This is a genomic window from Streptomyces sp. NPDC107471, assembly GCF_055582845.1.
The window spans coordinates 1-54,352 of record NZ_JBVJPC010000016.1 but is presented as its reverse complement, the minus strand read 5'-3'; the positions used below and the strand labels follow the sequence as shown (position 1 = coordinate 54,352).

General features: G+C 71.9%; 56 protein-coding genes and 1 riboswitch (1 of these 57 cut by a window edge). Of the genes, 28 read left to right on the top strand and 28 right to left on the bottom strand.

The window, feature by feature from the left end:
- A protein-coding gene (locus ACZ66S_RS37340) for a glucosyl-3-phosphoglycerate synthase (protein ID WP_469906031.1) crosses the window boundary here: on the bottom strand, positions 1-497 show its 5' portion. 448 nt of this gene lie to the left of the window's left edge; the window shows 497 of its 945 coding nt (coding positions 1-497); it begins with the start codon at positions 495-497; its stop codon lies off the left edge, out of view.
- A gap of 148 nt (positions 498-645) precedes the next feature.
- Positions 646-804: riboswitch (SAM riboswitch) on the top strand.
- Positions 805-821: 17 nt separating this feature from the next.
- On the opposite strand from ACZ66S_RS37340, the gene thrC reads away from it, so the two are divergent.
- The 5 genes from thrC (at position 822) to ACZ66S_RS37315 (ending at position 7,037) form a co-directional block, all read left to right on the top strand.
- Entirely contained in the window at positions 822-2,102 is a 1,281-nt protein-coding gene (thrC, locus tag ACZ66S_RS37335; RefSeq protein WP_469906030.1) for a threonine synthase, read from the top strand.
- 34 nt (positions 2,103-2,136) lie between these two features.
- Positions 2,137-2,412 (top strand): MoaD/ThiS family protein, encoded by a 276-nt coding sequence (locus ACZ66S_RS37330; RefSeq protein WP_469906029.1) that lies wholly within the window; start codon positions 2,137-2,139, stop codon positions 2,410-2,412.
- Between the two features lie 443 nt (positions 2,413-2,855).
- Positions 2,856-3,062, top strand: a complete 207-nt coding sequence (locus ACZ66S_RS37325; RefSeq protein WP_007382895.1) for a cold-shock protein — start codon at positions 2,856-2,858, stop codon at positions 3,060-3,062.
- Between the two features lie 460 nt (positions 3,063-3,522).
- The gene (gene groL, locus ACZ66S_RS37320) at positions 3,523-5,145 is read left to right on the top strand and encodes a chaperonin GroEL (protein ID WP_020140084.1); all 1,623 of its coding nucleotides are present in this window, start codon (positions 3,523-3,525) and stop codon (positions 5,143-5,145) included.
- 368 nt (positions 5,146-5,513) lie between these two features.
- Entirely contained in the window at positions 5,514-7,037 is a 1,524-nt protein-coding gene (locus tag ACZ66S_RS37315) for a carboxylesterase/lipase family protein (RefSeq protein ID WP_469906028.1), read from the top strand.
- 9 nt (positions 7,038-7,046) lie between these two features.
- On the opposite strand, the gene ACZ66S_RS37310 is transcribed toward ACZ66S_RS37315, so the two are convergent.
- From ACZ66S_RS37310 to ACZ66S_RS37295, 4 genes are all read right to left on the bottom strand, one after another.
- Positions 7,047-7,616: a hypothetical protein gene (locus tag ACZ66S_RS37310; RefSeq protein ID WP_469906027.1), complete on the bottom strand. Its 570-nt coding sequence runs from the start codon at positions 7,614-7,616 to the stop codon at positions 7,047-7,049.
- 71 nt (positions 7,617-7,687) lie between these two features.
- Positions 7,688-8,221, bottom strand: coding sequence for a DinB family protein (locus ACZ66S_RS37305; protein WP_469906026.1), 534 nt, complete (start codon positions 8,219-8,221; stop codon positions 7,688-7,690).
- A gap of 25 nt (positions 8,222-8,246) precedes the next feature.
- Positions 8,247-8,441 (bottom strand): DUF397 domain-containing protein, encoded by a 195-nt coding sequence (locus tag ACZ66S_RS37300; protein WP_469906025.1) that lies wholly within the window; start codon positions 8,439-8,441, stop codon positions 8,247-8,249.
- Positions 8,425-9,264 (bottom strand): helix-turn-helix domain-containing protein, encoded by an 840-nt coding sequence (locus tag ACZ66S_RS37295; RefSeq protein WP_469906024.1) that lies wholly within the window; start codon positions 9,262-9,264, stop codon positions 8,425-8,427. Before ACZ66S_RS37295 ends, ACZ66S_RS37300 begins: the two co-directional genes overlap by 17 nt.
- 116 nt (positions 9,265-9,380) lie before the next feature.
- Between ACZ66S_RS37295 and ACZ66S_RS37290 the strand changes: the two genes are divergently transcribed.
- The 3 genes from ACZ66S_RS37290 to ACZ66S_RS37280 are packed head-to-tail and all read left to right on the top strand — an operon-like array spanning position 9,381 to position 11,142.
- Entirely contained in the window at positions 9,381-9,773 is a 393-nt protein-coding gene (locus ACZ66S_RS37290; protein ID WP_469906023.1) for a hypothetical protein, read from the top strand.
- A gap of 9 nt (positions 9,774-9,782) precedes the next feature.
- The gene (locus tag ACZ66S_RS37285) at positions 9,783-10,448 is read left to right on the top strand and encodes a class I SAM-dependent methyltransferase (protein ID WP_469906022.1); all 666 of its coding nucleotides are present in this window, start codon (positions 9,783-9,785) and stop codon (positions 10,446-10,448) included.
- A 55-nt stretch (positions 10,449-10,503) separates the two neighbouring features.
- Complete coding sequence (locus ACZ66S_RS37280; RefSeq protein ID WP_469906021.1) at positions 10,504-11,142, top strand: dihydrofolate reductase family protein; 639 nt, start codon at positions 10,504-10,506, stop codon at positions 11,140-11,142.
- Here the strand turns inward: ACZ66S_RS37280 and murQ are convergent.
- Positions 11,114-12,058, bottom strand: coding sequence for an N-acetylmuramic acid 6-phosphate etherase (gene murQ / locus ACZ66S_RS37275; protein WP_469906020.1), 945 nt, complete (start codon positions 12,056-12,058; stop codon positions 11,114-11,116). The genes ACZ66S_RS37280 and murQ overlap by 29 nt on opposite strands.
- Positions 12,059-12,107: 49 nt before the next feature.
- Positions 12,108-12,995 (bottom strand): MurR/RpiR family transcriptional regulator, encoded by an 888-nt coding sequence (locus ACZ66S_RS37270; protein WP_469906019.1) that lies wholly within the window; start codon positions 12,993-12,995, stop codon positions 12,108-12,110.
- 55 nt (positions 12,996-13,050) lie between these two features.
- On the opposite strand from ACZ66S_RS37270, the gene ACZ66S_RS37265 reads away from it, so the two are divergent.
- Together ACZ66S_RS37265 and ACZ66S_RS37260 are read left to right on the top strand one after the other, a co-directional pair.
- A complete protein-coding gene (locus ACZ66S_RS37265) occupies positions 13,051-13,434 on the top strand; it encodes a hypothetical protein (RefSeq protein ID WP_469906018.1) in 384 nt (127 codons plus the stop codon).
- Positions 13,431-13,691, top strand: coding sequence for a DUF4031 domain-containing protein (locus tag ACZ66S_RS37260; RefSeq protein ID WP_469906017.1), 261 nt, complete (start codon positions 13,431-13,433; stop codon positions 13,689-13,691). Before ACZ66S_RS37265 ends, ACZ66S_RS37260 begins: the two co-directional genes overlap by 4 nt.
- Here ACZ66S_RS37260 and ACZ66S_RS37255 read toward each other — a convergent pair.
- Both ACZ66S_RS37255 and ACZ66S_RS37250 read right to left on the bottom strand, forming a co-directional pair.
- Positions 13,688-14,791 carry a GNAT family N-acetyltransferase gene (locus ACZ66S_RS37255; protein ID WP_469906016.1) on the bottom strand — a complete coding sequence of 368 codons (1,104 nt, stop codon included), beginning with the start codon at positions 14,789-14,791 and terminating at the stop codon, positions 13,688-13,690. The two genes, ACZ66S_RS37260 and ACZ66S_RS37255, sit on opposite strands and share 4 nt — an antisense overlap.
- 26 nt (positions 14,792-14,817) lie before the next feature.
- A complete protein-coding gene (locus tag ACZ66S_RS37250) occupies positions 14,818-15,459 on the bottom strand; it encodes an HD domain-containing protein (protein WP_469906015.1) in 642 nt (213 codons plus the stop codon).
- A 42-nt stretch (positions 15,460-15,501) separates the two neighbouring features.
- Between ACZ66S_RS37250 and ACZ66S_RS37245 the strand changes: the two genes are divergently transcribed.
- Positions 15,502-16,167: a maleylpyruvate isomerase family mycothiol-dependent enzyme gene (locus ACZ66S_RS37245; protein ID WP_469906014.1), complete on the top strand. Its 666-nt coding sequence runs from the start codon at positions 15,502-15,504 to the stop codon at positions 16,165-16,167.
- Positions 16,168-16,256: 89 nt separating this feature from the next.
- Positions 16,257-16,958: a copper homeostasis protein CutC gene (locus tag ACZ66S_RS37240; protein WP_469906013.1), complete on the top strand. Its 702-nt coding sequence runs from the start codon at positions 16,257-16,259 to the stop codon at positions 16,956-16,958.
- A gap of 376 nt (positions 16,959-17,334) precedes the next feature.
- On the opposite strand, the gene ACZ66S_RS37235 is transcribed toward ACZ66S_RS37240, so the two are convergent.
- Positions 17,335-19,302 carry a HelD family protein gene (locus tag ACZ66S_RS37235; RefSeq protein WP_469906158.1) on the bottom strand — a complete coding sequence of 656 codons (1,968 nt, stop codon included), beginning with the start codon at positions 19,300-19,302 and terminating at the stop codon, positions 17,335-17,337.
- Positions 19,303-19,670: 368 nt separating this feature from the next.
- Here ACZ66S_RS37235 and ACZ66S_RS37230 point away from each other — a divergent pair, with 368 nt between their 5' ends.
- Both ACZ66S_RS37230 and ACZ66S_RS37225 read left to right on the top strand, forming a co-directional pair.
- Positions 19,671-19,853 carry a hypothetical protein gene (locus ACZ66S_RS37230; protein WP_179200241.1) on the top strand — a complete coding sequence of 61 codons (183 nt, stop codon included), beginning with the start codon at positions 19,671-19,673 and terminating at the stop codon, positions 19,851-19,853.
- Between the two features lie 72 nt (positions 19,854-19,925).
- Positions 19,926-20,297 carry a hypothetical protein gene (locus tag ACZ66S_RS37225; protein WP_469906012.1) on the top strand — a complete coding sequence of 124 codons (372 nt, stop codon included), beginning with the start codon at positions 19,926-19,928 and terminating at the stop codon, positions 20,295-20,297.
- 12 nt (positions 20,298-20,309) lie between these two features.
- Here ACZ66S_RS37225 and ACZ66S_RS37220 read toward each other — a convergent pair whose 3' ends face one another.
- Positions 20,310-21,956, bottom strand: coding sequence for a DNA repair helicase XPB (locus ACZ66S_RS37220; protein ID WP_469906011.1), 1,647 nt, complete (start codon positions 21,954-21,956; stop codon positions 20,310-20,312).
- A gap of 154 nt (positions 21,957-22,110) precedes the next feature.
- On the opposite strand from ACZ66S_RS37220, the gene ACZ66S_RS37215 reads away from it, so the two are divergent.
- Complete coding sequence (locus ACZ66S_RS37215) at positions 22,111-22,632, top strand: hypothetical protein (protein ID WP_469906010.1); 522 nt, start codon at positions 22,111-22,113, stop codon at positions 22,630-22,632.
- A gap of 37 nt (positions 22,633-22,669) precedes the next feature.
- Here ACZ66S_RS37215 and ACZ66S_RS37210 read toward each other — a convergent pair whose 3' ends face one another.
- A complete protein-coding gene (locus tag ACZ66S_RS37210) occupies positions 22,670-25,189 on the bottom strand; it encodes a helicase-associated domain-containing protein (RefSeq protein WP_469906009.1) in 2,520 nt (839 codons plus the stop codon).
- Positions 25,190-25,528: 339 nt separating this feature from the next.
- On the opposite strand from ACZ66S_RS37210, the gene ACZ66S_RS37205 reads away from it, so the two are divergent.
- Both ACZ66S_RS37205 and ACZ66S_RS37200 read left to right on the top strand, forming a co-directional pair.
- Complete coding sequence (locus ACZ66S_RS37205) at positions 25,529-26,569, top strand: hypothetical protein (protein ID WP_469906008.1); 1,041 nt, start codon at positions 25,529-25,531, stop codon at positions 26,567-26,569.
- A 52-nt stretch (positions 26,570-26,621) separates the two neighbouring features.
- Complete coding sequence (locus ACZ66S_RS37200; protein WP_469906007.1) at positions 26,622-27,266, top strand: HAD family hydrolase; 645 nt, start codon at positions 26,622-26,624, stop codon at positions 27,264-27,266.
- Here ACZ66S_RS37200 and ACZ66S_RS37195 read toward each other — a convergent pair.
- Positions 27,233-27,493, bottom strand: coding sequence for a hypothetical protein (locus tag ACZ66S_RS37195; RefSeq protein WP_053851154.1), 261 nt, complete (start codon positions 27,491-27,493; stop codon positions 27,233-27,235). The genes ACZ66S_RS37200 and ACZ66S_RS37195 overlap by 34 nt on opposite strands.
- Positions 27,494-27,656: 163 nt before the next feature.
- Between ACZ66S_RS37195 and ACZ66S_RS37190 the strand changes: the two genes are divergently transcribed.
- Positions 27,657-28,040, top strand: a complete 384-nt coding sequence (locus ACZ66S_RS37190; RefSeq protein ID WP_469906006.1) for a cold-shock protein — start codon at positions 27,657-27,659, stop codon at positions 28,038-28,040.
- Entirely contained in the window at positions 28,040-28,495 is a 456-nt protein-coding gene (locus ACZ66S_RS37185; protein ID WP_469906005.1) for a hypothetical protein, read from the top strand. The genes ACZ66S_RS37190 and ACZ66S_RS37185 overlap by 1 nt, the downstream gene beginning before the upstream one ends.
- On the opposite strand, the gene ACZ66S_RS37180 is transcribed toward ACZ66S_RS37185, so the two are convergent.
- From ACZ66S_RS37180 to ACZ66S_RS37165, 4 genes are all read right to left on the bottom strand, one after another.
- Positions 28,488-29,336 (bottom strand): 1,4-dihydroxy-6-naphthoate synthase, encoded by an 849-nt coding sequence (locus ACZ66S_RS37180; protein ID WP_469906004.1) that lies wholly within the window; start codon positions 29,334-29,336, stop codon positions 28,488-28,490. The genes ACZ66S_RS37185 and ACZ66S_RS37180 overlap by 8 nt on opposite strands.
- A complete protein-coding gene (locus ACZ66S_RS37175) occupies positions 29,326-29,991 on the bottom strand; it encodes a futalosine hydrolase (RefSeq protein WP_469906003.1) in 666 nt (221 codons plus the stop codon). The genes ACZ66S_RS37180 and ACZ66S_RS37175 overlap by 11 nt, the downstream gene beginning before the upstream one ends.
- Positions 29,992-30,004: 13 nt before the next feature.
- Entirely contained in the window at positions 30,005-30,508 is a 504-nt protein-coding gene (locus tag ACZ66S_RS37170; RefSeq protein WP_469906002.1) for a hypothetical protein, read from the bottom strand.
- A 62-nt stretch (positions 30,509-30,570) separates the two neighbouring features.
- Entirely contained in the window at positions 30,571-31,914 is a 1,344-nt protein-coding gene (locus tag ACZ66S_RS37165; RefSeq protein WP_469906001.1) for an MFS transporter, read from the bottom strand.
- A 426-nt stretch (positions 31,915-32,340) separates the two neighbouring features.
- Between ACZ66S_RS37165 and ACZ66S_RS37160 the strand changes: the two genes are divergently transcribed.
- The 4 genes from ACZ66S_RS37160 (at position 32,341) to ACZ66S_RS37145 (ending at position 38,594) form a co-directional block, all read left to right on the top strand.
- Positions 32,341-33,267: a DUF3027 domain-containing protein gene (locus tag ACZ66S_RS37160; RefSeq protein ID WP_469906000.1), complete on the top strand. Its 927-nt coding sequence runs from the start codon at positions 32,341-32,343 to the stop codon at positions 33,265-33,267.
- Positions 33,268-33,486: 219 nt separating this feature from the next.
- Positions 33,487-36,600, top strand: coding sequence for a sacsin N-terminal ATP-binding-like domain-containing protein (locus tag ACZ66S_RS37155; protein WP_469905999.1), 3,114 nt, complete (start codon positions 33,487-33,489; stop codon positions 36,598-36,600).
- A gap of 205 nt (positions 36,601-36,805) precedes the next feature.
- Positions 36,806-37,660, top strand: coding sequence for a DUF5707 domain-containing protein (locus tag ACZ66S_RS37150; RefSeq protein ID WP_469905998.1), 855 nt, complete (start codon positions 36,806-36,808; stop codon positions 37,658-37,660).
- 133 nt (positions 37,661-37,793) lie between these two features.
- The gene (locus tag ACZ66S_RS37145) at positions 37,794-38,594 is read left to right on the top strand and encodes a hypothetical protein (RefSeq protein ID WP_469905997.1); all 801 of its coding nucleotides are present in this window, start codon (positions 37,794-37,796) and stop codon (positions 38,592-38,594) included.
- A 36-nt stretch (positions 38,595-38,630) separates the two neighbouring features.
- Here ACZ66S_RS37145 and ACZ66S_RS37140 read toward each other — a convergent pair whose 3' ends face one another.
- Both ACZ66S_RS37140 and ACZ66S_RS37135 read right to left on the bottom strand, forming a co-directional pair.
- A complete protein-coding gene (locus ACZ66S_RS37140) occupies positions 38,631-41,018 on the bottom strand; it encodes a cation-translocating P-type ATPase (RefSeq protein WP_469905996.1) in 2,388 nt (795 codons plus the stop codon).
- Between the two features lie 112 nt (positions 41,019-41,130).
- Positions 41,131-41,415: a DUF2530 domain-containing protein gene (locus tag ACZ66S_RS37135; RefSeq protein WP_469905995.1), complete on the bottom strand. Its 285-nt coding sequence runs from the start codon at positions 41,413-41,415 to the stop codon at positions 41,131-41,133.
- Positions 41,416-41,526: 111 nt separating this feature from the next.
- Between ACZ66S_RS37135 and ACZ66S_RS37130 the strand changes: the two genes are divergently transcribed.
- The gene (locus ACZ66S_RS37130; RefSeq protein ID WP_469905994.1) at positions 41,527-42,921 is read left to right on the top strand and encodes an NCS2 family permease; all 1,395 of its coding nucleotides are present in this window, start codon (positions 41,527-41,529) and stop codon (positions 42,919-42,921) included.
- Between the two features lie 22 nt (positions 42,922-42,943).
- Here ACZ66S_RS37130 and ACZ66S_RS37125 read toward each other — a convergent pair whose 3' ends face one another.
- Positions 42,944-43,126 (bottom strand): hypothetical protein, encoded by a 183-nt coding sequence (locus ACZ66S_RS37125; RefSeq protein WP_053849503.1) that lies wholly within the window; start codon positions 43,124-43,126, stop codon positions 42,944-42,946.
- A gap of 133 nt (positions 43,127-43,259) precedes the next feature.
- Positions 43,260-44,426, bottom strand: coding sequence for an RICIN domain-containing protein (locus tag ACZ66S_RS37120; RefSeq protein ID WP_469905993.1), 1,167 nt, complete (start codon positions 44,424-44,426; stop codon positions 43,260-43,262).
- Between the two features lie 263 nt (positions 44,427-44,689).
- Between ACZ66S_RS37120 and ACZ66S_RS37115 the strand changes: the two genes are divergently transcribed.
- On the top strand, positions 44,690-45,127 hold the full coding sequence (locus ACZ66S_RS37115; RefSeq protein ID WP_469905992.1) for a MarR family winged helix-turn-helix transcriptional regulator: 438 nt from the start codon (positions 44,690-44,692) through the stop codon (positions 45,125-45,127).
- A 97-nt stretch (positions 45,128-45,224) separates the two neighbouring features.
- Complete coding sequence (locus tag ACZ66S_RS37110; RefSeq protein WP_469905991.1) at positions 45,225-46,499, top strand: MFS transporter; 1,275 nt, start codon at positions 45,225-45,227, stop codon at positions 46,497-46,499.
- A 3-nt stretch (positions 46,500-46,502) separates the two neighbouring features.
- On the opposite strand, the gene ACZ66S_RS37105 is transcribed toward ACZ66S_RS37110, so the two are convergent.
- On the bottom strand, positions 46,503-47,033 hold the full coding sequence (locus ACZ66S_RS37105; protein WP_469905990.1) for a GNAT family N-acetyltransferase: 531 nt from the start codon (positions 47,031-47,033) through the stop codon (positions 46,503-46,505).
- 26 nt (positions 47,034-47,059) lie between these two features.
- On the opposite strand from ACZ66S_RS37105, the gene thpR reads away from it, so the two are divergent.
- Positions 47,060-47,632 (top strand): RNA 2',3'-cyclic phosphodiesterase, encoded by a 573-nt coding sequence (gene thpR / locus ACZ66S_RS37100; protein ID WP_469905989.1) that lies wholly within the window; start codon positions 47,060-47,062, stop codon positions 47,630-47,632.
- Positions 47,633-47,779: 147 nt separating this feature from the next.
- Here thpR and ACZ66S_RS37095 read toward each other — a convergent pair whose 3' ends face one another.
- Positions 47,780-48,772: an aldo/keto reductase gene (locus ACZ66S_RS37095; RefSeq protein ID WP_469905988.1), complete on the bottom strand. Its 993-nt coding sequence runs from the start codon at positions 48,770-48,772 to the stop codon at positions 47,780-47,782.
- 134 nt (positions 48,773-48,906) lie between these two features.
- Here ACZ66S_RS37095 and ACZ66S_RS37090 point away from each other — a divergent pair, with 134 nt between their 5' ends.
- A complete protein-coding gene (locus ACZ66S_RS37090) occupies positions 48,907-50,502 on the top strand; it encodes an amidase (protein WP_469906157.1) in 1,596 nt (531 codons plus the stop codon).
- 36 nt (positions 50,503-50,538) lie between these two features.
- Here the strand turns inward: ACZ66S_RS37090 and ACZ66S_RS37085 are convergent, their stop codons facing one another.
- The 5 genes from ACZ66S_RS37085 to ACZ66S_RS37065 form a co-directional block, all read right to left on the bottom strand.
- Positions 50,539-51,453, bottom strand: a complete 915-nt coding sequence (locus ACZ66S_RS37085) for an RNA polymerase sigma-70 factor (RefSeq protein ID WP_469905987.1) — start codon at positions 51,451-51,453, stop codon at positions 50,539-50,541.
- A gap of 23 nt (positions 51,454-51,476) precedes the next feature.
- Entirely contained in the window at positions 51,477-51,860 is a 384-nt protein-coding gene (locus tag ACZ66S_RS37080) for a DoxX family protein (protein WP_469905986.1), read from the bottom strand.
- Positions 51,861-51,958: 98 nt separating this feature from the next.
- Positions 51,959-52,594 carry a maltokinase N-terminal cap-like domain-containing protein gene (locus ACZ66S_RS37075; RefSeq protein ID WP_469905985.1) on the bottom strand — a complete coding sequence of 212 codons (636 nt, stop codon included), beginning with the start codon at positions 52,592-52,594 and terminating at the stop codon, positions 51,959-51,961.
- A gap of 17 nt (positions 52,595-52,611) precedes the next feature.
- On the bottom strand, positions 52,612-53,199 hold the full coding sequence (locus ACZ66S_RS37070) for a Uma2 family endonuclease (RefSeq protein WP_469905984.1): 588 nt from the start codon (positions 53,197-53,199) through the stop codon (positions 52,612-52,614).
- Between the two features lie 112 nt (positions 53,200-53,311).
- Positions 53,312-54,070 carry a GbsR/MarR family transcriptional regulator gene (locus tag ACZ66S_RS37065; RefSeq protein WP_469905983.1) on the bottom strand — a complete coding sequence of 253 codons (759 nt, stop codon included), beginning with the start codon at positions 54,068-54,070 and terminating at the stop codon, positions 53,312-53,314.
- Positions 54,071-54,352: the final 282 nt, after the last annotated feature.

Below are 54,352 nucleotides of genomic sequence, written 5' to 3'. Positions count from 1 at the left end.
GCGGCGCCGCCCAGGGGACGGTCGTACATGCCCTTGACCAGGTCGACCTCGGGGTCGGTGAGCAGCGGGCCGACGATGCCGGAGACGAAGTCCGAGGAGAACTCCTGAAGGTCGGCGTCGATGAAGCAGACGATGTCCCCGGTGGTGACGAGCAGGGAGCGCCACAGGACCTCGCCCTTGCCGGGCACGGCCGGGATGCGCGGCAGGATGTCGTCGCGGTGGACGACCCGGGCGCCGGCCGCGGCGGCGACCTGGGAGGTGCGGTCGGTCGAGCCCGAGTCGACGACGACCAGTTCGTCGACGAGCGGGACCTGCCGCATGAGGTCGTGCCGGATCACGGCGACGATGTCACCGACCGTCGCCTCCTCGTTGAGGGCCGGCAGGACGACACTGACCGTCCGGCCCGTGGCCCGTTTCGCCGCCATGATCCGGTGGAGCGGGCGATCAGCCACGGACCAGGAACGGGTCGCCAGCCAGCGCTCGACTTCGTTCAGCACAGTGCGCGGCTCCTCTTCGTGTGATCTGCGTGTGATCCATCTCGCCGTTCGGACGACTATCTCAACTGTCCTGGTCGTCGGTTACAGTCTTGAACAACGCGGGTGACCATCGCATGTCCGGGGTGGCCCACCGCTCACAACTTCATACCGCTCATCCAGAGGGGCAGAGGGATACGGCCCGATGAAGCCCCGGCAACCCTCCAGTCGGCTCTCGTAGCGATCACTGACGATCGTCTCCGCGAGGCTCCCGACTCGGGAAGGTGCCAAATCCGTCTCACGGCGAAGTGCGTCGTGAGGAAGATGAGGAGAAAGGGCCTCGCCTCCATGGCTGCGCAGACTGTTGCAAGCACCACGAACTCCGTCGACCTGGGTCCCGCCGCGGCGCTGAGCTGCCGCGAATGCGGCCACCGCGTCCCGCTCGGACCGGTCTTCGCCTGTGAGGAGTGTTTCGGCCCGCTCGAGATCGCGTACGACTTCTCGGCCTACGACACCGAGGAGCTCCGCAAGCGGATCGAGGCGGGACCCGCGAACATCTGGCGCTACGCCCCGCTGCTGCCCGTCCCCGCGGACGTGGCGGACAAGCCCAACATCAACCCCGGCTGGACCCAGCTCGTCAAGGCCGACAACCTCGCCCGTGAACTGGGCGTGACCGGCGGCCTGTACGTCAAGGACGACTCCGGCAACCCGACGCACTCCTTCAAGGACCGCGTCGTCGCGCAGGCCCTGGAGGCCGCCCGCGCCTTCGGCTTCACCACGCTCTCCTGCTCCTCGACCGGCAACCTGGCCGGTGCGGTGGGCGCCGCCGCGGCCCGCGCCGGCTTCCGTTCCTGCGTGTTCATCCCGCAAGACCTGGAGCAGGGCAAGGTCGTCATGGCCGCGATCTACGGCGGCGAGCTCGTCGGCATCGAGGGCAACTACGACGACGTGAACCGCTTCTGCTCCGAGCTGATCGGCGACCCGGCCGGCGAGGGCTGGGGCTTCGTCAACGTCAACCTGCGGCCGTACTACGCGGAGGGCTCCAAGACCCTGGCGTACGAGATCTGCGAGCAGCTCGGCTGGAAGCTCCCCGACCAGTTGGTCGTGCCGATCGCCTCCGGCTCGCAGCTCACGAAGATCGACAAGGGGCTCCAGGAGCTGATCAAGCTCGGGCTCGTCGAGGACAGGCCGTACAAGATCTTCGGTGCCCAGGCGGAGGGGTGCAGCCCGGTGTCCGTCGCCTACAAGGCCGGGCACGACGTGGTCCGCCCCCAGAAGCCGAACACCATCGCCAAGTCCCTCGCCATCGGCAACCCGGCGGACGGTCCGTACGTGCTCGACATCGCCCGGCGCACCGGCGGTGCGGTGGAGGACGTCAACGACGAGCAGGTCGTGGACGCCATCAAGCTGCTGGCGCGGACCGAGGGCATCTTCGCGGAGACCGCGGGTGGGGTGACCGTGGGTGTCACCAGGAAGCTGATCGAGAACGGGCTGCTGGATCCCTCGCTGACGACCGTGGTGCTGAACACGGGTGACGGTCTGAAGACCTTGGACGCGGTGGCGGGTACGGGGCTGACGGCGACGATTCGGCCCAACCTGGATTCGTTCCGTGAGGCCGGCCTCGCGTAGTCGTTGTCCCTAACCTGACCGGAGGTCTTTCATCATGAGCGTTTCCGTCCGTATCCCCACCATCCTGCGCACCTACACCGGCGGCCAGGCCGAGGTGCAGGCCGAGGGTGGGACCCTCGCCGAGGTCATCGCCGATCTGGAGAAGAACCACACCGGTATCGCCGCGCGTGTTCTCGACGACCAGGGCCAACTGCGGCGGTTCGTGAATGTGTACGTGAACGACGACGACGTGCGGTTCGAGCAGGGGCTGGAGACGGCGACGCCCGACGGGGCCGGTGTCTCCATCATCCCGGCGGTCGCCGGCGGGTGACCGTATGACTGGTCATTACCTTCGGTAACAGGAATTACCGAGTGTTCATCCGATTGCCCCCTCCGTGAGAGAAGCGGAGGGGGCAATTCTCTATGGTTGAGCGCGGTACAGTTGGGGAAGCTGCTGCTTCCTCCATGCCGGGCGCATATGAGTTCCGACTTCGGATGCGACGAGAAGTAGCCAAAGTGTGTGGGTTCTTTGTGTCTTATGCTCCTTTTATGGGGCCCGACTTGCCCCGAATTCGGGCGAATTCTCACTACATTCCGGACCCCTTCCGTCCAGAATTCTCGTCCGATTGACCTGTTGCAGACGGCAGTTGGACAGATACATTCAGCCGCGGTCGACGCGTTCCGGCGCACGCCCCCAACCATGTGGGGGGTGAGGTCTGACCCGGATCCACGAAGTGTGGGTCCGTGCAAGGGCCAGTAATAGGGGAGTTAGGCATGGCTCAGGGCACCGTCAAGTGGTTCAACGCGGAGAAGGGGTACGGCTTCATCGCGGTCGACGGTGGTGCGGATGTATTCGTCCACTACAGCGCGATTCAGATGGACGGCTACCGCACCCTTGAAGAGGGCCAGCGGGTCGAGTTCGAGATCTCGCAGGGTCAGAAGGGGCCGCAGGCGGACATGGTTCGTCTCGCGACTGGCTGAAGCACGCGCCGGGTAACAACAGCGTCGTTCTTCGTTCTTCTTCGAAGGGCTCGTACCCCATGGGGAGTCATGGGTACGGGCCCTTCGGCATGTGTCTCCGACGGTGGCGCGACTTCGTCCGCGGGCTCGGTGGGGGCGGGCGTTTTGCGCAGTTCCCCGCGCCCCTGGGTGCCTGGCTGCAACCTCCCCAGGGGCGCGGGGAACTGCGCGCTCAGCCCCCGTCGGCCGGTAGTGGCGCGACGACCGAACGCATCCCGGTCTTCGGTAGGCGCTTGCACTCGACCATGCCGAGTGCTAATCATTGGCGTTAGCACTCTGAAGGTGAGAGTGACAAAGATGGACCGGGTCGGTGAGGCCCGCAGGCCTTGTGGGGCAAGGATCCACAGGCCGGCGAGCCGTCCGTCGCGGGCGCGGGCGCGGTCCGAAGGAATCACCCCCAGTCCTGGAGGGACCACTTCACATGGCCAAGATCATCGCGTTCGACGAGGAGGCGCGGCGCGGCCTCGAGCGCGGCATGAACCAGCTCGCGGACGCCGTCAAGGTGACGCTCGGCCCCAAGGGCCGCAACGTCGTCCTCGAGAAGAAGTGGGGCGCCCCCACGATCACCAACGATGGTGTCTCCATCGCCAAGGAGATCGAGCTCGAGGACCCGTACGAGAAGATCGGCGCCGAGCTGGTCAAGGAAGTCGCCAAGAAGACGGACGACGTCGCCGGTGACGGTACGACCACCGCGACCGTGCTCGCCCAGGCCCTGGTCAAGGAAGGCCTGCGCAACGTAGCCGCCGGCGCCAACCCCATGGCCCTCAAGCGCGGTATCGAGAAGGCCGTCGAGGCCGTCTCCGCCGCCCTGCTCGAGCAGGCCAAGGATGTCGAGACCAAGGAGCAGATCGCCTCCACGGCCTCCATCTCCGCCGCCGACACCCAGATCGGCGAGCTCATCGCCGAGGCGATGGACAAGGTCGGCAAGGAAGGCGTCATCACCGTCGAGGAGTCCCAGACCTTCGGTCTGGAGCTCGAGCTCACCGAGGGTATGCGCTTCGACAAGGGCTACATCTCGGCGTACTTCGCCACCGACATGGAGCGGATGGAGGCGTCGCTCGACGACCCCTACATCCTGATCGCCAACTCCAAGATCGGCTCCGTCAAGGACCTGCTCCCGCTCCTGGAGAAGGTCATGCAGTCGGGCAAGCCGCTGCTGATCATCGCCGAGGACGTCGAGGGCGAGGCCCTGTCGACCCTGGTCGTCAACAAGATCCGTGGCACCTTCAAGTCCGTCGCCGTCAAGGCCCCGGGCTTCGGTGACCGCCGCAAGGCCATGCTCGGCGACATCGCCATCCTCACGGGCGGCGAGGTCATCTCCGAGGAGGTCGGCCTCAAGCTGGAGAACGCGACCCTGGACCTCCTGGGCCGCGCCCGCAAGGTCGTCATCACCAAGGACGAGACCACCATCGTCGACGGTGCCGGTTCCTCGGACCAGGTCAACGGCCGCGTGAACCAGATCCGCGCCGAGATCGAGAACAGCGACTCGGACTACGACCGCGAGAAGCTCCAGGAGCGCCTGGCCAAGCTCGCCGGTGGCGTCGCCGTCATCAAGGCCGGTGCCGCGACCGAGGTCGAGCTCAAGGAGCGCAAGCACCGCATCGAGGACGCCGTGCGCAACGCCAAGGCGGCCGTCGAGGAGGGCATCGTCGCCGGTGGTGGCGTGGCCCTGCTCCAGGCCTCCCAGGTCTTCGAGAAGCTGGAGCTCGAGGGTGACGAGGCGACCGGCGCCAACGCCGTGAAGCTCGCCCTGGAGGCCCCGCTCAAGCAGATCGCCGTCAACGGTGGTCTCGAGGGTGGCGTCGTCGTCGAGAAGGTCCGCAACCTCACCGTCGGCCACGGCCTCAACGCCGCGACCGGTGAGTACGTCGACATGATCGCCGAGGGCATCATCGACCCGGCGAAGGTGACCCGCTCTGCCCTGCAGAACGCCGCCTCCATCGCCGCGCTGTTCCTCACCACCGAGGCCGTCATCGCCGACAAGCCGGAGAAGGCCGCCGCGCCCGCCGGTGGCGGCATGCCGGGCGGCGACATGGACTTCTGATCACCCCGGACCGCGAGGTCCGACGGCTGATCAGCGTCCTTTGCCGGGGGCGGCCCTTCCTGGGAACAGGGGGTGGCCGCCCCCGGTCTTTTCGTGCGCTATGCTTGATCACGAGCCGCTCGACGTGAACTCCCGTCGGTCGACTACGCGTTGGTGGTCCAAGGAAAGACGCCCCGCTTCCTGCGGGGAGATGCAGGTGCAAGGCCTGCCCAGCGCTCAAGACGAAGCCCGTCCCACACGAGTGGGGCGGGCTTCTTCCATGCGTGGCCGGTGGCCGGACGGGACGGGCCTCCCAGGTTGGTTGACTCAGGCAAGGGGCGTGGGCTGGAGTGAGGCGCATCAGCCCCGACCTGTGAGGAGTTCGACCGATGACGTCAGCCGAGGGTCTCGAAGTGCGCACCGCGGCCGGTGCCGTGCGCGGGCGCGCCGAGGACGGACTGGTGGTCTTCCGGGGAATCCCGTTCGCCGAACCGCCGGTGGGCGAGGCGCGGTTCCAGGCACCACGGCCCGTCAGGGGCTGGGAGGGGACCCGGGAGGCGTACGCCTTCGGCCCCCCGCCCCCGCAGGAGGCCGCCTTCCAGGGCCGGGCCGCGGGGCCGCCGACGCCCACCGGTGACGACTGGCTGACGGTCAACGTCTGGACCCCCGACACGGACCCGGCGGCCCGTCGCCCGGTGATGGTGTGGATCTACGGCGGCGCCTACAAGCTCGGCCACGCCGGCAGCCCCGGCTACGACGCCCAGCATCTCGCGCGCGCCGGTGACGTGGTCGTCGTGACCTTCAACTACCGCGTCGGCATCGAGGGGTTCGCCCTGCTGGAGGGGGCGCCCGCGAACCGGGGGCTGCTGGACCAGGTCGCGGCGCTGGAGTGGGTGCGGGACAACATCACGGCGTTCGGCGGGGACCCCGGGCAGGTCACGGTGTTCGGGGAGTCGGCGGGCGCCGGATCGGTGGCCTCGCTGCTGGCGATGCCCGGCGCGCGGGGCCTGTTCGGACGGGCCGTGGCGCAGAGCGTGCCCGGCACTTACTTCTCCGCCGAACTCGCCCGGGACATAGCGGTGGAGCTCGCCAAGGAGGCGGGACAGGCGCCGACGGCCGCGGCGCTGTCCACCGTCGATCCGCGTGAACTGCCCGCGGCCGGTGAGCGGTTGGGCCCGCGGATGCGGGAGTACGGCGACCGGTGGGGGCAGGCGGCGCCGACCGTGACGCCGTTCGCGCCGGTCGTCGACGGGGAGGTGCTGCCGTGCACGCCCTGGGAGGCGCTGGCGGCGGGCGCCGGGCGGGACGTGGGCCTGCTCGTCGGGCACAACCGGGACGAGTTCCGGCTCTTCCTCGCCCTCGGCGAGCAGCTCGGCAGGATCACCGAGGAGCAGGCGGCCGCTGCCCTGCGGACCTTCGCGCCGGGCCCGGACGGCGAGCGCTCCTACCGCGAGGCCTTCCCGGACGCCACCCCGACCGGACTCTACGAACGCGTCCAGACGGACTGGCTGTTCAACCTGCCCTCCCTGCGGCTGGCCGAGGCGCAGACCGCCGGCGGCGGCCGGGCCCACCTGTACGAACTGACCTGGAGCGCACCGGCGTTCAACGGCGCGCTCGGCGCGTGCCACGGCCTGGACATCCCGCTGCTGTTCGGCACGTACGACGCCGATCTCGGGGCCCTGCTGTTCGCGGGGGCCGGGGTGCCGGACGAGGCCAGGGCGCTCACCGCGCGCTTCCAGTCGGCGTGGACCGCCTTCGCGCGGACCGGGGACCCGGGGTGGCCGGCGTACGACGACGAGGGGCGCGCCACTCAGGTCCTGGACGTGACGCCGGAGGTGCGGCCGTACCCGGAGGAGGTGGCGCGGCGGCTGTGGGAGGGGTACGACTTCGCGCCGCTGCCGCTGCTGAAGTAGGCGGCGCCTCTAGAGGTTGCCGAGCGGCTCGATGTCGACCCTGACCGGGGTGCCCCACACCCGCAGCACCTCGTAGTCGGTGAACTCGTGGACGAGCCGGTACGCCATCGCGGCGCGCGGCCCGCGACGCTGGGCGGTGAGGTAGAGCTCGGCCTCGTGCCGGTCCCGCCTCGGCGTCCCGCAGAGCTGCCACTCCTGGCCGGTCCACTGCTCCGGCAGCCAGCGCTGCTGGGGCTGGGGCCGGTCCTCCCGCACCCCGTACCGGGAGGGCGCGGAGTCGGTGGAGCGGGGCCGTGCGGAGGGGCCGTTGATCTCGGCGCGGCGGGCCGCCCTGCGCCGCGTCTCGCACAGCAGGCACAAGTCGGGGGCGTTCTCGTCGACCGGTCCGTTCGGGTGCTCGGCACAGCGGGTGCTGGGGGCGGCGGTGGTGACGCTGTCCTCCAGCAGCTCCAGCGCACGCTTCAGGTCCGCCCTGACCTCGTGCAGCTTGGCGTCCGGGGCGTCGGCCGTGAGCGAGTCGCCGTGCTCGCCGAGCACACGGAGGGCACGGCCTAGAGCGGTGAGCTGGGCGTGGTTCATGGCTTCAGGGTACGAGTGCGACGGCATGGGCCGAGCCCCCGCAGGTGGTGCCGCACCTGCGGGGGCTCCGCTCAGCCCATGCTCTTGGCGCCGTCCAGGGACTCGCGGATGATGTCGGCGTGGCCCGCGTGCTGGGCGGTCTCGGCGGCGATGTGCAGCAGCACCCGGCGGGCCGACCATCGCCCCCCGGGCTCGTTCCAGGGTGCCTCGGGCAGCGGGTGGGACGCGTTCAGGTCGGGCAGGGCCGTGACGAGTTCGTCGGTCCTGCGGGCCGTCTCGTCGTAGTCGGCCAGCACGCCGGCAAGGGTCTCGCCGGGCTGCATCCGGAACTCGTCGGCCCGCCGGGCGAAGTCGGCCTCGGTCATGGCGGTGAAGTCGGGCATGGCCGAGGGGCCGTTGCGGATGAAGTCCACCCAGTGCCGCTCCACCGACGTGACGTGCTTGATCAGGCCGCCCAGACACAGCTCGCTGGCGGTGGTCCGCTGCCCGGCCTGCTCGTCGGTGAGATCACGGGTCGTGAAGCGCAGGAAGCGCCGGCTGTGGGCCAGCGCCTCCAGCAGGTCGGTGCGCTCGTCGGTGGCGGTGGCGTGCGTGGTGTTGGTCATGGGGCCACGGTAGGAGTCGTATAGGTCAGATCCTGACCTCTATGACCGCCTTGACGAAGACGGACCACGACTCGGGCCGGAGCGTGAGCCTCGGGCCGTAGGGGGTCTTGGAGTCACGGACGGGGACGGTGGTGGGGTGACCGAGGTTCACTTCGAGGCAGTCGCCGCCTTGACCGCCGCTGTACGTGGACTTGCGCCAGGATTCAGGAGTGTTCCTCATGTGCGTAATCCTGCGCCACCGACTCGATCAAGACCAGGGAATCGGCGGGGGAAAGGGACGCGGCCAGCAGGAGCTTGAACATGCGGGTGTGCCGGGTGACGGTGGCCGGATCGTCCGACAGCTTGCCCACGTCAGGTGCCTCTACGAAGGACAGCGGGGGCGCGTCGTCGAACTCCATCAGCTTCAGGGGGCCGTCCAGCGCCGCGTGTGCGCCCGCTCTGAACGGCAGCACCTGCACGATGACCCGATGCCTTCGCGCGAGGCCGGCCATGTGGCGCAGCGCCTCCGCCATGACCGCCTCGCTGCCGATCCACCTCCTGACGGCGGCCTCGTCCAGTACCACCCACAACAACGGCGTTGTTGGATCGGCGAGGAGCCTCGTGCGGTCGAGGCGGGCCGCGACCAACGCCTCGATCTCGTCGTCCGGGGCGGTCGGCCTGTACGCACGGAACACGGCCTCCGCATACGCCGGTGTCTGAAGCAACCCCGGGATCAACAGTGGCGCGTACTGACTGATGGCGGAAGCCCGCGCCTCCGCCTCCGCGGCCTCCGCGAAGTGCTCCGGGTACTTCGACTTCGCTGCTGCCCCACAGTTGCGCCGGAAGAAGTCCTGCGTCTCCAGGACCTCGTCCAGCAGTCGCGCGACATCCCGCTGCATCCTGCGCGTGCCCGCTTCCAACTGGCCCACGAACGACCCGCTCACGAACAGCCGTTGGCCCAGTTCCTCCTGGCTCAGTCCCGCCTTCTCCCGCGCGTGCCGCAGCTCCGCGCCCAGCAGTGCCCTCGGTGACGACGACGGGTCGAGGTCCTTCGGTCCCGGCATGTGCGACTCCCCGTTCACCAGGTGCGGTTGTTGGGCTGGCCCGTATGGCCAGGCTAGAGCCGTGACCGACACGCTGTGTTGCGAATCAACAACCCAGCGTGCCGATGGAGGAAAGCGTGCGGTCCACCGAGGAAGTCCTGGAGTCCCTGCGGGAGGCGCTCGTCGAGGTCGGCGTCGTGTTGCCGTCCCTCGCCGTCGACCCCCTCACCGGGGCGGGTGACGAGCCGTTCCCGTTGATCGACCTGGGGCGGTGCAACGTACGCACGGCCGAGCGGCTGGCGTCCGTGCTGCGCGGGGAGAGGCCGCCGGTGGGGTCGTTCGTCCTGGACGTGCGGGACGGGCGGGTGGGGGAGGTGATGGGGCACCTGGGCGGGAGAGTGCAGCTCAGGCCGCTCGGCGGGGGGCGGGAGTGGGACTGCCCGCCGGAGTCGACGGGGCCCGCGCCGCAGGCCGAGGTGTTGCGGGCGAGGGTGCGGAAGGTCAACAGGGAGGGTCGGATGCCCTGTTGAAATGAACCCATGCCTCTTCTGGACGCCCTCGCCCGCTTCAACAACGCCCACCCGTGGAGTCACAACGCCCACTTCCACCGGTGGATCATGCGCCAGTTGCCGAACCGCTTCGACCGGGCCCTGGACGTCGGCTGCGGCACGGGCGACCTGGCCCGGTTGCTGGCCACGCGGGCGAGGGAGGTCCAGGGCGTCGACAGCGACGAACGGATCATCGGCGAGGCGAGGCAGGCGACCGACCCCGGGCTCCCGGTCGCCTTCTCCGTCGCGGACGTCCTGTCGTACGAGGGCGGCGGCTACGACGTCATCACCTGCGTCGCGGTGCTCCACCACCTCCCGCTGACCGAGGCCCTCGTCGGGTTCCGGCAGCGACTTGCCCCGGGCGGCACCCTGGTGATCGTCGGCCTGACCCGGGAGGACACTCGCGTCCAGACCTTCCTCGGCCTCGTGTCCGTCCCGCTCAACCTGATCACCGGTTGGCTCAAGAACCGGGGGCGGCGGGCCCCACGCCCCGTCGCGATGACCGCCCCCACCCGCCCCGCCGACGTGCCGTACACCGAGTTCGCCCGCGAGGCGCGCCGTCTGCTGCCCGGGGTCCGGTTGCGGCGTCGGCTGTTCTGGCGCCACACCCTCGTGTGGAAAAAGGTGCGCGGGGATGTCGATCCAGGCAGGCTCTGAACGACGCAGGGGTGAGAGCACGACACCGCACGACACCACGCGAGAGGCGAAGACCATGCCCAAGGTCCGTGTACACAACGTGACGATCTCCCTCGACGGCTTCATGGCCGGGCGGAACCAGCGTCTGGACGCCCCGTTCGGCGACGGCGTCGGCTGGGGCGACGAACTGCACCGCTGGTTCGTCGCCGCGTCGGAGGACCTGGCCGCCGGGAAGGGCGGCACGGACGTCGAGTTCTACGTCCGCGGCGATGAGAACATCGGCGCCACGATCATGGGACGGAACATGTTCGGCCCACAGCGCGGACCGTGGGAGGACGAGTCCTGGCAGGGCTGGTGGGGCGAGAACCCGCCGTACCACCACGACGTCTTCGTCCACACCCACCATCCGCGCCCGGCGCTGGAGATGGCCGGCGGAACCACCTTCCACTTCACCGACGAGCCGCCGGAGACCGTCCTGCGGCGCGCGTTCGACGCCGCGGACGGCAAGGACGTCCGGATCGGCGGTGGCGCGGCGACCATCCGGCAGTACCTGCGCGCCGGGCTGATCGACGAGCTGCACCTGGTGGTCGCGCCGATGCTCATCGGGCGCGGCGAGCGGCTGCTCGACGACCTGGGCGAGGGGATCGACGGCTACCGGGTGGCGGAGCTGGTCGGCTCACCGAACGTCACCCACGCGGTGCTGGTCCGCCGCTGAGGGCCGCCCGCAGATGACCCCCCGACTCCTCCAGCAGCCGGGCCGCCGTGGGCCCGTCGACGTCGGCCAGGATCGTCAGGATGGCGTTCTTCACCTCGCCGTCGGTGGCGGCCAGGGCCCGCTCGACCTCCTCCTCGCCGGCGCCGGTGGCGAGGGCGACGATACGGCGGGAACGGGCGCGCAGCTTCTCGTTGGAGGCCCGGACGTCGACCATCAGGTTTCCGTAGGTCTTGCCGAGGCGGATCATCGTGATCGTCGACAGCATGTTGAGGACCAGCTTCTGCGCGGTGCCCGCCTTGAGGCGGGTGGAGCCGGTGAGCAGTTCGGGTCCCACGACCACCTCGATGCCGTGGTCGGCGGCCGCGGCGAGCGCGCTGTCCGCGTTGCAGGACAGGCCCACGGTCAACGCCCCCCGCGCGCGGGCGTGTTCGACCGCGCCCACGGCGTACGGGGTACGACCGGACGCGGACACCCCGACCACCGAGTCCACTTCGGTCACCGCGAGCCCGTCCAGGTCGGCCCGCGCCAGCTCCGCGGAGTCCTCCGCCCCCTCCACGGAGGTGACCAGGGCCCCGGGGCCGCCCGCGATCAGGCCGACCACCTGGGCGGGGTCGGTGTTGAAGGTCGGCGGGCACTCGGAGGCGTCCAGGACGCCGAGGCGTCCGGCGGTGCCGGCACCGGCGTAGATCAGCCGGCCGCCGCGGGCCATCCGCTCGGCGATCGCGTCGATGGCGGCGGCGATCCTCGGCAACTGCCGGGACACCGCTTCGGGCACCGAGGCGTCCTCGCCGTTCATCAGCCGGGCGATGTCGAGCGTCGGCAGCCTGTCGATGTCGGCGAGCTCGGGCCGGAAGGCCTCGGTGGTGAGCGTCTCCAACTGGGCTCGCAGATCACGCGGGTCGGAGGTGGAGGTCATGGAGGAGTGGCTCTTTCTTCGTGACCGACGTCTACCGGAAAACTCGTGCCTAGCGACGGTGCCGATGCGCCAGCGCCTCGTAGGACGCGGCCAGCGCGGGCGCCGCCGTCTCGTACGTGCGTTGCGCCACCCCCACGAACAGACAGTCCACCACGAGGAGCTGGCTGGTCCGTGACGACATCGCCGCGGGCCGCAGCTCGCTCTCCCGGGCCGTGGACGTCGTCAGCACATGGTCGGCGTACTGCGCCACCGCCCCGTCCGGCCGCCCGGTGATGGCCACCGTAGTGGCCCCGTGCTCGAACGCGACCCGCAACGGCTCGATGACGTCCCCGGTCGAACCCGAGTGCGTGATCGCGATCGCCACGTCTCCCGCGCGCAGTTGCACCGCGTTCGTCACGGCCAGGTGCGGATCGCTGTGCGCCTGCGCGATCAGCCCTATGCGCAGCAGCTTCTGGGTGAGGTCCTGCGCGACGAGTCCGGAGGCCCCCACCCCGTACACGTCGATCCGCCGGGCCGAGGCCGTCGCGGCGACCGCGGCGCCCAACTGCGCGGTGTCCAGCCCGGCCGCCGTGTCGGCGAGGGTCTGCTGCTCGTCGTAGGCGAGCTTGGCGACCACGTCCGCGATCGGGTCGTCCACCGCGATGTCGGTGGTGATGGCCGGCGCCCGCCCGGACTGCTGCTGCGCGGCCAGCCCGGCGAGGGCGAGCCGCAGGTCGCGGTAGCCGGGGTAGCCCAGCAGCCGGGCCGTCCGCACGACCGTCGCCTCGCTCGTCCCGGTCAGTTCGGCGAGGCCCGTGACGGTGAGCGCCGCGCACCCCGCGGGGTCGTTCGCGACGGCCTCGGCGACGCGGTGCATGGAGCGGGTCATGGACGGACCCAGCGTGCGCACCTTCGCGGCGAGAGCGCTGCCGAAAATTTCCTTCACTTCCTGGGGCACACCTGAAAGATATTTTCGGCTCCGACCCGTGGTCAAGAGCCCGCACAATGGCTCCATGGAGTCCATCGGTCCACTTGAGCAGACCCTGCACACCGCACGCGCCCTCGTGCTCGCCGACCTGGCCGCGGGCGAGGTCGCCGCCGCGGACGTGGTGTCGATGGTCGAGGACTCCGTCGTACAGCGCCGCTGGTGGGTGGAGCAGTGGCCGAAGGGCGCGGAGTTCGTCGCGGGCCTGGTCGCCCAGGACGTGCAGGACGCGCTGCTGGAACGCCACGGCCGCTGGCCCCTGTGCCCGGTGTGCGGCTCCGGCGACCCGCACGCTCTGGAGGTCGAGCCGGAACTGGGCCCCGACCCGCACTGGGTGTGCCACAAGGCGGGCGTGAAGGTCGCGGCCCTCGGCTCCCTCGGCACCGCGACGGGCGGGACCCCCTCCTCGTGACCGTCTACGTCGACCCACCCACCTGGCCGGGCCACGGCCGCATGTGGTCCCACCTGATCAGCGACGTCTCCTACGACGAACTGCACCTGTTCGCCCAGGAGTTGGGAGTCCCTCCCCGGGCCTTCGAACGCGACCACTACGACATCCCCGCCCACCGCTACGCCGACGTGGTCGCGGCGGGCGCGGTGGAGGTGAGCAGCCGCGAGGTGGTGCGGTTGCTCACGGGGGCGGGACTGCGCCGACGCAAGCGCCGCTAACCGGCCCCGCCGGGAAGGACGTACAGGCGCAGGCCCGTCTCCTTCTCGCCGTACGCCTGCTCCTCCTCGACCGTCGCGCGGGCGTAGCCGGCGCGGGCGATCACGCGTTGGGAGGCGGCGTTGTCGGGCTCGATCGTGGCGCAGAGGCTGCGGACGTCGTCGCGGGCCAGGGCCCAGTCGCTCAGGGCGCGCAGGGCCTCCGTGGCGTAGCCCCGGCCGCGGGCGCTCTCGGCCAGGTCGTAGCCGACCTCCGCGCGGCCGTCCTCGTCGGGGGCGCCGTGGAAGCCCATGCCGCCGATCGCCCGGCCGTCCTCCCGCCGTACGAGGACGAAGAGGCCGAACTCCGGGCGGTGGACGCCCGCCTCGTACGCCTTGATCGTCATGCCGGCGGCCTCGCGGGTGCCGTCGAAGGGGCCGTCCTCGACCCACTCGAAGTCGCCGTCGCCGCCCGCGGCCAGTTCGGCGGCGGAGGCGGGCGTGACGCCCTGGAGGGTCAGGCGCTCGGTGGGCAGGACGAGGTTGTTGCTCCAGCGCCGCCCGGTGCGCGGGGCACGGCCGGGCAGCTCGCCGCGGCCGGTGGCCCACAGCAGGGTGCGCCAGGGATCGGGGCCCGGCTGGACCTCCGGGAAGATCCGGGTCAGGACGTACTCGGGGAGCCGGGCGGGCGGCTCGTAGGCCAGGCCCAGGCCCTCGGCGATGTCGTACGTGTGCAGCAGCACCTCGGCGACGCCCATCGCGGCGAAGCCCACGCGGTTCGCGCTGCGGAAGGGGTACGGGTGGAAGGCGCGGACCTCGCGCGGGGTGGTGCGCAGGGTCGCGGCGAACAGGACGCCGGCCGTCTCGATCACCTGGAGGGCGCCCTCGGCGCCGGTGCCCTCGTCCAGGGCGATCTCGAAGGGGACGTACGCCTCCTGTGCCCGGCCCGCCAACTGCCCCGCGTACGCGATGAGATCGCCCGCGACGTGCTCGGCCGTCTGCAGACAGCTCCACTCCAGCCGGCCGGCCGGTACCCCGGACCAGTCCCGGTCCACCGCCTTCCGCAGGACCGCCACCGCGTCCGCGACGGCCTCCGTCACCTGTTCCGCGCCCATGTCTGCCATGCGGGCAGGCTAAGCCGCGAGGCGCCTCAGAGCGACAGCATTTCCAGCTCCGAGGCAAGGTTGTAGCGGGCCGTGGCCTCCCATTCCCGTGCCCCGTACGGCGTCCTGAACAGTCGCGGCAGGTCGAGCAGTTGCCGCAGGACCGCCGACCGGCCCTCCCGGAAGGCGTCGGTCGGCACGAAGCCGTACTCCTCGCGGACGGCGGCCGTGTAGGCGGCGTACGCGGAGGGCGGGGCGGCGAGGATCGCGAGGTCGGCGTCGCACAGGACCTGGCCGTCGCGGTCGTCGTCGGCGGGGGCGTGGGTGGTGGTGAGGCGGACGAGCCGGGCGACCTCGGCCGTCCCGTCGGCCGGGAGCCCGGCCTCGGCGAGGGCGCGTTCGGCGAGGCGGGCGGAGCGTTCCTCGTTCTCCGAGCGGTCCGGGAGGTAGACGGCGTCGTGGAACCATGCCGCGAGACGCACCAGGTCAGGCCGGTCCGCGTACTCCGCCAGGACGTCGACGTGGTCGAGGACCGCCGTCAGGTGGGACAGCGTGTGGTAGCGCCGCTGCGGCTCCCGCCAGCGGTCGAGGAGGTTGTCGGCGTACGGCGCCGGGTCGGGGCCGTCGCCGGCCCGCGCGCTCTCCAGGGCACGGGCGAAACGGTCGCGGAGGTCGTCGAGATCGGCCATGGCCTCATTGTCCCCCTGCCCGTCCCCTGGCACGTTGTCCGCATGACTGCTGACGACGTACGCGACCCCGAGCTCCCCGGACGCCTCCTGACCACCGAACGCGACGCCCTGATCCCTCTCCTGCGCGCCCGCCCGGACACCGACTTCGCGCTGCCCACGCGGGCGTGTCCGGGGTGGAGCGTGCGCGATGTGCTGGCGCACTGCTCGGCCGCGCTGATGCGGGTCGTCGAGGGCCGCTTCGAGAAGGGGGTCTTCTCGCCCGAGTCGAACGACCGGGACATCGCCGAGCGCGCGGACTGGACGAACCAGCAGGTCGTCGACGAGCTGGAGCGCGGGATGACGGAGGCGGGCCCGGTGATCGCCGCGGCGGGCGGGGTGCTCGACCTCGTGGCGCTCGGGGAGTGGGTGCACGCGGGGGACGTGCGGGAGGTGTTCGGGGTGGCGGGCGCGTACGGCGGCGCCGGGCTGCCCGACGCGCTGCGCCTCCTCGCCCGTACGACCCGGGAGCGTGGCCATCTGCCCCTGCACGCCGATCTGGACGACCTGGACGAGCCGCTCCGGCTGGGCGACACGGCCGGCGACCGCACGCCGGCCCGCTACATCGGGGACGCGGCGACCCTCGTACGGCTGTACTCGGGGCGTCCGGTGGAGGGGCGGACGTACGAGCTCGCGGGGGTGGAGCAGAAGGAGCTGAACATCTTCGGCTGAGACGCGCCGGTGAGGGGGACCCCATGGCGGCGTATTGTTGAATTGGACTAGACCTGTAGCCGCCCGAGACCGTCGACGAATGGGGTCCCATGAGCAAGCGTGCAGTCCTGGAGGTGATCGCCCTCGACGTCGAGGACGCGGTCGCCGCCCAGGCCGGAGGCGCGGACCGGCTGGAACTGGTGACCGACATGGCGGCGGACGGTCTGACGCCGACGGTCTCGACGGTCACCGCGATCCGGGGCGCCGTGGACATCGCGCTGCGGGTGATGCTCCGGCTGTCGGACGGGTTCGGGGCGGGCGACGCCCACGACGTCGGCCGGCTGGTCGGGATCGCCGGGGAGATGCGGGAGGCCGGGGCCGAGGAGTTCGTGCTCGGCTTCCTGGACACGGCCGGTGAGGTGGATCTGGCAGCCGTGGAGCGGGTCGCCCAGGAGCTGGACGGCTGCCGCTGGACCTTCCACCGGGCGATCGACCACGCCTCGGACCGCGACGCCCTGCGCAAGCAGTTGGCCGACCTGCCCGGCCTAGACACCTACCTCACGGCGGGCTCCGCGACGGGCGTCGACGAGGGCCTGCCGGTGCTCCTCACGGAGGCGTCGAGGACGAGCGAACCGGGCTACGGCCAACAACTCCTCGTGGGCGGCGGCCTCCGCCTGGAACACGTGCCGAACCTGCGCGCGGCCGGCATCGACGCCTTCCACATCGGCGGCGCGGCCCGCCCGGGCGGCTGGGAGGAGCCGGTATCGGCGGCCGCGGTCAGCGAGTGGCGACGAGCTGTGGACCTGGGGTAACGAACCCGGTCCCGGCGGCCTCCGGCCGAGCGCCTCAGGGGCGCGGGGAACTGCGCGAGCAACCCCCGCGCACCCGCGGGCCGGGATCGTGGGCGCGGCACATCGGCGGGGCGGCGCGGGGGCGGCCGGTCCCAGCGGCCTCCGGACCGGGGGTGAGCCGAACGCCCCAGGGGCGCGGGGAACTGCGCGAGCAACCCCCTCGCACCCGCGGGCCGGGATCGTGGCGCGGCACATCGGCGGGGCGGCGCGCAGCCCGCGCGCACCCGCGGGCCGGGATCGTGGGCGCGGCACATCGGCGGGGCGGCGCGCAGCCCGCGCGCACCCGCAGACCGACAGTGGGCGCAGCACATCGGCGGAGCCGTGCGCAACCCCCGCGCTACCCGGCGAGCGCCGCCGGCAGAGGGGCCGTGTGCGTCACGATCAGGCCCGACACCGCTCGGGTCAGTGACACGTACAGGCGGCGCAGTCCCGTGCGTTCGTCCGGTTCGCCGTCGACCACCGCCTGCGGCTCGTCCAGGACGACGTAGTCGTACTCCAGGCCCTTGGCGAGGGACGCCGGGACCAGGGTCAGACGGGTCTCGGCGGTGGTCTCCTCGCCGGGGGCGAGGTACGGGATCCCCGCCGCCGTCAGCGCCTTCGCGAGGACCGGGACCCGGGCGTCCGCCGCGATCAGACCGGTCGAGCCCTCGTGGCGCAGCAACTCCTCGCACGCGGCGACCACTTCGGCCGTACCGGAGGTCTCGCGCAGGTCGAAGAAGCCCGGGTTCTCACGGACCGACGCGACCGGCGTGAGACCGGGCGCGATGTGCGGCAACAACCGGGAGGCGTACGTGATGACGTCCGTCGGCACGCGGAAACCGGCCGTCAGCTCCTCGATCACACCGTCCGACTTGCCGAGGTGGGCCAGCGCCTCGTCCCAACTCCGCGTCGCCCACGGCGTGGTGCCCTGCGCGAGGTCGCCGAGGACGGTCGCCGAACCGGTCGAGCAGCGGCGGCCGACCGCGCGGTACTGCATGGGGGAGAGGTCCTGCGCCTCGTCGAGCACCACATGCCCGAGCGAGTGCGTGCGCTGCACGAGGTCCGTCGCCTCGTCGATCAGCACCGCGTCCGCGGCCGACCACTTGGCCGACTTCACCGACCGCACCGGCTTCGCCCACAGGATCGTCTTCCGCTCCTCCTCGGAGAGGATGCCGTCCGCGTGCTCCGCGAGGAAGTCCGCGTCCGTCAGCAGCCGCAGCACCAGCTTCGCCGGATCCACCGGCGGCCAGATCGCCTTCACCGCCGCCTTCACCGCCGCATTGCGGGCCACCGCGTCCTGCACCCGGTCGTCCGGCGCCTCCCCGGACCGCTCCATCTGCACCAGCACGGCGTGCGCGATGCGCTGCGGCAGGGCCTCGCGGGCGGCGCCGTACCGGATGCCCCGGTCCAGCAGCTCCCGCACGATCTCCTCGATCTCGTACGCCGGGACCCGCCACCTGCGCGAGCCGCGCACCACCATCACCGGCTCGGTCGGCATGGTCACGTGGGCGTACACGGCCCGCCTGAGCACCTCCGCCATGCGTGCGTCGCCCTTGAGGACGGCGGCGGGCGCCTCGTCGGTGCCGCGCACCTCCACGTGCGCCACCAGGTCGTCGACCGTGGCCTGCCGCACCGTCAACTCACCCAGTGCGGGCAGCACCTGCTCGATGTAGTGCAGGAAGGAGCGGTTCGGTCCGATGACGAGCGTGCCGGTGCGGGCGAGCCGCTCGCGGTGGGCGTAGAGCAGGTAGGCGACCCGGTGCAGGCCGACGGCGGTCTTCCCGGTCCCCGGACCTCCCTGCACACAGACCGTGCCGCCGAGCCCGGACCGTACGATCTCGTCCTGCTCGGGCTGGATCGTCGCCACGATGTCGCGCATCGGTCCGACACGCGGCCGCTCGATCTCCTGCTGGAGCAACTTGCTGGTGGTGGCCGCCTCGGCCGGGTCGGAGAGGTGCTCGTCCTCGTACGCCGTGATGTCCCCGCGGGTGTACCCGAAGCGGCGGCGCAGCCCCACGTCCATCGGGTCCTTCTTGGACGCCCGGTAGAACGGCTGCGAGACCGGCGCCCGCCAGTCGATCACCATCGGGTCGCCGTCGTGGTCGTGCACGTGCCGGCGCCCGATGTAGAAGCGCTCCCCGTCCGCGCCCTCGGCCCGGTCGGCGCCGGGGGAGTGCAGGTAGTCGAGGCGCCCGAAGAACAGCGGGGTGTCGCTGAGGTCCGCCAGCGCCTTGATCCGGTCGTCGATCTGACGGGCCAGGACCTCGGCGTTGACCCAGTTCGCGGTGACGTCCTTGATGTCCAGCGACTCGACGTCCTCGCGCATGGCGCGCAGCGCGGCACGGGAACCGGCGAGGTGGGAGCGTTCGCGGGCGAGGGGATCGTCGTCTGCGGGCACGGGAGTGGACGGCCTGGACAAGGGGGTGCCTCCGAAGGTGCTGCGGGCCGCGTGGTGGGATGCCGACCGGTTTCCGTCCGGACGGCGGCACTCCGTGAGGGAGGCGGGCAAGAGCGGAGAGCTTAGGCCAGGCCCACGCCAGGACGCCAACCGTTTTTCCGTCCCCTAGGGGACCACCGGGGGCCCACCCCTCCCTCGGTCAGGGGAGGCTCCACCCCAGGCCGTACTCAGGTAGCACAAGAAAGGGATACCTGGGACCGATGCCCTCCTTATGCCTCGAAAGCCACTATGGAGGCATGAGCGCAGCGACCTTCACCCCAGCCCCCGGTCGCCCGTCCGGGGCGACCCCCGTCTCCGGTATCCACAGCACCCACCGTCTGGGCAACGCCCTGCGGGCGGTCCGCGTCTTCGCCGGTGCCGCCTTCGACGTCGTCATACTCGGCGAGTACGGCGAGGAGGCCGGCGTCCGCCGCCGCTGAGTACGGCGCACGGCCCGGGATGAGTACCCGAGCCGATGTCCGGCCGCCCTCCGCGGCGGTTCACTCGGCGGTATGACGACAGCGACAGCGACCGCACCGGCCCTTCCCGACCGCGACCAGGACCGCCACGCCTGGGTGGCCCCGCTCGTCGCGACCGTCCTGCTGGTCGTCCTCGGCCCGCTCGCCCTGCTGTTCGGCGGCCTGTCCGCGATGGCCACCGACTCCTGCGGCCCCGACGACTGCCCGCGGGCCCTGATGACGTCCCTGACCGCGATCTACGCGATCCTGGAGTTCGGGGGCCTGGTCACCCTGCCCGCCTTCGTCGCCTCCTGGGCCCTGCCCTGGAAGCGCCGCTGGTCCGCCCCGCGCGCCTGGCTGGCCCTGCTCGCGGTGCTGCCGCCGGCGACCGTCCTCGCGCTGGTCCTCACGCTGGTGATGCCGTAGGCGACCCGGTCCTCAGGCCCCGTCCGCCAGCAGCTCGTCCGCGTCCACGATCCGGTAGGCGTACCCCTGCTCCGCCAGGAAGCGCTGGCGGTGCGCGGCGAAGTCCTGGTCGATGGTGTCGCGGGCGACCACCGAGTAGAAGTGCGCCTGGTGGCCGTCCGCCTTCGGGCGCAGCACCCGCCCGAGCCGCTGCGCCTCCTCCTGCCGGGAGCCGAAGGTCCCCGAGACCTGGATGGCGACGGTCGCCTCCGGCAGGTCGATGGAGAAGTTCGCCACCTTCGACACCACCAGCACGCTGATCTCGCCCTCCCGGAAGGCGTCGAAGAGCTTCTCGCGCTGGGCGTTGGTCGTCTCGCCCTTGATGACGGGGGCGTTCAGATGCTCACCGAGTTCGTCGAGCTGGTCGATGTACTGGCCGATCACCAGGATCTGCTGGCCCGCGAAACGCCTGACGAGTGCCTCCGTGACCTTCCGCTTGGTCGCGGTCGTGGCGCAGAAGCGGTACTTCTCCTCCTGCTCGGCGGTGGCGTAGGCGAGCCGCTCCGAGTCGGTCAGGTTCACCCGCACCTCGACACAGTCGGCCGGCGCGATGTACCCCTGCGCCTCGATCTCCTTCCACGGCGCGTCGAACCGCTTGGGTCCGATCAGCGAGAAGACGTCCGACTCCCGTCCGTCCTCCCGCACCAGGGTCGCGGTCAGCCCGAGCCTGCGCCGGGCCTGGAGGTCGGCGGTGAACTTGAAGACGGGCGCGGGCAGCAGGTGCACCTCGTCGTAGAGGATGAGCCCCCAGTCCCGGGAGTCGAAGAGCTCCAGGTGCGGGTAGACGCCCTTCCGCCGGGTGGTGAGCACCTGGTAGGTGGCGATGGTGACGGGCCGGATCTCCTTCTTCGTCCCGCTGTACTCGCCGATCTCCTCCTCCGTCAGCGAGGTCCGCTTCACCAGCTCGTGCTTCCACTGCCGGGCGGAGACGGTGTTGGTGACGAGGATCAGCGTGGTCGACTTGGCCTGCGCCATGGCCCCGGCGCCGACCAGGGTCTTGCCCGCGCCGCAGGGGAGCACCACGACCCCGCTGCCGCCGTGCCAGAAGTTCTCCACGGCCTGCTTCTGGTAGGGCCTGAGCGCCCAGCCGTCCTCGGCCAGCTCGATCGGGTGCGCCTCGCCGTCGACGTACCCCGCGAGGTCCTCGGCGGGCCAGCCCAGCTTCAGCAGCGTCTGCTTGATCTGTCCGCGCTCGGAGGGGTGCACGGCCACGGTGTCCGGGTCGAGTCGCGCCCCGACCAGCGGGATGATCCGCTTCGAGCGCAGGATCTCCTCCAGCACCGGCCGGTCGGTGGTGGTGAGCACGAGTCCGTGAGCGGGGTGCTTGCTGAGCGTGAGCCGCCCGTACCGGTCCATCGTCTCGGCGACGTCGACGAGCAGGGCGTGCGGCACCGGGTACCGGCTGTACTGCACCAGGGCGTCGACCACCTGCTCGGCGTCGTGCCCGGCCGCGCGCGCGTTCCACAGCCCCAGCGGGGTCACCCGGTAGGTGTGGATGTGCTCGGGCGCCCGCTCCAGCTCGGCGAACGGCGCGATGGCCCGACGGCACTCGTCGGCCTGCTCGTGGTCGACCTCGAGCAGCAGGGTCTTGTCGGACTGGACGATGAGAGGACCGTTCACGTACATGCATCCTTCCGCACGGGCCAAACGTCCAGTGTGCCTCAACCAGGGACGATCAAGGGAGGCCGTGGCGGTCGGGGTCCCTCGTGGTGCAACCCCGGCCCCCGCTCGGCTGTCTTGACTGGCGGGAGCGGTCTGGGGAGGACACATGGGGATGTCTGCGGGCAGATGGGCCGTCGGCGGGGGCGCGGTCGTGGTGCTGGTGGCGACGGGGGCGTGGGCCCGCTGGCCGTCGGACGCCGACCCACGGCTGTGGAACCAGGTGCGGCCGGCCATCGAGGCGCGGCTCGTCGACCAGTCGCGGGGCGCGGGGTACGGGGAGAGCGAGCCCGGGCTCGGGGCGCGGTGGTTCTGCCGGGCGGAGGCGGTGGACCTCGACGAGCGGGACGGCCTCGTGCGGGCCGGCGTCAGCGCGCTGTGCCTGGAGTACGGGGTGCGCGCGGGACACCTGGTGGAGTGCAGCGGCGCCGAGGTCCCGCAGGTGCTGCGGCTGCGACGGGAGGCCGACGGCGACTACGTCGTGGTGTCCCAGGAGGAGCCGCCCGAGGGCACGGGCGGCCCGGAGTGGCTGACGAGCCGCTTCGGCCACGACACGGGCGCGGCCGCCGCCCCCTTGGAGTCCGCGGCCAGAACCCACTTCGGCCTACCGACCGACGCACCCTTGGCGGAGTGCTGACGGGGTCCGGTCCAGGACCCACTTGGCCTGACAGGCCCTAGTCCTCCGCCAGTTCCGCCACGCCGGTCACCCGGTGCAGGGGGTAGGTGCGGACCTCGTCCGCTGTGTGGTCGTAGGCCGTCACGAAGCCGCCCTCGACGCGGATGGGGGCGATGACGCGCTGGCTGGCGGCGCCCTCGGCGTTGACGTAGCCGATCCACAGGGCCTCGCCGGTCAGGACGGCGGCCTGCATGGTGGCGAGGGTCTCGGCGGAACCGGTGCGGGGGAGCTCCCCGGTGGCGGGCAGGGCCTGGTCGCCCTGTCTGCGGGGGGTCGTCGAGGCCAGGTCACCGGCCCGGATGGCCCGGATCGCGGCCGACAGGAGGGTCGCGTCGGGGACCGGCGGGCCGTCCGGGACGGGTTCGGGGGCCGTGCGTGGCGGGGTGCGGTGGGCGTGCGCGCGGGTGATCAGGACGTCACCCTCCGCGGACTCGGCGGCCGGGGCGAAGCCCATCGCGCGCAGGCCCTCCAGCAGGGACGCCGGGTCGGCCTGCGCGGCCAGCACCGTCGGGGCCAGGCGGCGCAGGCGCAGGCCCGCGGCGCGCTTGTCGGCGAGGATCTCGTTCAGCAGGGCGTCGTCGTCGCAGCGGACGTACGCCGAGGCCGCGCCCACCCTGAGGTGGCCGTGTCTGCGGGCCACGTCGTCGATCAGGTACGTCAGCGGCTGCGGCACCGGCGTGCGCGCGTGCGCGGCGAGGAAGGCGTGCAGGTCGGAGGCGGACTGGCCGGCGTCCAGGGCCCGGCGGACCGAGCCGGGGGTGAAGCGGTAGACCGTCGCCCCGCCCTTGGACTCCACGTCGGCCAGGACGTCGAGGACCTCGGCCAGCGACCGCTGCAGGGGGCCGGGGGCGACCGCCGTCAGGTCGGCCTGGAGCAGGACGTGGTCCAGTGGCTCGGGCAGCAGCGGCGCGAGCAGCCGGGCGGCCGCGGCGGACGCGGTGGCCTGCTCGGCGGGGGAGAGGGGTTCGGCGACCACGGGGCGGTGGTGCACGGGGAGCTTGTCGCCGGGGCCCTCCGGCACCGCGGCCGGTGTCCTCGGCGCGGTCGCGCCGAGCAGGGCCCGCCCGTGTCCCGACAGCGATCCCCGTCCCGTCACGCCCAGCAGCTCGGCCTCCGCGAGTGTCCACTCGGCGAGCCGCGACCGCAGGTCGTCCTCGCGCTGCGGCCCGCGCAGCGGACGCTCCCAGCGCAGCCGGGCCAGCACCGACTCCCTCGACGGCGACGCCCCTTCCGGCAGCCCCGCGAGCAGCGTCAGCACCCGGTGCCGTACCTCGGGCGCCGCGCTGCGGTCGAGTCCCGGGCCCAGCGTCGACAGCGTGCGGTCCTTCGCGTCCCGGCCGCCCACCAGCCCGGACACCCGGGTCGCCGTCAGCCACGCCTCCGCCAGGCGGGTCCAGCGCCGCGCCGGGGGCTGCTCCAGCCACTCGTCGTGGGCCGGGGTCGCCGCGTACCGCTCGTCGGCCTCGCCGTCGGAGGCCAGCAGGCCCGCCGCGTACGCCAGCTCGACCCAGAACGCGGCGACCGGTTCGGCCACGTCCAGGGCGACGGCCGTGCGCTTGAGGTCGCGGACGCTCAGGCCGCCCGCCCGCAGCACCGCGGGCCCGCCCTCGTCCCAGTCCTTCAGCAGCTCCTCGACGGTCGCGAGCGCGGTGTACGCCTGCCCGGCCGCCGTGGCGTCCACAACCTGTGGACGGTGGGTCGCCGCGGGCTCCACGCCCGGCGGCAGCGGCTCCACCTCCCGGTGCGCCCGGCCCCCGCGCAGGTGCAGGGCCACCTCCCGGGGCAGTACGACCGTCCCGGGCGCCGTCGGCACCAGCAGCCCCAGGTCCAGCAGGCGGCGCAGATGGGCCGCCGGGTCGGCGGTGACCTGGCCGTAGGGCGGGCCCCAGACCAGCCGCGAGAGCACCTCCCGCGACTCCTCCGGGAGCCCGGCCAGCAGCGCGGACATCCGCTTCCGGTCGGTGAACAGGGCCGTCAGCGAGGCCACCGCGGAGACCGCGTCGTGGGTCGAGCCGAGCCCCGCCGCCGTGACGATGTCCTGGATGCGGCCCGGCGACATCCCCGCCGTGGCCTCCTGCACGGTCGGCCCGAGCCCGGTCGGCGACGGGTGCTGCGGCGAGGGCGCGAGCAGCTCGCGGGCGGTGCGGACCAGCCGCAGCCGGTCGTCGTCGCCCCACACCAGGGCCTGCTCGCGCAGGGTGCCGAGGGCGCGTGGGAGGGCCGCGGAGACGGCCGGGTCGCCGCCGTCGCCGGTCAGCAGCGCCAGCAGCTCGCCGTAGGGTGCCGGGTCCGCCGCCACCGCCAGGGCCTCCGCCGTCTGGAGCGCGAAACGGTCCAGCCGCTCCAGCGCCCGCACCACCGACGCCCGCGTCCCGGCCCGGGTGGCGAGCTGGGTGAGGTCCGTGGGGACGGGCGTGATCAGGTCGGGGCGGGCACGCAGAAGCGCGGCCAGGGAGTTGTCGTCCCTGGCCCGGAGCGCTTCCGCGAGGGAGCGCGGCGGTACGGCCGGGTTGCTCATCCGACCAACGGTAGCGGGTGGCGGCACGGGGCAGGCGCCGCGTGACCGCCTCGGCGCCGGTCAGTTCCACGGGACGGACAGGACCAGTCCGCCGGCCGTGCGGCCCAGGTCGTCGGCCGGTGCCGGGCCGAGCCGGGCTGCCCGTCGGAACAGGTGCTCGCCCTGCTGGGCAGCCTCGCCGCGGTCGAGGCACCCGCGGACCGGACGGCCGGCACCTGAGAACGTACGCCGTGCCCGCGCGGCCGTCCTTACTCCGCGCCGGGGCCCGTCCGGTCGGCGGCCGCCTGCGCTAACGTCGTCCCACGGGGTATCCAACGCACCCGCCCCGGAGGGGACTTCGTGGGTATCGAGAGCGACCAGGTCGTCTACGAGTATCTGAGCCGCGTCGGCGACGTCGCGCAGCAGCGGCAGTTGCCGTCGTCCACCCGTATGCGGCTCGTCTCGGAACTGCGCAACGAGATCGACCGGCGCCGGGCCAAGGTCACCGTGGACTCGCCCGCCGCCGTCCGCCGGATCATCGCCAGGCTGGGCAGCCCGGACGAGGTGGTCACCGCGGCCGGGGGCACGGCGGACAGCGCCCCGCAGGCGCCCGTCGTCGCCATGCCCGTGCAGCGGGACCGGGACACGGAGGAGAGCGACCGGCCCAGGGGCCTGCGCAAGGTCGTCCCCCGGCCGCGCCCCGACACCCCGCCGCAGCCGGCCCCCGCCGTCGACCGGGACACGTCCCGCGGGCCGCACCAGGCCGGTCTCGACGAGCTCGGCGACAGTGCGGCGCAGCCCGACTGGTGGCGGGTGGACAGCAGCCCCTTCGGCGTCGGGGACAGCGTGCCGGGGTTCGTGGGCGGAGTGGAGATCCCGGAGCTGCTGAAGCCCCCGCCGCCCAAGGAGGAGAAGAAGCCGGAGCCCGCGCCCGCCGCGGAGCAGACGGCGCCCGTGCCGGTGGTGAAGCCCCGGGCGGCCTGGTGGAAGCGCGGGGCGGCGGCGAAGGCCGCCGGGCCGGTCGTCGAGGCCGCCCCGGCCCGCCGCCGGTTCTCCGGTCCCGGGAGCTGGAGCAACCCCCTTCTCCTGCTGGCCGCCGCCCTCCTCGTCGCCGGGGCCGTGCTCGGCAACCTGATCGTCCTGGTCGTCGGCTGGCTCATCGCGTGGGCCTCGCGCCGGCTGACCGACGCCGAGACCAAATGGGCCGTCGTGTTCCTGCCGAGCCTCGCGCTCACCGCCGGGATCGTCTGGCTGTGGGGCCGTACCGAGGGCCGCTGGGGCGAGCCGATCGCCGAGGGGCACATGAACGACGCGGTCGCCGAGACCTGGCCGTGGGTCGTGCGGGGAGCGGCCGTGGCCTCGGCGCTGTTCCTGGTCTGGCGCTCCCAGCGGCGCCGCTAGGGCGCCGGAAATCGTTGTCCGACGGCCCCGCGGCTTGGGCACAATGGCTCATATGGCCTCTACAAGCACCTCCGCCCCCACCGTCGGTTTCGACCTCGACATGACGCTCGTCGACTCCCGCCCCGGCATCCGCGCCTGCTGGGTGGAGCTGGCCGAGCGGACCGGGACGTACGTCGACGCCGACCTGGTGGTGACACGGCTCGGGCCGCCGTTGCAGGAGGAGATGGCGCACTGGTTCCCGGCGGAGCGGATCGCGGCCATGGCGGACCTCTACCGCGAGCTGTACCCGTCGTACGCCATCACCGGCACGCTGGCGATGCCCGGCGCCCGCGAGGCCATACACGCCGTACAGGCGGCCGGTGGGCGGGCCGTCGTCGTGACCGCGAAGTGGGAGCCCAACGCCAAGCTGCACATGGAGCACCTGGGCCTGGAGCCCGACGCGGTGATCGGCAACCTGTGGGCCGAGGGCAAGGGCGAGGCCCTGCGCGAGCACGGCGCGAGCGTGTACGTCGGGGACCACGTCGGCGATGTGCGCGGGGCGCGGATCGCCGAGGCCCTCTCGGTCGCGGTGACCACCGGCCCGTGCAGCGCCGAGGAACTGACCGAGGCCGGAGCCGATGTCGTCCTCGGTGCTCTCACCGAGTTCCCGGGGTGGTTTTCGGACTACCGCGCGGACGGTGTTCCGGCTCGCGCCTGACGCCTTCCCGCCGCGACGGATTGCAGCACGCCCGCACCGGCCACCACGAAACCGACGGCCATGAGCATGCTCAATCCGAACATGTACGTCGGAAAAGGCGTCGTTCCGAGCAGGAACGGGGCCACGGTGACCAGAGTGGCCACCGCGCCGATGAAGAACACGATGGCTCCGGCACGGATCAGTCGGTCACCGGGAGCGGCGGAATTCGTTTGGGTTTTGTCACGCACCGGACCAGGGTAGTTCCCTGCGCGAAGGAACAACCGGGCGACGTCTTGTCACCGGCCTGAAGACCATTAGCCTTGGTACCGGCGGGTCCCGACGACCCGCCCCAGTGCTATCAAGAGCCGTTTCAGAAGCAGTTTTCCGACGAGTACGAGGACGAGGACAGACGTGCCTACCGGCAAGGTCAAGTGGTTCAACAGCGAGAAGGGCTTCGGCTTTCTCTCCCGCGACGACGGCGGTGACGTCTTCGTCCATTCCTCGGTCCTCCCCGCCGGAGTCGAGACGCTGAAGCCCGGGCAGCGGGTGGAGTTCGGAGTGGTCGCGGGTCAGCGCGGTGACCAGGCCCTCTCGGTGGCCATCCTGGACCCGACCCCCTCGGTCGCGGCGGCGACGCGCAGGAAGCCGGACGAACTCGCCTCCATCGTCCAGGACCTGACGACCCTCCTGGAGAACATCACACCGATGCTGGAGCGGGGCCGCTACCCCGACAAGGCCGCCGGAAAGAAGATCGCAGGTCTGCTGCGGGCGGTCGCCGACCAGCTCGACGTGTAGTGGCCGAGGCACGGGCCGAGGCGCCGTCCGCGCACCTGCCGGAGCACCTCCGGCGGCAGCGGCGCCACACCCTGGAACTGCTGACCGTGTGCGCCATCGGCCTCGTCCCGTGGACGATCCTGCTGGCCTGCACGCTGCCCAGCGGCTACACGGTCCGTCAGTGGCGCACCACCTGGGTCGGCTTCGACGTCCTGCTGCTGCTCGCGATGGCCGCCACGGCCCTGCTCGGCTGGCGCCGCCACCGGGGAGTCGTGGTGGCGGCCGTGTCGACGGGTGCCCTGCTGGTCTGCGACGCGTGGTTCGACGTGTCGCTGGCCCTGGGCACCCCGGACGTCTGGGGCGCGGCGGCATTGGCGGTGTGCGTGGAACTCCCGCTGGCGGGCTTCCTCATCCACCGGGTGCTCGGAATGTTGAAACTGGCCCAATGGCCGAGCGCCGCAAAGGGCGTCAGATAAACGACAACGCGTCGGGCCGCAATGCCGGCACAAGGCCTTCCGCGGCCGCCCGGGTCAACAGACCCCGAATCGCCGCATATCCGTCCTCGCCGAGGTCCGCGGTGAACTCGTTGACGTACAGACCAATGTGCTGATCGGCGACCGCGGGATCCATCTCCTGCGCATGCTCCATGACATAAGGCCGGGAAACCTCGGGCGCGTCCCAAGCGGCCCGCACGGACGTACGGATGGACTCGGCGAGCTGTGTCAGTCGCTCTTCCCCCAGCGAGCGCTTCGCGATGATCGCCCCCAGCGGAATCGGCAGCCCGGTCGTCGACTCCCAGTGCTCGCCCATGTCCGCGAGCTTGTGCAGACCGTAGTTCCGGTACGTGAAACGCGCCTCGTGGATCACCAGCCCCGCGTCGACCTTCCCGTCCCGCACGGCCGGCATGATCTCGTGGAACGGCAGCACCACGATCTCCCCGACCCCGCCCGGCACCACGTCCGCCGCCCACAGCCGGAACAGCAGGTACGCCGTCGACTTCTCGGACGGCACGGCGACCGTACGGCCGGTCAGGTCCACACCGGCCTCCCGCGTCAGCACCAGCGGCCCGCACCCCCGCCCCAGCGCGCCCCCGCACGGCAGCAGCGTGTACGCGTCGAGGACGTACGGCAGCACGGCGTACGACACCTTCAGCACGTCGAACTCGCCGCGCTCCGCCATCCCGTTGGTGACGTCGATGTCGGCGAAGGTCACGTCCAGCGCGGGCGCCCCCGGCACCCGGCCGTGCGCGAGGGCGTCGAAGACGAACGTGTCGTTCGGGCAGGGGGAGTACGCGATCTGCAGCGGCTCAGTCGTCATGGTGTCTCCAACTCTCCAGTACGGGCGTCAGCTTCCCGAACCCCTCGGTCAGGGCCGCGAGTGCGTCGCCGATGCGCCAGGCGGCCCGGTCGCGCGGGCCGACCGGGTTGGACACGGCACGGATCTCCAGCACCGGCACCCCGTGCGTCCCGGCCGCCTCGGCGACCCCGAAGCCCTCCATGGCCTCGGCGAGGGCGGTAGGGTGGCGTTCGCGCAGGGCGTCCGCGCGGGCGGCCGTACCGGTCACCGTGGAGACGGTGAGCACGGCTCCGGCGCGTCCCCCGGTCGCGGTCGTCGCGGCCCGTACGAGAGCCGCGGGCGGACGGTGGGTGACGGCGCCGAACCCCAGCTCGGTCACCGGCACGAACCCCTCGGCGGTCTCCGCCCCGAGGTCGGCCGCGGTGATCTCGTCGGCGACGACGAGCGAGCCGACCGGCGCGTGCGGCAGGAAGCCGCCGCCGATCCCGGCGGAGACCACGAGGCCGTAGGGGGAACCCGCCAGCGCGGCCCGGGTGAGCGCGGTGGCGGTGGCGGCGGCGGCGAGAGCGGGGCCGACCCCCACGGCCAGGACGTCGACGGCCGGCGCCGGGCCCGTGAACGCACGCGCCACCGCGTCCCGTTCGACCGGGACCGCGGTGGCCACGAGGATGCGCATCGGAAGCAGCGGATCAGTAGTCGGAGTTCTCCAGCTTGAAGTTCCAGACGCCCTTGAACGCCTTGCTCTCGCCGGAGGACTGCTTGTCCTGCTCGACGATGCTGATGTACAGCGTCTTCTGCGGGGCCTGACCCTGCTGCTGGGCGAACAGGTCGACACCGTCGAAGGCGTAGTACGTCTTCTTGTAGGCGTACGTCATCTGCTGGCCGTTGATCCACAGCGCCCAGCCGGTGTCGGCGACCTCGGGGTCGACGCCGACGCGCAGGGTCTCGCTCTGCTTGACCTTGATCGTCTTGACGTCCGACTTCTCCAGGGCGCACTTGGCGGCCTTCGCCTTGCCGAGGTCGTTGCCGTCGTCGTAGCAGACGGCCTCGGAGCTCACCGAGGTCGAACCGACCGTGACGGTGACGCGCGGCGTCGGCTTGTCGCAGGCCGACAGGACGAGCAGTCCGGCGGAAACGAGGCCGGCGGCGGCGACGGCGCGGCGGCGTCGCACATCGGATTGCAGCGTGGTCATGGCGGAAGGCTATCGGGCGGGTACGGCAGTCCCTTTATGCGGGGTGCGGCGAGCCCTGTTCGTTACGCCACTCGCGCCTTGGCCGAGCCGCCGTGCCGGGCCGAGCTCAGCAGCCCCCGCGCGGTGGCCAGCCAGCCCGCGGCGACGACCGCGGCGGCCACCGACAGGCCCAGATAGCCGTTGAGCGGCATCACGATGCCGACCGCGCCGCCGAACACCCACGACACCTGGAGCAGCGTCTCGGAGCGGGCGAACGCCGAGGTGCGGACCAGTTCGGGCACGTCCCGCTGGATCAGCGCGTCCAGCGACAGCTTCGACAGGGCCTGCGCGAACCCGGCGACCGCGGCGAGGCACGCCACCAGGAACGCGCCGAAGAAGATCGCCGCCGTGATCGCCGCGCCCAGCACGAACGCCACCACCGTCAGGATGATGATCTCCGGCGCCCGCGACCTGAGCCAGGCGCCGACCGCCGTGCCGAGGGCGTTGCCCGCGCCCGCCGACACCGCCACCAGGCCCAGCGAGACCGCCGCGCTCTCGCCGGTCAGCGGATGCTCGCGCAGCAGGAAGGCGAGGAAGAAGGTGAGGAACCCGGAGAGCCAGCGCAGGGCCGCGTTCGCGCCCAGGGCGTGGGTGACGGCGGTGCCGACCGTGCGCAGCCCCGGCCGCTTGACCGGCTTGAGGTGCGGTCCGTGCAGATGCTCCTCGTCGGCGGCGAGCAGCGCCACGTCCTCGCCCTTGGCCGAGTCGACCTTCGGCGGCAGCGAGAACGACAGGAACGTGCCCGCGATGAAGATCACAAAGGCGCCGTAGAGCGGCCAGCGCGGTCCGATGGCCTGGAGCCCCGCGCCGACGGGTGCCGCGATGCCGGTCGCGAGGAGGCCGCCCAGGGTGACGCGGGAGTTCGCCTTGACGAGGGAGAAGCGGGGCGGGAGCAGCCGGGGCACGACCGCGCTTCTGACGACGCCGTACGCCTTCGAGGCCACCAGTACGCCGAGGGCCGCCGGATACAGCTCCAGGCTGCCCGTGGCGACCGCACCGGCGATGATCAGCGCGAGCATCGCCCGGGCGAGCATGGCGCCCGCCATGGCGGCTCGGCGGCCGTGCGGGAGGCGGTCGAGGAGGGGGCCGATCACGGGCGCGAGGACCGTGAAGGGCGCCATGGTGATGGCGAGGTACAGGGCGACGCGCCCGCGCGCCTCGTCGGTCGGCACCGAGAAGAACACCGTGGAGGCGAGGGCGACGGTGATCATCACGTCGCCCGCGCCGTTGACCGCGTGCAGTTCGATCAGCTTGCCGAGGCCGGACTCGCCCGCCCCGTGCGCGTGGGTCGCCTTGCGGATGCCGCGGGCCGTACCGGTGAACGGGAAGTGCAGGGCACGGCCGACGGCACGTACGGACCCTGTCATCCGGCCCGAACCGCCACCGACTCCGGTGGCTCCCTGGGGTGTCCTCGTGGCTGCCACCCCGTCATAGTGCCCCGAGAAAGCTGTGAGTAGTGCGGTTACCGCGCGTATGAACGCATATGAAGTGCCGCACGAAGCCCGTCGCGGGTGCACGGGAAGCCCTCCGGAAGCCCCTCGCAGGTCCACCGGAGGCAACGAACCATCACGTCGGTGTAGGCCGAGCGGCGGCGAACAGGTAGCGTGCGTAGCGCGCCGTGGCGAACGTTCTCGGCCGCGCGCCTCTCTGACATCCCGCAGAATGGATGGGAGCAGGTGCGCCCGAGCGCGATCGGGCGCGGACGTCGACGCGGTCCTCCGGTCCGCTCCGTCCGCACCCACCGCCTTCAGGCCGGCGCACCCGAGTGACGGCGTAGGAGAGAAGCGATACCTGTGAGCGCAGCGACAACGCGAAGCCGCACCCCCGACCGCCTGTGCGCCGAGGCCGTCGACCTCGCCCGCGCCGCCGCCGAGGAGGCCGCCGCGCCCGGGGTGGTGGGTGAGCACGCGGGCCTGGTCTCCGAGGGCGACCGTGTCGTCACGCACTTCTTCGAGTGCAAGGAACTCGGCTACCGGGGCTGGCGCTGGGCCGTGACCGTGGCGCGCGCCTCCCGCGCGAAGATCGTCACACTGGACGAGGTCGTCCTGCTCCCCGGCCCGGACGCGCTGCTGGCCCCCGAGTGGGTGCCGTGGAGCGAACGCCTGCGCCCCGGCGACATGGGCCCCGGCGACCTGCTCCCCACCGACGCCGAGGACCTGCGCCTGGAGCCCGGCTACACCGGCGAGGACGAACCGCTGCCGAGCGCGCCGGTCTCCGAGGAGATGGCCGAGCTGGTCGAGGCGGAGGACGCGGAGCTCACCGCGGGCACCCCGTCGAACCTCCCGGTCGCCCCGAGCCGCGGCTCGATCGCCGCGGTCGCCGAGGAACTGGGCATGCGCCGGGCCCGCGTCCTGTCCCGCTACGGCCTCCATGTCGCCGCCGACCGCTGGGAGGAGTCGTTCGGCGCCAAGACCCCGATGGCCCAGGCCGCCCCGGCCCCCTGCGTGAGCTGCGGCTTCCTGGTCCCGCTCGGCGGCTCCCTGGGCCAGGCCTTCGGACTGTGCGCCAACGAGTTCGCCCCGGCGGACGGCAGGGTGGTGTCGCTGGCGTACGGCTGCGGCGGCCACTCGGAGGCGGCGGTCATGCCGAAGCCCCCGCAGCCGGCCCCGCCGGTGATCGACGAGACCCGGGTCGACCCCTTCCCGCTGCGCCCGGCCAGGGACTCCGGTTCGGTGCCGGAGACCGCGGACGAGGCCGCGGCGGAGCTGGGGCACTCCTAACGAGGCGGCTCGCCCGGTACGGCCAGGCACCCCCGTGCCACCGGAGCGCAGGTCCTCGCGTCCGGTGGCAGCGGAGTGCCGGCGCCTACGTTCCCGGCTTCCTCTCCGAGAGCTCCAGGACGAGGTCCGGTGCCGCGGACGCTGGGCAGGCCGTTGTCCCGAGTTACGGCCCCCTCGCCTCGCGGTACCTTCGTCGTCACGCCGATGAGGAGAGTCAACGTGAGCAAGTTCGTGCGGCCCGCTGCCGAGGGTGCCGACCCGTTCGGGACCGCCCGGCTCCGGCGAGGGGTGCTGGACGCCTGGGCGACCAGCCCCGCCCGGTTCCGGGAGGACGCCAACGCCGAGGAGGACCTCGTCCTCGGCGGGTACCGGGACCGGCTCGTCGTCGAGCTCGCGCAGAACGCCGCCGACGCCGCGGCCCGGGCCGGTGTGCCGGGACGGCTGCGGCTCACCCTGCGCGAGGGCGTCCTGTTCGCCGCCAACACCGGCGCCCCGCTGGACGCGGCCGGCGTCGAGTCGCTCTCCACCCTGCGCGCCTCCGCCAAGCGTGACCAGACGGACGGCTCGGTCGGCCGCTTCGGCGTCGGCTTCGCCGCCGTGCTCGCCGTCACCGACGAGCCCGCCGTCGTCGGCCGCCACGGCGGGGTCCGCTGGTCCCTCGCCGAGGCCCGCGACCACGCCGCCGAGACCGCCCGCCACAGCCCGGGCCTCGGCGACGAGATCCGCCGCCGCGACGGCCATGTCCCACTGCTGCGGCTCCCGTTCGCGGCCGAGGGCAGCGCGCCCGACCCCTACGACACCGTCGTCATCCTCCCGCTGCGCGACACCGCCGCCACCGACCTAGCCGAGCGTCTCCTGGACGCCGTCGACGACGCCCTCCTCCTCGCCCTGCCCGGCCTTGAGGAGGTCGTCGTCGAGACCGCCGACACCACCCGCACGATCAGCCGCCGCACCGAGGACGGCCTCACCGTCGTGGAGGACTCGCGGGACGGCACGACCCGGTGGCGTACCGCCTCGGCGCACGGCCCCCTCACCCCCGAGCTCCTCACCGGCCGACCCGTCGAGGAACGGCTGCGGCCGCACTGGTCGCTCACCTGGGCCGTGCCCGCCGATCCCGACGGCACCCCGGCCCACCCCCGCACCAGCCCCGTCGTGCACGCCCCGACGCCCAGCGACGAACCGCTCGGCGTCCCCGCGCTGCTCATCGCGTCCTTCCCGCTGGACACCACCCGCCGGCACGCGGCCCCCGGCCCGCTCACCGACTTCCTCGTACAGCGCGCGGCGGACGTGTACACCGAACTCCTCGCCGGCTGGCGGCCGGTCAGCGAGGGGATCATCGCGCTGGTGCCCGGCCCGCTGGGCAAGGGCGAGCTGGACGGGGCGCTGCGGCAGGCGATCCTGGAACGCCTCCCGCGGACCGCCTTCCTGCCGCCCGCGCTCGAACCCACCGACGACCTTCCCGAGGTGCTGCGCCCGCGCGAGGCCGAGGTCGTCGAGGGCGCCGGCGCCGACACCGTACGGGTGCTCGCCGAGGTGCTGCCCACCCTGCTGCCCGCCGGGCTCGAACGCCGGGTGGAGCTGCGCACGCTGGGCGTCGCCCGGGTCCCGCTGACCGACGCGATCGACCGGCTGGCGGGCCTGGAGAAGGAACCGGAGTGGTGGCAGCGGCTCTACGACAGCCTCGCGGGCGTCGACCCCGACCGGCTCTCCGGCCTTCCGGTGCCGCTCGCCGACGGACGTACGACGATCGGGCCCCGGCAGGTGCTGCTGCCCACGTCGGACGGGCCCCTGATCGACCCCGGCGTCCTCACCCGGCTCGGCCTCAAGGTCGCCCACCCGGACGCCGCCCACCCGCTCCTGGAGAAGCTTGGCGCGTTGCCGGCGACCCCGCGCGCGGTGCTCACCACGCCCCAGGTGCGGGCGGCCGTGGCCGCCTCCCTGGACGACGACGGGGGCATGAGCTGGGAGGAGGACACCCCGGACGCGGAGGAACTCGCCGACACCGTGCTGGGGTTGGTGCGGGACGCGGGGCTCGAACCCGGTGACGAGCCGTGGCTGGGCGCGCTCGCCCTGCCCGACGAGGAGGGGGAGCTGGTCCCCGCCGGTGAACTCGTCCTGCCCGGCAGTCCGTTCGCCCGGGTGATGCGCGAGGACGAACTCGCCTTCGTGGACGCAGAGCTGGCCGGGAAGTGGGGCGAGCAGCCCCTCGCCGCGTGCGGGGTGCTCGCCGGCTTCGCCCTGGTCCGGGCCACGGACGTCGTCCTGGACCCGGACGAACTGGAGCCGCGCGAGGGCGACTTCGCCGAACCGGACGACGCCGGGCTCCTCGACGCGGTCGACGTGTGGTGCGAGGACATCCTCGACCGCTTCCCCGACACGCCCGTACCGCCGGTCGCCACCGAGCTGATCGCCGTGCGGGACCTGGACCTGGTCGACGAGGACAAGTGGCCCGAGGCGCTCGCCCTGCTGGCCCGGCCGCCGCTGCGGGACGCCCTCACCCAGCAGGTGCGCATCCTCCTGCCGGACGGCACGCACGAGGTCGTACGGCCGTACACCGCCTGGTGGTTGCGCGGGAACCCGGTGCTCGACGGCCGTCGCCCCGCCGGTCTGCTGGCGGCGGGCGGGGACCCGCTGCTGCGCGGCCTGTACGACGAGGCGGACGCGACCGGGTTCGACGACGAGCAGGTGCTGCGGGCGCTGGGTGTCAGGACGTCGGTGGCCGCGCTGCTGGCGGAGCCGGGCGGGGCGGCGGAACTCCTGGACCGCCTGGCCGACCCCTCGCGGACGGTCAGCGGCGCTCAACTGCACGCCCTGTACACGGCCTTGGCCGACCTGGACCCCGAGCAGGTCACCCTGCCCGACGAGCTGCGGGCGGTGACGGACGGCCGGGTCGAGGTCGTGGACGCGGCCGACGCGGTGGTCGTCGACTCGCCGGACCTGCTGCCCTTCACCCAGGGCGTCCCCCTGCTCCCCGTACGGCCCTCGCGGGCGGGGGAGCTGGCCGAGCTCTTCCAGGTCCGCCGCCTGAGCGAGTCGGTGACGGGTTCGGTGGACTCCGAGGGCACGGAGCACGACGTGCCGGAGCCGGTACGGATCCTGCTGGGCGCGAGCACCCCCGCCACGTACGTCGAGCACGAGGAACTCGTCGTCGACGGCGTGGAGATCGACTGGCGCCTGACCAACGACGGCGTCCTGCACGCCGCCACCCTGGAGGGCGTCGCCGCGGGCCTCGCCTGGGCAGCGGGCCAGTGGCCCCGCCGCTTCGAGGTGGCAGCCCTCCTGGAGGACCCGACCCGCACGGAGGAACTGGCGAGGGACCGCTGGTTCGACTGACCGCCTCAGCCGGCCCCGGGTTCCAGGAAGTAGTCGTAGTGCTCCAGGTCGAGCGCGACCCCGATCAACTGCCGGAAGCGTCAGTAACCGGTGAGGGCGTAGAAGGTGCGCACACAAAACTCTTACCAGTCGCGCAACCTTTCGCCCCACTTGTTTATCTGATCAGTCGAGTCACTCAGACTCACCGACCTCACGTGGGGAACACATGCGTATTCGTGTCACCGTGGCCGCCGTCTCCGGTGCCCTGGCCCTCTCCGCCCTCGCCGTTCCGGCCGTGCAGGCCGCCGACGGCGGTCTCGACAAGACCACCGCCGCCGAGCGCTTCGGTGTCTCCCGGTCGGCGATGAGCACGGCCGCCGCCGCCGAGGAGCTGCCGGTCGTCTCCAAGGTGACGATCAACGGTGCCAAAGACGTCGTCGTCGGCACGACGGCCGCCAAGAAGTTCACCGTCTCCCTGACGGCCAGCCACTCCGCCGGCATCCAGGACGCCTACATCGACCTGTGGCACGGCAAGGACCTCGACCACATCGACGGTCTGCTCACGCCGAACGAGGAGGCCGCCACCTGCACCGCGGTCACCACCACCACCTCGACCTGCAAGCTCACCCTCACCGCCGTCCCCGGCAGCGACCTGTACATGAACACGCTGGCCGGCACCTGGCACGTCACCGCCGGTGTCCTCGCGAACGACGAGGCCGGCAGCGTCTACTGGAACGACTTCCACAGCACCCACCGGGTCCAGCGCCTGTCGAAGCTCACCGTCAACGCCTCCCCCGAGCCGGTGAAGAAGGGGAAGACCATCACCGTCACCGGGAAGCTGACGCGGGCCAACTGGGAGACGCGGACGTACGCCGGGTACTCGACCCAGCCGGTGAAGCTGCAGTTCCGGAAGAAGGACTCCAGCACCTACACCACGCTGAAGACGATCAAGACCAACAGCAAGGGCGACCTGAAGACCACGGTCAAGGCCACGGTCGACGGGTACTTCCGCTGGAGCTTCGCGGGCACCTCCACCACCCCGGCCGTCAACGCCGCGGGTGACTTCGTCGACGTCAAGTAAGTCGAGCCGAAGCAAAGCGTTGCGCATGTGCGGGGAAAATCACGGCCCACCCGTACAACCAGTCCCATGCGTTCCGGATCTACGGAGTGAGTCAGCAGACTCCGAGATCCTTCTCTCCTCATGGGGAACGCACATGCGCATACGCGCCCTCGTCCTCGCCGCCTCCGGCGCCGTGGCCCTCTCCGCCCTCGCCGTGCCGGCCGCCCAGGCCGCCACGGCCGGGCCCGCCGTCACCTTCTCCAACCTGAAGGTCAACAGCGGCAAGGACATCGTGGTCGGCTCGACGACGACCGTCACCGTCTCGGCGACCTACACCGTGACCAAGCCCGCGAGCCTGAGCGCGAGTTCCTTCCAGACCGGGCCCGCGCTCTACCGCGGTGCCACGCTCGGCATGGACTCCGACGACCTCGTCATCAGCGACAACCCCGGCACCTGCACGGCGTCCTCCTCGACGGTCCTGAAGTGCTCGGCGAAGATCGCGTTCCGCCCGAAGTCCGCCGACGATGCCTCCGACCTGATCAACAGCCAGTCGGGCACCTGGAAGCTGGGCGCCCTCGCAGTCAACGAGAGCGACGGGATCACCTGGCAGGGCGGCCTCGGCACCACCCACCTCCAGCGCCGGGCCACCCTCACCGTCAACGCCTCCCCGGAGCCGGTGAAGAAGGGGAAGACGATCACCGTGACGGGCAAGCTCGCCCGCGCCAACTGGGACACCAACACCTACGCGGGGTACTCCACCCAGCCGGTGAAGCTCCAGTTCCGCAAGAAGGGCAGCAGCACCTACACGACGCTGAAGACCGTCAAGACGTCGTCCACGGGCGCGCTGAGGACGACGACCACGGCGACGGCTGACGGCTACTACCGCTACAGCTTCGCGGGCACGACGACCACGTCTCCCGTGAGCGCGGCGGGCGACTTCGTAGACGTCCAGTAGGACCAGCAGGACCAGCAGGACCAGTAGGACCCGGCGTTAAGCGGGACCGCGGCGGTCGACCCACCTCCACAGGAGTTCCAGGGCGGCCGCCGCCACCACCGAGATGCCGACCGCGATCCACGGCATCGTCAGTCCGACCAGCTTCAGCGCGAAGAAGTCCTGGAGCCAGGGCACGGCCAGGACCAGGACGAACCCGAGGCCCATCGCCGCGACCAGCGCGAGGCGCCACCAGGTGTACGGGCGGGCGATGATCGCCAGCACCCACATCGAGATCAGGAACAGGGTCAGGGTCGCCGCACTGGTCTCCGCGTCCAGGGCGCCGGAACCCGTGTAGTGGTGACGGGCGATCAGGTACGTCACGAAGGTCGCGACGGCCGCCACCACCCCGCCGGGGATCGAGTACCGCATCACCCGCCGCACGAAGTGCGGTCGCGCGCGCTCCGTGTTGGGAGCGAGGGCCAGGAAGAAGGCGGGGACGCCGATCGTCAGCGTCGACAGCAGGGTCAGGTGCCGCGGCAGGAACGGGTACTCGACCTGCCAGCACACCACGAGGACCGCCAGCAGCACCGAGTAGACGGTCTTGACGAGGAACAGGGTCGCGACCCGGGTGATGTTGCCGATCACCCGCCGGCCCTCCGCGACCACCGACGGCAGCGTCGCGAAGCTGTTGTTCAGCAGCACGATCTGGGCGACCGCCCGCGTGGCCTCCGAACCGGAGCCCATCGCCACCCCGATGTCGGCGTCCTTCAGGGCGAGCACGTCGTTGACCCCGTCACCGGTCATCGCGACCGTGTGCCCGCGCGACTGGAGCGCCCCCACCATGTCCCGCTTCTGCTGCGGGGTGACCCGCCCGAACACCGTGCCCTCGTCGAGCGCCTCCGCCATCCGGTCCGGCTCGGTGGGCAGCCGGCGGGCGTCCACCGTGCTGCCGTTCAGCCCGAGCTTGGCCGCCACCGCCCCGACCGACACCGCGTTGTCCCCGGAGACGACCTTGGCCCGGACGTCCTGTTCGGCGAAGTAGCGCAGGGTGTCGGCCGCGTCGGGGCGCAGCCGCTGCTCCAGTACGACGAGGGCGGTCGGCCGCGCTCCCCGGGCCACCTCGGGATGGTCGAGGTCGCGGGCGGCGCGGGCCAGCAGCAGCACGCGCAGCCCCTGCTCGTTGAGCCGCCCGGTCTCGGCGAGCGCGGGGTCGTCGGGGGACAGGAGCACGTCCGGCGCCCCCAGCAGCCACGTACTGGACTCGCCGTCGCCCTCGCTGAAGGTGGCGCCGCTGTACTTGCGGGCGGAGGAGAAGGGGAGCGACTCGGTGCAGCGCCACTCCTGCACGTCCGGGTAGGCGTCGATGATCGCCTGGAGGGAGGCGTTCGGCCGCGGGTCCGACTCGCCGAGGGCACCCAGGACCTTCCGCACGTACGACTCGTCGGCGCCCTGGAGGGGCCTGAGCTCGGTGACGTCCATGCCGCCCTCGGTGAGGGTGCCGGTCTTGTCGAGGCAGACCGTGTCGACGCGGGCGAGGCCCTCGATGGCGGGGAGTTCCTGTACGAGGGCCTGTTTCCGGCCAAGCCGGATGACGCCGATGGCGAAGGCGACGGAGGTCAGCAGGACGAGTCCCTCGGGGACCATGGGCACGATGCCGCCGACCGTCCGGGCGACCGAGTCCTTGAGGTCGTTGTCCTTCACGAAGAGCTGGCTGACGACCAGGCCGAGCGCGGTCGGGACCATCATCCACGTCACGTACTTGAGGATCGTGGAGATGCCGGAGCGCAGCTCGGAGTGGACCAGGGTGAAGCGGGAGGCCTCCTCGGCCAACTGGGCGGCGTAGGCCTCGCGGCCCACCTTGGTGGCCCGGAAGGCGCCGCCGCCGGCGACCACGAAACTCCCGGACATCACCTGGTCGCCGGGCCGTTTGACCACCGGGTCGGCCTCACCGGTCAGCAGCGACTCGTCGATCTCCAGGCCGTCGGCCTCCACGACCTCCCCGTCGACCACGGCCTTGTCGCCGGGCCCGATCTCGATGAGGTCGTCGAGGACGATCTCCGAGGTGCCGACCGCGGTCGCGGTGCCGTCCCGCCGTACGGTCGGCCGCGCCTCGCCGATCACCGCGAGCGAGTCGAGGGTCTTCTTCGCCCGCCACTCCTGGACGATGCCGATGCCGGTGTTGGCGAGGATGACGTAGCCGAACAGGCTGTCCTGGAACGGCGCGACGAACAGCATGACCAGCCAGAGCACACCGATGATCGCGTTGAACCGGGTGAAGACGTTCGCCCGGACGATCTCCGCCAGGGTCCGGCTGCTGCGCACCGGCACGTCGTTGACCTGGCCCCGCGTCACCCGCTCGGCGACCTCGGCGGCGGTCAGGCCGGTCACCGCCGCTGACGGGGCCGTCGTGCGGTCGAGTGCGGCGCCCGCGTCGATGTGCGTCATGCATTCGACGGTACGTGCGGTTTTGCGGCTTCACCCGCCGAGTGACCGGAAGTTCCGACCTGGGGAGGAGACGGGAGAGGGCGAGTGATGCCGTGGTACTAGGGGGCGCTCGTCACTCGGACGCAGGGTCGGCGGCGGAGTCGGTGGCGGCCGCGTTCCTGAGGGCCGCGTCCCGCTTGCGCACGTACCAGGTGCCGTACAGCCCGAGCACGCCCCCGGCCAGGCAGGTCCACAGCCACCAGGTGCGGTCGTGGTCCGCGAACCAGCCGTAGAAGGGAAGCTGCACGAGGAAGAGTGCGAACCAGAGGATCGTGCCACCGGTGACGGTGGCGACCACGGGGCCCTCCAGGGGCTCCGGAGCCTCGTGCCTGAGGGGTCCCGAGAAAAATCCGGCCATGGGGACAGCTTACGAGGCGATCAGGTCTACGCGCGGAGATGGCTCCTCCGGCTTCATACGTTCATACTGAAACGGTTTGCGTCTGTCCACTTCTACTCGTAGGAACATCCAATGCCGACCGCCCTCGACCGCTACTTCAAGATCTCCGAACGGGGCAGTACCCTGCCGCGCGAGATCCGGGGCGGCTTCGCCACCTTCTTCGCGATGGCCTACATCATCGTGCTGAACCCGATCATCCTCGGCAGCGCCAAGGACATGTACGGCCATCAGCTCGACAACGGCCAGTTGGTCACCGCGACCGCCGTGACCGCGGCCTTCACCACGCTCCTCATGGGCGTGGTCGGCAACGTCCCGATCGCCCTGGCGGCCGGGCTCGGCGTGAACTCCGTCGTCGCGCTCCAGCTCGCGCCCCGGATGTCCTGGCCGGACGCGATGGGCATGGTCGTGCTGGCCGGCTTCATCGTGATGCTGCTGGTCGCCACCGGTCTGCGGGAACGCGTGATGAACGCGGTGCCCTTCGGCCTGCGCAAGGCGATCTCCATCGGTATCGGCCTGTTCATCATGCTGATCGGGCTCGTGGACTCCGGCTTCGTCTCCCGCATCCCGGACGTCGCCCAGACCACCGTGCCGCTCCAGCTCGGCGGCGATGGCCACCTCAACGGCTGGCCGGTCGTGGTCTTCGTCCTGGGCGCCCTGCTGACCCTCGCGCTGATCGTCCGCAAGGTCTCGGGCGCGATCCTCATCTCCATCGTCACCATGACGGTCCTGGCGATGATCATCGAGGCGGTCGCCAAGGTCCCGTCCTGGGGGCTCACCGCCCCGAAGTGGCCCGGCAACCCGGTCGCCACCCCCGACTTCGGTCTGCTCGGCAAGGTCAGCCTCTTCGGCGGCTTCGACAAGGTCGGTGTGCTGACCGGCATCCTCTTCGTCTTCACGGTCCTGCTGTCGTGCTTCTTCGACGCGATGGGCACGATCATGGGCGTCTCCGACGAGGCCAAGCTCACCGACGCCCAGGGCCAGATGCCCGGCATCAACAAGGTCCTCTTCGTCGACGGCCTCGCGGTCGCCGCGGGCGGTGCCAGCTCCTCCTCCGCCACCACGGCCTTCGTGGAGTCCACGGCGGGCGTCGGCGAGGGCGCCCGCACCGGCTTCGCGAACGTGGTCACCGGCGGGCTCTTCGCCGTGGCCCTCTTCCTGACGCCCGTCGCCACCATGGTCCCGTCCCAGGCCGCGACCCCCGCACTGCTCGCCGTGGGCTTCCTGATCCTGGCGAACTCGGTCCGCGACATCGACTGGGGCGACCACACCATCGCGATCCCGGCCTTCGTGACGATGGTGATGATGCCGTTCACCTACTCGATCACCAACGGCATCGGCATGGGCTTCATCACCTTCGTGGTGCTGCGCCTGGCGGCGGGGCGGGCCCGGGAGATCCCGGCCGCGATGTACGTCGTCTCCGCCGTCTTCGCCTTCTACTACCTGATGCCGGCCCTGGGCCTGACGTGAGCCGCCCTCGCGCGCCCCGGTCTCACGTGACCCCGTAGAACTTCTCGGTCTCGTCGACGGCGGTCTGGAACCGTTCGTCGAAGTCGTCCCGGACGAGCGTTCGGATCACATAGTCCTGGACGCTCATCCCCCTCTTGGCCGCATGGTCCCGGAGCCGCTCGAGCAGCTCCCCGTCTATCCGCAGGCTGAGCACGCTGGTCCCCATGCAGACGAGGGTCGTCGTCCACCGGGGACCAGCGTTCACTTTCCGCACCCGACTCACTCGTTCGGGTGAAGATCCGGTTTCGGCGCCCGCCGGGGCGGGGAGCCTGGGCCTTCCGGGGCCGGGCCGCCCGCCGCTACCAGGTCCACCTCTGGTCGGTGTTGGCCGAGCACGGCCACTGGATGACCTTGGTGCCGATGGCCGGGTTGGACGCCGGGATGGCCAGGCACTTGTCGCTGTTCAGGTTCCGCAGCCGGTCGAGGCTGTCATGGATCCAGACCTGCTCCTTGCCGCCGTTGCAGGTCCACTGGATGGCCTGGGTGGCGTCGGTGACCGAGCCGGCCGGCATCGCGAGGCACCGGCCGCTGTTGGCGTTCTTGACGACATAGCGGTCGCCGTTGCCGCCCGCGACCGGTGTCAGGTGCCACTTCTGCTCCGCGCCGCCGTTGCAGGTCCACTGGATCAGACCGGTGCCGTTCTCCGTGTCGGCCCGGGGCACGGCCAGGCACCTGGCGGTCCCCTGGTTGGTGAGGGGCCGGGCGGCGGTGACGGCGGCGTCGATCCAGGAGGCCAGTCCGTCGACGCGGGCGGCGACGCCGCCGGTCCGTGTCTCGGTGCCGTCCGTGCCGTAGCAGCCGCCCTGGTACGAGCGGCTGGTGAGGGCCACCAGCCGGTCGGTGCCGTTGGTCGTGCGCACCACCGGGCCGCCGGTGTCACCGGCGCACGCGGCCACCCCGTCGGCGCCGGTGACGGTGAGCGTGGCCGCGTCCGAGGCGTCCACCGAGAGCGCGCCGGAGTGCAGCTTCAGGGGCGCCCACTCGGTGCGGGTCCGCCCGAACCCGGCGAAGGCCAGGGTCTCTCCCGCGGTGGGCTCGGTCGTGGCCAGGGCGACCGGGGTGACGTTGGTGACCGCCTGGTTCAGCCGGGCCAGGATCACGTCGCGGCCGGTAGCGCTGGGCACCAGCTCGACGACCTGGCGCACCGCGCCGGTGCCGGTGGTGAGGTCGGAGCGGCCGATGGTGGCGGTGGTCGGCGACGCCGGCCTGCCCGCGGGGACGGCGAGGCTCGTGGCGGGGTCCTCGGCGAAGCAGCTCGCGCCGGTGAGCAGCCACTGGGGGGCCACCAGGACCCCGGAGCAGCCGCGGTCGTGGTCGCCGACGACGAGCTGTGCGGTGTAGCCGAAGGTGGTGTCGGCGACGGGGGTGCCGGTGACGGCGGGTGCCGGGGCGGCGGACCAGGCGGTCGGAGCCGCTGCCAGGAGCATCGCCAGCGCGGCGAGCCGTAGCTGTCTGAGGTGTCGCAAGGCGGGATTCCTCGGGTGAGTGGGGATCACGGACGGGACACGGCACGACGGGCGTGGCAGCCGATGTAACCCTGTGCGGTCGGCCCTGTCCACCACGTCAAATCCCCTAAATGGGGCGGTAGTTGGGGTTCCGGTGTGAGGTGGGTCACCGTCGTCGAAGGTTGTGCCGGATCGGATGACGAATGGGTGACGAGTGGCCGGAGTCACGGGAATCCCCGTGGGCGCCAGCTTGTTTAGCCAGAGTAATGAGTTATGCTAAAGAGATGCCGGACCTTACCCATGGCGACGACGTAGCCGCCGTGAACTCCCTGCGATCAGCCGTGATGCGACTGTCCCGTCGGCTCAAGCACCAGCGGGTCGACGAGTCACTGAGCCCCACCGAGATGTCGGTGCTGGGCACCCTCTCCGTCTGCGGCCGGGCCACCCCGGGGGAGCTCGCCCGCAAGGAGCACGTCCAGCCGCCGTCGATGACCCGCATCGTGGCGCTGCTGGAGGCCAAGGGTCTCGTCCGGCTGGAGCCGCACCCCGAGGACCGGCGCCAGAAGGTCGTCACCAAGACCGAGCAGGCCGAGGCCATGCTCGCGGAGAGCCGCGCCAAGCGGAACGCCTTCCTCGCCACCCTGGTCGACGGCCTCGACGAGGACGAGTGGGCGAAACTGCGCGAAGCCGCCCCCGTGCTGGAGAAACTCGCACACCTGTAAGCCACGAAGAGGAGGCGAACGCACTTTGAGTACGGGACCCGGAGCAGAATCCGCCCCCGCACCGATCCCTTCTACCTCTGCGTCCCGCAAGTCGTCCATGTTCAGCTCGCTGAAGGTCAGGAACTACCGGCTGTTCTTCGCCGGCCAGGTCGTCTCGAACATCGGCACCTGGATGCAGCGCATCGCGCAGGACTGGCTGGTGCTCAGCCTCACCGGCTCCGCCACCGCCGTCGGCGTCACGACGGCCCTGCAGTTCCTGCCGATGCTGCTCTTCGGCCTCTACGGCGGTGTCCTCGTCGACCGGCTGTCCAAGCGCCGGGCGCTGCTGTTCACGCAGTCCGCGATGGGCGCCACCGGCATCGCGCTGGCCGTCCTCACCCTGACCGGCCACGTCCAGGTCTGGCACGTCTACCTCGCGGCCTTCGCCGTGGGTCTCGCGACGGTCGTCGACAACCCGGCCCGCCAGTCGTTCGTCTCCGAGATGGTCGGGCCCGGCCAGCTCCAGAACGCGGTCAGCCTGAACTCCGCGAACTTCCAGTCGGCCCGACTGATCGGCCCCGCCGTCGCGGGTGTCATGATCACCGGCGTCGGCACCGGCTGGGCGTTCCTCGCCAACGGCCTGTCCTTCGTCGCCCCGCTGGTCGGCCTGCTGATGATGCGGGCCCGCGAGCTGCACGTCGTGGAGCGCGCCCCGCGCGGCAAGGGGCAGTTGCGGGAGGGCCTGCACTACGTGGCCGGGCGGCCGGAGCTGATCTGGACCATCGTCCTGGTCGGGTTCGTGTCCACCTTCGGCTTCAACTTCCCCGTGTACCTCTCGGCCTTCGCCGACGACGTCTTCCACGCCGGCGCGGGCTCCTACAGCCTCTTCAACACGGTGATGGCGGTCGGCTCCCTGGCCGGCGCCCTGCTCGCGGCCCGGCGCGGCACCGCCCGGATGCGGGTGCTGGTGGTGGGCGCGGTGGCCTTCGGCACACTGGAGATCGTGGCCGCGGCGGCCCCCTCGCTGTGGCTGTTCGCCCTGCTCATGGCCCCGATCGGCATGTTCGGCATGACGGTCAACGTCACCGCCAACACCAGCGTGCAGATGGGCACCGACCCGGCCATGCGGGGCCGTGTGATGGCCCTCTACATGATGGTGTTCATGGGCGGCTCCCCGATCGGCGCGCCGATCGCCGGCTGGGTCACCGACGCGTACGGCGTGCGCGCCGGTCTCGCGGTGGGCGGTGCGATCGCCGCGGTGGCGGCCGCGACGATCGGCCTGGTCCTGGCCCGCGTCGGCAATCTGCGTCTGTCGGTCGGCTGGCACCGCGGTCACCCGCAGGTCCGGTTCGTGCCGCGCGAGGCGCAGGAGCAGTTGGCGCCCGCGGCCTGAGCCCTACGGCCGTACGCGCATGGCCAGTACCTGGCCCGGCCAGTCGTTGTTCGCCCCGGCGGTGTACGTGTCCGTCGGGGCGAAGCCGTTGGCCTCGTAGTAGGCGACCAAACGGCGGTCGTCACCCGCGTAGCAGTCCACCCGCAGCAGGCCGACGCCCGCGCGCCGGGTCTGTTCGGCGGCGTGCGCGAGGAGGGCGCTGCCGATGCCGTGGGCCTGGAAGCGGCGGTCGGAGGCGAGCCAGTGGATGTACCGCTCGGGCTCGCCTGGCGGCGGCAGATGCGCCAGGTAGGCGCCGGGCGCGTCGGTGAGCGTGAGCGTCGCCGCCGGTACCCCGTCGGCCTCGGCGATGTACACGCTGCCCTCCGCCACGTACCGGGTGACGGACTCGACCGTCCCGGGACTCGCCGACAGCGGCCGGGTCCCCCACTGGCCGGGGCGTCCTCGCGCGACCAGCCACTGCACACTGCTGTCCAGCATGCCGAGGATCGCGGGTATGTCCTCGGGCCCGCCGTCCCTGATGGTGATCTCCATGCCCCGATGGTGACAGGCTGGCCGCCATGAGACTCTTCGCCGCGGTACTGCCTCCGCAGGATGTCACCGAGGAACTCGCCGCAGTGGTCGCCGACTTGAGGAAGCTGCCCGTCGCCGAGGAGCTGCGCTGGACCGGCGTCCCGGGCTGGCACTTCACGCTCGCCTTCTACGGCGAGGTCGACGAGGACGTCGTACCGGAGCTGGCGGAGCGGCTGGAGCGGGCGGCTCGGCGGACCGCCCGTTTCCCGCTGGCCGTGCGCGGGGGCGGGCAGTTCGGGCACGGTCGGGCCCTGTGGGCGGGGGCCTCCGGCGAGCTGCCGGTGCTGCGGCTGCTGGCGGAGCGGGCACAGGCGGCCGCGCGGCGGGCCGGGGTGGAGACGGGGGAGCACCGGCGGTACAGGGCCCACCTGACCGTGGCGCGCAGCCGGCAGGCGGTGGACGTGGGACCGTGCCTGGAGGTGCTCGACGGGTTCACGAGCCGCACCTGGACCGTGGACGAGCTGGCGCTGGTGCGGAGCAACCTGCCGGGGTCCGGGGTGCCGGGGGAACAGCCCCGCTACGAGGTGGTCGGCCGCTGGCCGCTGGGCGGAGCCGGTTAGGCTCGACACGTGGACCCGAAGACCCGGAACCGGATCATGGCCGGTGTGCTTGTGATGATGTTCGTCGTCGTGGCGGTGGCCGCCGTCCTCGGCAGGTAGGGGAACTGCGGCCGGTCGCGGCCGGTCGCGCAGTTCCCCCGCCGGGCGCTACCAGGCGAAGGCCTCCGGAGAGGGGCCCGTGCCCGGGAAGATCTCGTCCAGACCGGACAGGACCTCCTCACCCAGCTCCAGCTCGACCGCCCTGACCGCCGACGCGAGCTGCTCGGCCGTGCGCGGGCCGACGATCGGGCCCGTGACGCCGGGACGCGTCAGCAGCCACGCCAGGGCCGCCTCGCCGGGCTCCAGGCCGTGCTTCTCCAGCAGGTCCTCGTACGACTGGATCTGGGCCCGCTTGGCCGGGTCGGCGAGGGTGTCGGCGGCACGGCCGGAGGCGCGGCGCCCGCCCGTGGCCTCCTTCTTGATGACCCCGCCGAGCAGCCCGCCGTGCAGCGGCGACCAGGGGATCACGCCGAGGCCGTACTCCTGGGCGGCCGGGATGACCTCCATCTCGGCGCGCCGCTCGGCCAGGTTGTAGAGGCACTGCTCGCTGACGAGGCCGATGGTGCCGCCCCGCCGCGCGGCGATCTCGTTGGCCTGGGCGATCTTGTAGCCGGGGAAGTTGGAGGACCCGACGTACAGGATCTTGCCCTGCTGGACGAGGGTGTCGACGGCCTGCCAGATCTCCTCGAAGGGAGTGGCGCGGTCGACGTGGTGGAACTGGTAGACGTCGATGTGGTCGGTCCGGAGCCGCTTGAGCGAGGCGTCGACGGCACGGCGGATGTTCAGCGCCGACAGCTTGTCGTGGTTGGGCCAGGCCTCGCCGTCCGCGGCCATGTTGCCGTAGACCTTGGTGGCGAGGACCACCTTGTCGCGGTGGGCGGCGCTCTTCGCGAACCAGTTGCCGATGATCTCTTCGGTACGGCCCTTGTTCTCGCCCCAGCCGTACACGTTGGCGGTGTCGAAGAAGTTGATTCCCGCGTCGAGAGCCGAGTCCATGATCGCGTGCGAGTCGGCCTCGTCGGTCTGCGGGCCGAAGTTCATGGTGCCGAGGACGAGTCGGCTGACCTTGAGTCCGGTGCGTCCGAGCTGCGTGTACTTCATGGTGGTCCAGCCAACGCCTTGGAGTGGACTCCACGCAAGCGCGGGCTTCGGGGGGGATTGCGCCCCTGTGGAACCGGGGGACAGCCGGAGGGAGTCCGGGCGGATTCGTCTCTAGCGTGCCGTGCATGACACGTATGGAGGGAATCCGGGCCACCCGGCGGAACGTGCTGGCGCTCGGCACCGCCGCGGCGGCCACACCCCTGCTGGGTACGGGGCCGGCCAGGGCCGCGGATGTCGCGGCCGGGGAGTTCGACGAGCTGGGCATCGGCGAGCTGCGCGCGCTGATGGACGCGGGGCGGCTCGACGCGGAGCGGCTCACCCGCTTCTACCTGGAGCGGATCGAGCGCCTCGACCCGCTGCTGCACGCCGTGATCGAGGTCAACCCCGACGCGCTGCGGGAGGCGCGGCGACGGGACGCGGACGGGCGGCCCCGGGGGCCGCTGCACGGCATGCCCGTGCTGCTGAAGGACCTGGTGGAGACCGCGGACCGGATGCACACCACGGCCGGCTCGCTCGCCCTGACCGGGCTGCGGCCCGCGCGGGACGCCACGGTCGCCGCCCGGCTGCGGGCCGCCGGTGCCGTCCTGCTCGGCAAGACCAACCTCAGCGAGTGGGCGGGTGGCCTCTCGCTCACCCACCACGCCGGGTGGAGCGCGCGCGGCGGCCAGACCCGCAACCCCTACAAGCTGGACCGCTCGCCCAACGAGTCCAGCTCCGGCACCGGTGTCGCCGTCGCGGCCAACCTGTGCGTCGCCGGGATCGGCACCGAGACCAACGGCTCGATCATCGACCCGGCGTCGGCGAACTGCGTCGTCGGGGTCAAGCCGACCGTAGGACTGGTCGGCCGGGGCGGGGTGATCCCCGGTGTGCCGAGCCAGGACAGCGTCGGGCCCATGGCGCGTACGGTCCGGGACGCGGCGATCATGCTCGGCACCCTGACAGGGGTCGACGCCAGGGACCCCGCGACGGCCGCGAGCCGGGGCCACGCCCACCGCGACTACACCCGCTTCCTGGACGCGGACGGGCTGCGCGGCGCGCGCGTCGGGGTCCCGCGGGCCGTGTACTTCGGGTACAGCGACCACGCCGACGACATCGCCGAGCGGGCGATCGAGGTGATGCGCGCGGCCGGGGCGGTGATCGTCGACCCCGCGGACATCCCCACCGCCGAGCAGTTGGAGGACCTGCCCGGCACGACGGTCGTCCAGGCCTACGGGTTCAAGCACGCCCTGAACACCTACCTCGCCGAGGCGGGCGGTGAACACCCGCGCGACCTGCGGGAGTTGATCGCCTTCAACCGCGCGCACGCCGACCGGGAGCTGCGGTACGCACGGCAGGACGGGCTGGAGGCGGTGGAGCGGCTGGACTTCTCGCGACGGGAGTACGAGGAGGCGCTGGCCGTGAACCACCGGCTCTCGCGGGCGGAGGGAATCGACGCGGTGCTGCGCCGACACCGCCTCGACGCCCTCGTGATGCCGACGACCGGCCCCCCGGCCAAGATCGACCTGATCCGCGGGGACACCTACGGCGGCGGCGCGTCCACGCCCGCGGCGCTCGCCGGGTACCCCGCGGTGAGCGTGCCTGCGGGCTTCGCGTTCGGCCTGCCGGTCGGGGTGACGTTCATGGGCACGGCATGGAGCGAACCGGTCCTGCTGCGGCTCGCGTACGCGTACGAGCGGGCCGGCGGCGTGCGGCGGGTGCCGACGTTCCGCGGGCCGGACGTGGGGTTTTGACCTCGGCTCGGGGCCCGCGGGGGATCTCGCTCCGGCTCACGGGCGGATCGCCCGGACCTCCTCGTGGATCGCCCAGGCGTCCGCCACCGGGCCCAGGTGCCGGAGCTTGTCGGGGTTGACGACCGTGCGGATCGTGCGGACGCGGCCGTCGAGGATGTCCAGGACCAGGGTGTGCAGGACCCTGCCGGCCCGGTCACGGAAGACCGCGCCCGGCTCGCCGTTGACCTCGCACGGCTCGAAGGTCACCTCGGCGCGGGCCATCCGCGGGAAGACCGAGCCGAGCAGCCGGGACACGTTCCGCGCGCCGGTGACCGCCCTGGCCAACTGCGGTGCCTTGCCGCCGCCGTCGCCCACCATCGACACGTCGGCGGCGAGCAGCCCCCGCAGCCCGTCCACGTCCCCCTCGCGGAGGGCGTCGAAGAAGCGGGACGCCAGTTCGTCGCGTTCCGCGCGGTCCGCCGCGAAGCGGGGCCGGCCCGCCGCCATGTGGCGCCGGGCCCGGGACGCGAGCTGGCGGCAGGCCGGCTCGGAACGGCCCACCGCCGACGCGATCTCGGGGAAGCCGAAGTCGAAGACCTCCCGCAGGACGAACACCGCGCGCTCCGCCGGGCTGAGCCGCTCCAGCAGCAACAGCGCCGCCACCGACACCGAGTCGGCCAGTTCCGCCGCCCGCACGGGGTCGTCGTAGGGATCGTCGAGAAGCGGCTCGGGAAGCCAGTCGCCGACGTACTGCTCGCGGCGGACCCGCGCCGAGCGCAGTACGTCGATCGCGATCCGGGTCACCGTGGTCGACAGGTAGGCCTTCACGGACCGGGGCTCGGTCGGGGTGGCCTCGTAGCGCAGCCAGGTCTCCTGGACCGCGTCCTCGGCCTCGCCGACACCGCCGAGGAGGCGGTAGGCGATCGAGAACAGCAGCGGTCGCAGCGCCTGGAACTCCTCGGTCCTGCTCATCGCCGTTCCTCGGTCGTCGTGGGTCAGCCGGTGAAGGACTCGGGGCCGAAGCGGCCCCACGCGACGAACACCGCGAGGGCCAGGTAGACGAGGTTCAGGGCGACGAGCGCCGACTCGCCGCGGCGGCCGTGGGTGATCATCGCACCGACCATCAGGAGGATCCAGCAGACGGCGGTCACGGGGACCAGGACCGGGGCGATGTCGAGCGCGGCGGTCAGGACCAGGCCCGCCGCGGCCAGGATCTCCAGGATGCCGAGGGACTTGACGAAGGCCGTGCCGACCTCCCCCGTCCACCCGCCGCCGTGGGCCGCGGCGAGCTTCTCCCTGGGCACGAAGGTCTTGGTGACCCCGCCGGTCAGGGCCACGGCGGCCAGCAGTCCGGCGGCGATCCACAGCGCGAGGTCCATCGTCCACTCCTTGGTCGGGGCGTGCGTCGGGGGGTGCGTCGAGGTGTGCCCTCACCCCTCGGGACGAGACAGCCGCCCGCGCTGTGACACGCGTGTCCTCAGGGAGTGCGCAAGCTTGCGAAGACGCCTCGGGCGCGGGTGCCGTCCGGTGCCTCCCAGGCCCCGGTGACCTGGCCGATCGCGCCGTCGAGGGCGGTGGGCCGCGGGTGCCGGTGCAGGCGCAGGACCGTGCCGTCCGGGAGGGCGAACCCGGTGCCGTCCCGGTCCTCGGTGACCTCGACGGGGCCCTCGGGGGAGGTGAGGGCGGAGCCCGTGAAGGAGTGGCTGACCTCGTGGTCGGGGGTGTCGCTGACGCTCTGGGCCTGGGCCTGGACGCGGCCCTCGAACAGGGCGAGGAGGGTGCTGCGCAGCACCGGGTCGTGGACGCCGTCGTAGGCCCAGCGGGTGCCCAGCACGCCGTGTTCCATGGTGCCGACGAGGGCGTGCTCGGCGCCGGGGAGCGGGGCGGCGCGGTAGGTGAGGGGGGCGAGGTAGGCGAGGGGTTCGGGGGCGGAGGAGTCGACGGCCACCAGGAACTCGATCCCGACCTCGCCCTCCGGGTCGTCCAGGCGGAAGCCGCCGGCCCTGGTCAGCTCGGGAACGCCGGTGCCGGTGTACCAGGGGCGGGAGGGCAGCCAGGTGGTGAGGAGTTCCAGCTTGCTGGGCTTGAGGGTGGTGTCGTGGATGATCGCCATGCGGCGGATTCTGTCAGTCAGTCGCGGGGGAACTCATCCGTTTTGAGGGTGAGACCGACGACGGTGCCGGTGAGGTCCACGTCCTTGCCGAAGGGCACCCTGGTCTCGACCTCGTAGTCGCCGCCCTTGGGGTCGGTGTAGATGTGGCACCGCCCCTGATACGGGTCCGCGATGACGTAGACGGGGACTTCCGCCATGGCGTAGGCGGCCTTCTTCGGGCCGTAGTCGTTGGCCGCGGTTCCTTTGGAGATCACCTCGGCGACGAATTCGACCTCCTCGTGGGACCAGCGGCCGTCCTCCGCCTTCGTGGCGCCTTCGGCCATCACCGTCACGTCGGTCGCGAAGCCGTTGAGGTGCCCCGGGTAGTCGATGCGCACGTCGGACTTCACGCGCTTGCGCGGGTACTTGGTCCGCAACTGCTCGACGATGTCCAGGATGATCTCCCAGTGGGTGTCCCGCTGCGGCGACATGTAGACGGTCCCCTCGACGATCTCGACCTTGTATCCCTCGGGGACGGGCATCGTCTCGAGCCGCTCGAACATCTCGTCGAGGGTGCTCGTGTTGTCGCTCTCGGCCATCGCGATCCTGTCTTCGAGGACGGTCATCGTGGCGCTCCTCCCCGGCTGCCCCATGGACGAGTGCAGCCGCGCGGTACAACGATACGCACGGTGACCAGGACACGACGGGAGACGCCATGTCGGAGGACCACGGCACCGCTCAGTTCGTCTCCCTGCTGTTCAGCGCGGGATCGCTGTCCGGCGCGGGCTCCGGCTTGGTGTGGAGGACCTCGCGGGCCTGGTCCGCGGCGCGGGTGATGCTCTCGGAGACGAAGTCGAGGAAGCGGGCGATGTTCTCCAGGCGGGCGGCGGCCGGGGTGTCCCGGCCGAGGACGCCCACGCCCTGCCGTGCGGTCTCCGCGAGCTGTATGGTGCCGCGCGCACTGGCGATCATGGACTGGTACCAGACGTCGTCGTCGGCGACATAGCGCTCGCGACGCCGCTCGTCGCGCTCGCGGCGGACCAGGCCCTGGTTCTCCAGGTAGCTGATGGCCTTGGAGATGGACGCGGGGCTGACCTGAAGGCGCTGGACGAGTTCGGCGGCTGTCGTCGTGCCGGTGTCGCTCGTGTAGAGGCAGGTCAGCACCCTCGCCATCATCTTGGGTACGCCCGTCTGCATGAGGACGGTGGTGAACGTCTCCTCGTAGTCGCGCACCGCTTCGGGGTCGCGGCCGTGGGTCGGTGCGGGCGCCTGCGCCGCGCGCGGGGCGGCCTGCCGGCGGCGGTGGGCCCGGCGTTCGGCGGCACGGTGGGCGAGGTCGGCGCGGTAGGCGGTGGGGCCGCCGTTGCGCATGACCTCGCGGGTGATCGTCGAGGTGGGGCGTTCGAGGCGGCGGGCGATCTCCGCGTAGGCGAGGCCGTCGGCCACTCCCAGTGCGATCTGCTGGCGTTCCTGCTGGGTGAGCCTGCCTCCCGGCATCGCGGCCTCCTTCATGGTTCCTGGTGACCGCAGCATAGCGTTCACTTTCGGTCTATTGCAACGACTGTTGGATCCGCGTTGCGTTGCTTTTCGATTCGTTGCAATGAAATCCCTGTATCTAGCTGCACTGATGAACTGTCGACGCAATAAATATGTTGCCGACTCCGTGAATGCAACGTAGCTTTTCGTCTATCGGAAACAGCGACGACGAGCCCAGGAGCACCGCATGCAGACGTTCGACACCCCCACCCCGGTCACCGCCGTCATCGACCTGCCCGCCGG

Coding starts and splice junctions, on each gene's coding strand:
- thrC (WP_469906030.1), top strand. CDS start 822: ATGGCTGCGCAGACTGTTGCAAGCACCACGAACTCCGTCGACCTGGGT.
- ACZ66S_RS37330 (WP_469906029.1), top strand. CDS start 2,137: ATGAGCGTTTCCGTCCGTATCCCCACCATCCTGCGCACCTACACCGGC.
- ACZ66S_RS37325 (WP_007382895.1), top strand. CDS start 2,856: ATGGCTCAGGGCACCGTCAAGTGGTTCAACGCGGAGAAGGGGTACGGC.
- groL (WP_020140084.1), top strand. CDS start 3,523: ATGGCCAAGATCATCGCGTTCGACGAGGAGGCGCGGCGCGGCCTCGAG.
- ACZ66S_RS37315 (WP_469906028.1), top strand. CDS start 5,514: ATGACGTCAGCCGAGGGTCTCGAAGTGCGCACCGCGGCCGGTGCCGTG.
- ACZ66S_RS37310 (WP_469906027.1), bottom strand. CDS start 7,616: ATGAACCACGCCCAGCTCACCGCTCTAGGCCGTGCCCTCCGTGTGCTC.
- ACZ66S_RS37305 (WP_469906026.1), bottom strand. CDS start 8,221: ATGACCAACACCACGCACGCCACCGCCACCGACGAGCGCACCGACCTG.
- ACZ66S_RS37300 (WP_469906025.1), bottom strand. CDS start 8,441: ATGAGGAACACTCCTGAATCCTGGCGCAAGTCCACGTACAGCGGCGGT.
- ACZ66S_RS37295 (WP_469906024.1), bottom strand. CDS start 9,264: ATGCCGGGACCGAAGGACCTCGACCCGTCGTCGTCACCGAGGGCACTG.
- ACZ66S_RS37285 (WP_469906022.1), top strand. CDS start 9,783: ATGCCTCTTCTGGACGCCCTCGCCCGCTTCAACAACGCCCACCCGTGG.
- ACZ66S_RS37280 (WP_469906021.1), top strand. CDS start 10,504: ATGCCCAAGGTCCGTGTACACAACGTGACGATCTCCCTCGACGGCTTC.
- murQ (WP_469906020.1), bottom strand. CDS start 12,058: ATGACCTCCACCTCCGACCCGCGTGATCTGCGAGCCCAGTTGGAGACG.
- ACZ66S_RS37265 (WP_469906018.1), top strand. CDS start 13,051: ATGGAGTCCATCGGTCCACTTGAGCAGACCCTGCACACCGCACGCGCC.
- ACZ66S_RS37255 (WP_469906016.1), bottom strand. CDS start 14,791: ATGGCAGACATGGGCGCGGAACAGGTGACGGAGGCCGTCGCGGACGCG.
- ACZ66S_RS37250 (WP_469906015.1), bottom strand. CDS start 15,459: ATGGCCGATCTCGACGACCTCCGCGACCGTTTCGCCCGTGCCCTGGAG.
- ACZ66S_RS37245 (WP_469906014.1), top strand. CDS start 15,502: ATGACTGCTGACGACGTACGCGACCCCGAGCTCCCCGGACGCCTCCTG.
- ACZ66S_RS37240 (WP_469906013.1), top strand. CDS start 16,257: ATGAGCAAGCGTGCAGTCCTGGAGGTGATCGCCCTCGACGTCGAGGAC.
- ACZ66S_RS37235 (WP_469906158.1), bottom strand. CDS start 19,302: ATGCGCGAGGACGTCGAGTCGCTGGACATCAAGGACGTCACCGCGAAC.
- ACZ66S_RS37230 (WP_179200241.1), top strand. CDS start 19,671: ATGAGCGCAGCGACCTTCACCCCAGCCCCCGGTCGCCCGTCCGGGGCG.
- ACZ66S_RS37225 (WP_469906012.1), top strand. CDS start 19,926: ATGACGACAGCGACAGCGACCGCACCGGCCCTTCCCGACCGCGACCAG.
- ACZ66S_RS37215 (WP_469906010.1), top strand. CDS start 22,111: ATGTCTGCGGGCAGATGGGCCGTCGGCGGGGGCGCGGTCGTGGTGCTG.
- ACZ66S_RS37210 (WP_469906009.1), bottom strand. CDS start 25,189: ATGAGCAACCCGGCCGTACCGCCGCGCTCCCTCGCGGAAGCGCTCCGG.
- ACZ66S_RS37200 (WP_469906007.1), top strand. CDS start 26,622: ATGGCCTCTACAAGCACCTCCGCCCCCACCGTCGGTTTCGACCTCGAC.
- ACZ66S_RS37180 (WP_469906004.1), bottom strand. CDS start 29,336: ATGACGACTGAGCCGCTGCAGATCGCGTACTCCCCCTGCCCGAACGAC.
- ACZ66S_RS37175 (WP_469906003.1), bottom strand. CDS start 29,991: ATGCGCATCCTCGTGGCCACCGCGGTCCCGGTCGAACGGGACGCGGTG.
- ACZ66S_RS37170 (WP_469906002.1), bottom strand. CDS start 30,508: ATGACCACGCTGCAATCCGATGTGCGACGCCGCCGCGCCGTCGCCGCC.
- ACZ66S_RS37165 (WP_469906001.1), bottom strand. CDS start 31,914: ATGACAGGGTCCGTACGTGCCGTCGGCCGTGCCCTGCACTTCCCGTTC.
- ACZ66S_RS37150 (WP_469905998.1), top strand. CDS start 36,806: ATGCGTATTCGTGTCACCGTGGCCGCCGTCTCCGGTGCCCTGGCCCTC.
- ACZ66S_RS37145 (WP_469905997.1), top strand. CDS start 37,794: ATGCGCATACGCGCCCTCGTCCTCGCCGCCTCCGGCGCCGTGGCCCTC.
- ACZ66S_RS37140 (WP_469905996.1), bottom strand. CDS start 41,018: ATGACGCACATCGACGCGGGCGCCGCACTCGACCGCACGACGGCCCCG.
- ACZ66S_RS37135 (WP_469905995.1), bottom strand. CDS start 41,415: ATGGCCGGATTTTTCTCGGGACCCCTCAGGCACGAGGCTCCGGAGCCC.
- ACZ66S_RS37130 (WP_469905994.1), top strand. CDS start 41,527: ATGCCGACCGCCCTCGACCGCTACTTCAAGATCTCCGAACGGGGCAGT.
- ACZ66S_RS37125 (WP_053849503.1), bottom strand. CDS start 43,126: ATGGGGACCAGCGTGCTCAGCCTGCGGATAGACGGGGAGCTGCTCGAG.
- ACZ66S_RS37115 (WP_469905992.1), top strand. CDS start 44,690: ATGCCGGACCTTACCCATGGCGACGACGTAGCCGCCGTGAACTCCCTG.
- ACZ66S_RS37110 (WP_469905991.1), top strand. CDS start 45,225: ATGTTCAGCTCGCTGAAGGTCAGGAACTACCGGCTGTTCTTCGCCGGC.
- ACZ66S_RS37105 (WP_469905990.1), bottom strand. CDS start 47,033: ATGGAGATCACCATCAGGGACGGCGGGCCCGAGGACATACCCGCGATC.
- thpR (WP_469905989.1), top strand. CDS start 47,060: ATGAGACTCTTCGCCGCGGTACTGCCTCCGCAGGATGTCACCGAGGAA.
- ACZ66S_RS37095 (WP_469905988.1), bottom strand. CDS start 48,772: ATGAAGTACACGCAGCTCGGACGCACCGGACTCAAGGTCAGCCGACTC.
- ACZ66S_RS37090 (WP_469906157.1), top strand. CDS start 48,907: ATGGAGGGAATCCGGGCCACCCGGCGGAACGTGCTGGCGCTCGGCACC.
- ACZ66S_RS37085 (WP_469905987.1), bottom strand. CDS start 51,453: ATGAGCAGGACCGAGGAGTTCCAGGCGCTGCGACCGCTGCTGTTCTCG.
- ACZ66S_RS37080 (WP_469905986.1), bottom strand. CDS start 51,860: ATGGACCTCGCGCTGTGGATCGCCGCCGGACTGCTGGCCGCCGTGGCC.
- ACZ66S_RS37075 (WP_469905985.1), bottom strand. CDS start 52,594: ATGGCGATCATCCACGACACCACCCTCAAGCCCAGCAAGCTGGAACTC.
- ACZ66S_RS37070 (WP_469905984.1), bottom strand. CDS start 53,199: ATGACCGTCCTCGAAGACAGGATCGCGATGGCCGAGAGCGACAACACG.
- ACZ66S_RS37065 (WP_469905983.1), bottom strand. CDS start 54,070: ATGCCGGGAGGCAGGCTCACCCAGCAGGAACGCCAGCAGATCGCACTG.